We start from the raw sequence: 54,824 nt of genomic DNA, 5'->3' as shown, positions 1-54,824 counted from the left end.
GAGCCATCGTTCGTCAGGGTGCCGTTGATCTGCGTGCTGAGCAAACCGTAGCCACCCTGGCCGCCGCCGCCCGCTCCGCCGTTGCCGAAAGAAGGGCTGCCATCGCCGCCGTTACCGCCATTTCCGCCGACGAATGCCCCTCCCGAAATGGTCTGGGTGTTGGCGCTCGTCACTCCACCGTGAGCACCGCCGCCGCCGCCGCCGGCGCCCGCGTAGCCGGAGGAATCGGTTCCTCGCAGGCCTGCGGCGCCTGGCGTAGCACCGCCGGCACCGCCTGCGCTCCCTGCAGTCTGCGCACCACTAAATACATCTGCGCCCTGTCCGCCAGCGCCGCCGTCACCACCGGTGACCCCGGCAGCGCCGCCGCCGCCGCCGCCGCCTTCGGTGCTGCCTGCGGGCCCGACTTCGGTGCCGTCGCCACCATCCTCACCATTGGGGCCGGCTCCGCCCTCGCCCCCGTTCTGGATTCCGTCTACCGAACCCCGGCGGGATTGCCCGCCATCGCCGCCGCTGCCGAAATCCTGCGCGAACGCGGGCGCACAGATCGTCAGCGCCAGCGCCGATGCCCCGCCGATCAGCGCGGCCCGGCGCAGCGCGCGGGCCTTGCGATCTGCGGAAATGCCGTTGCCACCGCTGTGCGCGACCGTGAGACCCATCGAAAATTCCCCTGTAATTCAGCGATTTGCGCGGCATAGACTCGCGGAGAATCATCGCATGCGCAGGTATTTTTGCCTGCGCGGTCAAGCAGTTGGGTAGGAAACGAACAAGCGCGGAAATTCAAATAGGACATATTCGAATAGCAAATACTAACGGCCGTTTACGCTTAATCTCCTTGAAATGCGGGAAAATCGAACGCATGACCCGGCGCAAACAAGGGACGGTTATATTTCAAAGGTGAATAATGGAGGAGACTGCGCAGGACCAACGCCATCGGGAGAGCCGCGATCTGCGCAAGCTCGATCTGAACCTCCTGATCATCTTCGAAACGGTCTATCAAACCGGCAGCGTCAGCCAGGCGGCGAGGGTGCTGGGGATGAGCCAGCCGACCGTCAGCAACGCATTGTCGCGTTTGCGAGCGCATTTTTCCGACCAGCTATTCGTCCGCGTGGATCGCGGCATGAAGCCCACCCCGAAGGCGATGAGCCTGCTGCCGCCGGTGACGGATGCACTGGGCGCGCTTCGCCGTGGGCTTGCATACGACAGCGACTTCGACGTCGCCACGGCCAACAGGCAATTCCGGCTGCTGCTCCACGATTTCAGCGTTCCGTCGGTTCTGCCGCCGCTGGTAAGGGCTCTCGATGAAGCGCATTCGGCCTGCTCGATCGAGGTCGTCACGCCGAACTGGGGACGCCCTCATGAGGCGCTGACAAATGGCGATGCGGACGTCATCATCGACAACTCCCTCCACGAGCAGACCGGCGTTACGCTGGAGCCCTTGGCGGATGCGGAGGCGGTCTGCGTCGTGCGCGAAGGCCATCCGCGGATAGGCCACGAATTGTCGCTCGAGCAATTTGCGGCCAACGGCCATGCCGCCCTGCAAAAGCAAATGCGGCTGCATCTCCCCACCGCAAGGCAAGTGCGCGCTGCGTCAATCGACCGGCGGATGGTCGTTACCCTGCCCAATGCAGCCAGCCTGGCGGTTACCGTTGCGACCACCGACCTGATTGCGGTTGTGCCGCGTCGCTACGCCGAACTCGTCGCGCCGATCCACCGGTTGAGGATCCTGCCCGTGCCGTTCGAATATCCCAAGTCGAAGATATTCCTCGGCTGGGCAACGGAGAAGGCGGATGATGCCGGCCTGCGCTGGCTGCTCAACCAGATCCGCTCGACCTTTTCGAATTGAGCCAGCCGTTTACCACGCCAACCTCAAAGTCAGGTGCCGCGCGTACCGCGTTCCTTGGGCATGCACGACACCTTCGCGTCGACCAATCGGCCATTTTCAGACCTCCCGTCGTCAATTTCGCCCGCCGCACGATGGCCGCACTTTCGGCCAGGAGCGTCGTTCGGGCAGCCGGAGGCGTCCAGCTTGGGCAGCGCGGCGATCGCGCGCCCGATCCGCCCGTCGGCTCTCCTCGCCCCTGGGGCAGCGTCGAATCCATCTTGTGCACCGCACATTGGCGGATGGTAAGAAAAACGCGAGCACGTCGGAATCACATAATATTGCGGCTGGCCACAAAGTCATGTCCAAGAATTCGGCTGCCGGGCAGCTGGCGGAGAGATCGGTACGAAGTTCGAACTCTCCGGCAGGAGCGCGACTGCGCGACCGGCTGTCAGGCCGCCCCATCGGAGGCATGAGCGAAGCGAATTGCCGCGAGATCAAAAGAATGGCGGAGCGGGAGGGATTCGAACCCTCGATACGGGGTTACCGTATACACACTTTCCAGGCGTGCGCCTTCGACCACTCGGCCACCGCTCCGCATCGCCCGTTCGGGAAGGGAGGGCACCTAGCTTCGTTCCCGGCGCTTCGCAAGGCACGGATGCTCCGCTAGGCATCTGGCATGAGAGAATTCGGCACCCCGATCACGCTCGACGAAATGGAAACTCTCGGCCTCAAGGCGATCTCCGCCCTTCCGGATGCCTTCCGCGAGCAGCTGGGCGATGTCGTTTTCGCGGTGGAGGACTTTGCCGATGCGGAGACTTTGCGCGACCTCGGCATCGAAGACCCATTCGAACTGAGCGGCGTCTACGAAGGGCACGCGCTGATAGAGCGCAGCATCGAGATGTCGGGTACCCTCCCCACCCGCATCCGTCTGTTCCGCCGCCCGATCATCGACGAATGGGCAGAGCGTGGGGACGAGACGCTCGAGCATCTGGTGCGGCATGTCGTGATCCACGAGATCGGCCACCATTTCGGCCTCTCGGACGAGGATATGCACGCGCTGGAGGACCTGGCGGACCTCGAGGATTGAGAATCCACTCGTGCCGAGCGTGCAGGGTTTGAGATAGCGCGATTTGGTGGCAGACCCTCATCCATGAAAAATGCCATCACGCTCCTCGCCGCCCTCGCCCTTGGCACCGCAGCTTTCGCGCAGGAGGCGGAGACCCCGCCGCCGCCCAGCCCCAAGGAGGTGCTCGACGCGGCACCTGCCGATGCGTGGCAGGTGATTGCGCCCGACGACCTGCTGGTGTTCCAGCTCGCCCCCACGGCCGTGGGCAGCGAGCGGCGGATCGTGGTCCAGCTGATGGACGCGCCGTGGAGCCAGAAGTGGGTCCGCAACATGCGCAAGCTGGCGCAAGGCGGTTGGTGGGATACCAATTCCTCGGTCTATCGCATCGCGCCCGGCTTCGTCGCGCAATGGGGCGACCCAAACGAAGATCGCGCTCCGATGGAGGGGCTGGAGGAAGTCGGCCGCGCCGATCTCATCCACCCACTGTCAGAGCCGGTCTCGCTGGCGAATCCGTGCGAAGACCGCGTGTTCGATAATGCGTTCTGCGATGCCTACGCACCGGTCGCCATGTTCAAGGGCGGCTGGCCGGTCGCGACCGACGGGACGGCGGACTGGCCGCTGCACTGCCCCGGCATGGTCGGGGTGGCGCGCGACGTCGATCCGGCGACCGGGCGCGGCGACACGCTCTACACGATCATCGGCCACGCGCCGCGACGGCTCGATCGCAACCTCGCGGTGGTCGGCCGGGTGGTCGAGGGGCTGGACCTGTTGCGCACCCAGCCTCCGGGCGCGGGCGAAGTGGGCTTCTATGCCGAGGGGCAGGATCCGCTTAAGATCGAGTGGGCACGGGTGGCGAGCGATCTCGAGCTCGGTGCGCGCCCGCATTACAAGTATCTGAAGACCGAGAGCGACACCTTCGCACAGTGGCAGAGCGCGCTGATCCAGCCCAACCCGTTCTACAGCGAGCCGCCCACCGACTACGATATCTGTGCGCTGACCTACCCGGTGCGCGAGGTCGCGGGCGAATGATGCTGCGTCAAGGGGCGCTCGCTCTCGCCGCGCTGGCGCTGACCGCACCGGGGATGGCGCAGGACGCTGTGCGGTCGCCGGACCAGATCGTGGCCGCCGCGCCTGCGCGCGACTGGGTGACGATTGCGCCGCAAGACCTGCTGGTGATGACGCTCGCCCCCGATGCGGAGGGCAATCCGCGCAAGGTGGTGATCCAGCTGATCGGCGCGCCTTTCAGCCAGGGCTGGGTCGACAATATCCGCACGCTCGCCCGCGACCATTACTGGGACGGGATGGCGATCCTGCGGGTGCAGGACAATTATGTGGCCCAGTGGGGCCAGCCAGACCCGGGCATGGGGATCGCGGAAAAGCCCGTGCCCGAGGGGCTGAAGCGGATGAGCGACGCGGATTATACTGCAGGGTCGCCCAACTGGCTGACCTCGTCGACCTTGCGGGCGACCAAGGAACCGCAGGTCATAGGCGATTGGCCCGCTCCGATGTTGACCGATCCCTATGGTGACTACGCCACCTTCCGCGAGGGGTGGCCGATTGCCGGTATCCAGCAGATGCATATTGCGCGGCAATGGCCCGTCCATTGCTACGGCATGGTTGGCGTGGGGCGCGGGAATCCGCCCGACACGGGCGATGGGTCGCAGCTCTACGCCGTGATCGGCCATGCGCCGCGCCATCTCGACCGCAATCTCGCAGTCGTGGGCCGCGTTGTCGAGGGGATCGAGCACCTCTCTAGCCTACCGCGCGGCAAGGGGCCTGCGAGCTACTATGCGGACCCGGCCAAGCGCGTGCCGATCCTCTCGGTCCGCATTGCCGCCGACCTGCCCGAGAGCGAGCGCCCGCATCTCCAATATCTCTCCACCGAGAGCGAGAGCTTCGCACGTTACGCGGACGCGCGCGCCAACCGCCGCGATCCGTTCTTCGTGGCGTCGGCAGGTGGCGCAGATATCTGCAACATCCCTGTCCCGATCCGCGCGGTCGCTGCCGAGTGAGCGCCTTCGCGCTGCGCACTGCCACCGCTGCCGATGCGGAGGCGATTGCGGCGCTTCATGCGGCCAATTGGCGCAGCGCCTACGCAGGCATCCTCGACCCCGCTTACCTCGCCGGGCCGGTGATCGAAGACCGTCGCGCGGTGTGGCAAGAGCGGCTCGCCTGCCCTGCCCCCGACATGGAAGTCGTCATAGCGGAAAACGACCAAGGCATCGTCGGCTTCGCCAGCCTGTTCCATGAGCGGGAACCAGCTTGGGGCGGGTTCGTCGACAATCTCCACACCGCCGCAGCGGTGCGCGGTCAGGGTGCGGGCAAGGCCTTGCTGGTCGAGGCTGCGCGCCGCACCGCCGCGCATGATCCCGAAAAGGGTCTCTACCTGTGGGTGTTCGAGCGGAACGAGAGCGCCGTCGGCTTCTACCTTGCGCAGGGCGCGACCATTGCCGAGCGGCTCACATCCGACTGGGACAAGGCACCCGACGAAATCCGTTTCCGCATGCACTGGCCCAGTGCCGAAGACCTCGCGCGCCGCTAGGCCTTCTGCATGAACTCCAGCCGGTTGCCGAAAGGATCGTCCGCGAAGAACCGCTGGTAACCTTCCACCGGTTTGTCGGCGCGGCATTCCACATCCGCTGCTTCCAGTCGCGCTCGCAATTCCTCTAGATCGCCTACAAGAAACGCCGGATGCGCCTTTGTCGCAGGGCGGAAATCGGGATCGACGCCGATATGCAGCGACACCGCCCCCGCCTCGAACCAGCAACCCTCCGGCGAAAGCGTGTCCGGTTTGGGCACTTCGCGCATGCCGATCAGGTCGACGAAAAAGGCGCGCATCCGGTCCTCGCCACCGCGCGGGATTGCCAGTTGCACGTGATCATAGGCGAGCAGCCCGGTCATACCCTTTCCGCCTGCGCGACCGCGTCGCTCGCTCGCAGCGCGCTCAGAATGCGGGTGAGGTGGGCAAGGTCCTGCACCTCGATATCGATCTCGTAGGTCGCGAAGGGGTCTTCGATCCGCACCTTGTCGAGGCTGCGCACGTCGGCATTGTTGCGCGCGACGATATTGGCCATCTCGGCGATCGTGCCGCGCCGGTCGTACAGCGTTACCAGCAGCCGCCCCGTCGCCATGCCCGAACGGCTGCCCCAATCGAGATCGAGCCAGTCGTTATCGATCCCGTTGGCAAGGCTGAGGCACTGGATATTGTGCACCTCCACGCTTTCGCCCTTGCGCCTGAGACCCACGATCCGATCGCCCGGCACGGGGTGGCAGCATTCGGCAAGCGTGTAGGCGTTGCCCGACTTGAGCCCCTTGATCGAGATCGCCTGCTTGCGGTGCCGCGTCCAGTCGGGATCTTCCTCGAAATCGGCGGTGCTGCCGGGGACCAGCGCTTCCATCACCTCGTGATCGGAAATCTCCGCCGCGCCGATCGCGTACATCAGGTCTTCCTCATCCTCCATCCCGAGCCGCTTGAGCGCTTCGCGCAGCGCCTTCTTGCCCACCTTGGCCGGGGTGCGGGCGGCGATCTGGTCGTAGAGTTTGGAGCCGAGTTCGGCGATGTCTTCGCGTTCCTTGTTGCGCACCGCGCGGCGGATCGCGGCGCGCGCCTTGCCCGTCACCACGAAGGCCAGCCACGAAAGCTGCGGCTCCGCCTCGCTGCCCTTGATGATCTCGACCACGTCGCCGTTCGACAGCGGCGTGCGCAGCGGCATGTGGCGTCCGTTGATCTTCGCACCGACGGTCGCCGCGCCCAGATCGGTGTGCACGGCGAAGGCGAAATCGACCGGTGTCGCGCCCTTGGGAAGCTGGAACAGTGCGCCCTTGGGGGAGAAGGCGAAAATCCGGTCCTGGTAGATCGCCAGCCGCGTGTGTTCGAGCAGTTCGTCGGGATCGTGGCTGGCATCGACGATTTCAATCAGGTCGCGCAGCCAGCCGACCTGGCCGTCGGGCCGGTCGTGCTGCTTGTAGGCCCAGTGCGCGGCGAGGCCGAATTCGTTGGTCCGATGCATTTCCCGGGTTCGTATCTGCACCTCCACCCGCATCGAATTTTCGTAGATCAGCGAGGTGTGCAGGCTGCGATAGCCGTTGCTTTTCGGGGTGGAGATGTAATCCTTGAACTTGCCGGGAATGAACTGCCACACCGTGTGCAGCACCCCCATCGCGCGGTAGCAGTCCTCGACGCTTTCGGTGATCACGCGAAAGGCGAAGATGTCGGTCACCTGATCGAACGGCAGGTGCCTCTCGGCCATCTTCTTCCAGATCGAATAGGGATGCTTTTCGCGCCCCGACACCTCGACGCTCAGCCCCGCTTCGGCCAGCGCCTGTTTGATCGCGAGCGCGATCGCGTCGACCTGCCCGCTGTCCTGGCTGCGAATTTCCGCCAGCCTGCCAGTGATCGTGGCGAAGGCTTCGGGCTCCAGCTGCTCGAACGCGAGCGCCTGCATCTCGCGCATGTATTCGTACATGCCCACCCGCTCTGCCAGCGGGGCGTAGATATCCATGGTCTCGCGCGCGATCCGGCGGCGCTTCTCTTCCTTGCTGATGAAGTGGAGCGTGCGCATGTTGTGCAGCCGGTCGCCCAGCTTGACCAGCAGCACGCGGATATCCTCGCTCATCGCGAGCAGGAACTTGCGCAGGTTCTCCGCCGCGCGCTCGTTCTCGGGCAGCTGCTCGATCTTGGAAAGCTTGGTGACGCCATCGACCAGCCGCGCGATCTCGGGCCCGAAATTGGCCTCGATATCCTCGATCGTGGCGAGCGTATCCTCGACCGTGTCGTGCAGCAGTGCGGTGGCGATTGTCTGCTGGTCCAGCCGCAGATCGGTCATCAGCCCGGCAACCTCGACAGGGTGGCTGAAATAGGGGTCCCCGCTCGCGCGCTTCTGCGTCCCGTGCTTCTGCACGGTATAGACATAGGCGTGATTGAGCATCGCCTCGTCGGCGTCCGGATCGTAGGCTTTGACCCGCTCAACCAGTTCGTATTGCCGCAACATGGCTCAGATGTGCGGTCGCGGGCTGCCTATTGCAACGCAAAAAGGACGATCAGCCCTCGTCCTTTGCCATCAGCCGATCCACACCCGCCCGGGTAACGGCATGATAGCTATCGCGCGTCTTCGCGTAGATGCGTTTTGCAATCGGCTTACCCCAGTCGCCCTGGTCCATCAGCACCGCGAACAGCGGACGGACGAACTTGGCGCGGCCGATTTCGGACAGGAACGTTTCCGCCTGCGGCACCGCCGGATCGTAGCGGTTGGCAAGGGCCAGCTCGAGCCACAGGAACAGGACTTCGTTATTGCCCGTGTCCGCCAGCCCCAGCGCATCGTTGAGCGCGGCGAGCTGGGCGGCAGTGCGCTGCTTGGGAATATTGTCGAGGAAACGCATCTGTTCGGCGGCGCTCCAGTCATTCCAGCCGGTCGGGATCGTGCCGCTACCGGCATAGGCGGCAACCGCCGCGTCGACCGTGGCAAAGGCCTGCGGATCGGGCTTGGCGACATTGCTCGGCAGGCCCGGCTCGAAAATCCACTCATGCAACATGAGCTGCTTGGCCTCTTCGGGCGAACGCACAAGGTTGGTGCGCAAATCGTCGTAGATCAGCTGGCTGGTCGCGGGCTGGAACGCGTGGTTGTCGAACCACTGGCGCAGCCACGCGTCGAACCGCTCGCGCCCCACAGCGCGTTCGAGCGTGCGCATGAAGAAGTGACCTTTGTCGTACGCAATCGCGCTGCCGATCAACTCGCCATCGCCATCATTGTGGAGCGCGGTGCCCGGCGCATCTGCGCCCACTTCGTTCAACGTTTCGATGATATTGGCGTAGGCGAGCGCGGCCTCCTGTTCGGCGCGCTTCTTGCCGTAAACCTTTTCGACGATGCGGTTTTCGAAATAGGAGGTCACGCCTTCGTTCAGCCAGCCGTCGCCCCACACCGCGTTGGTCACGAGGTTGCCCGACCAGCTATGCGCCAGTTCGTGCGCGACCAGCCCATTGTTCGACCGGTCGCCCGCGATAAAGGTGGGCGTTAGGAAGGTCATTACCGGGTTTTCCATGCCCCCGTAGGGGAACGATGGCGGCAGCACGATCATGTCGTAGCGGCCCCAGCGATAATCGCCGTAAAGCTCCTCTGCCGCTTCCACGAGCTGTTCGGTATCGGCGACTTCGTTATACGCCCGGTCGAGGGTTGAAGGCTCCGCCCAGACGCCGGTGCGCGGTCCGGTAGCGCGGAAATCGATGTCACCTGCCGCGAGTGCGATCAGGTAGGGCGGCACCGGCTTGTCCATCACGAAGCGGAACGCACGGCGGCCATTGCCGAGATCTTCAGGCTCGCCCTGACGCACGCCGCTCATGACTACGTCGAGCGGCTTGGGTGCGGTGATCCGCGCTTCCCATGTCTGGCGGATGCCCGGGCTGTCCTGCGTGGGTATCCACGTGCGGTTGAGGATCGCCTGCCCCTGGCTGAAGAGATAGGGGTACTTGCCCCCGGCGGTCTGCTCGGGCGTGAGCCATTGCAGTGCCTCGGCATCGGCAGGCGCATCATATGCGATCACGATTTTCTTCGCCCCGTCGAGCATGATCGTCAGCGGTGCGCCCTTGCCGCCCTCGTTCGCCATCGTGCCCATCGTGTATTTCAGAGCACGGCCCTGCCCGTCGGTGATCGAGCGGATCATCAGCCCGTTGCTGTCGAGCACGATCTTTTCCGCATCCGGCTTCGCCAGCACGTCCAGCGTGGCGGTGCCGCCGACCCGTTGCGAGTCGAAATCCAGATCGAGGTCGAGCGCGACATGCGTGACCCGCGCGACCTGCGGCTGCGCGTAGGTCTGGTCGTCGACCGCTTCGGGCGTCGTCAGGATCGGGGAGACCATCGCCGTATCGGTCGGCATCGCATCCCCTTCGGCATCCATCGTGGTACAGGCGGAAGCCAACACGGCTATGGCTGCGAGGGTGGCGGCACGATACATCTCGGTCTCCGGAATCTGGTTTGGTCTGTTCAACGCGGCGCGGCAAGAAGCGTGCCCGTGCCTTTCGGACACCAGCCGATGCGCGTCAACCGCGTGGCCAGCTCGCGCGCAATCCGCCGCGCATGCCGAGGACTGGAATATCGCCTCGCCTTATGTCATGGGAACGTTCACATAAGAGGAGAGGAAATCGATGATCCGCACCGCACTGGCCGTCTCGGCCCTCACCACCTGCATGATCGCCATGCCCGCCGCCGCGCATGAACCCAGTGAACGCACCTTGCTGTGGGCCGACGAGTTCAACGAGACGGAACTGGATCGCGACAACTGGAACGTGATCGGCACCGATTTCTGGGTCAACAACGAACAGCAGGCCTATGTCGACGCGCCCGAGGTGTTGTCGATCGTCGACGACGTGGAAGGGGCCGATGGCGGCGTACTGATGCTGCGCCCGGTCTACTCCCCCGGAGTCGATCCGAAGCCCGAGCGCGAGGCAGACTTCCTCTCCGGACGGGTCGAAAGCCAGGGCAAGTTCGACTTTACGCACGGCCGCGCCGAAGCGCGCATCAAGATGCCCGATGCCGAAGGCGTATGGCCCGCCTGGTGGCTGCTCGGCAACGACCGTTGGCCCGACACGGGCGAGATCGACATCATGGAATATGTCGGTGAGAAGGACTGGATCGGCGTCGCGCTGCACGGCCCGGGCTATTCGGGCGAGACGCCGCTCGTGAACAAGTACTTCTTTGCCGATGGCGAAGACGTGACCGACTGGCACGTCTACGCGGTCGAGTGGAAGAAGGACGAACTGCTGTTCCAGGTCGATGGCCGCACCGTCTACCGTGTTACCCGCCCGATGGTGGAGCACTACGGCGAATGGTCCTACGATAACCCGAAATACCTGATCCTGAACTTCGCACTCGGCGGGGCCTACCCGTTCAAGACCAACGGGATCGAGGAACCCTATAACGGCTTGCCCCAAGCGACCGTCGACAAGATCAAGGCCGGCGATGTGGCGATGCTGGTCGACTGGGTCAGGGTCTACGCGCCGGAGGATTGATCAGGCGGCAAGTGCCTGAGCGTCGGCCTCATCGACCAGCCTGAGCATCGCCGTCAACGCTTCGCGCACGTTGAGGGTGGAAAGAAGGCGAATTTCGGAGAGTGAGCCCGCGCGGCCTTCCAGGCCTTCGTCCGCGTCGATTACGCACGCCATGTGCCAGTGGGGAAACAGCCGGGCAGGCACCGTCTGGTAGTCGATCAGCTTCATCTCGCGATGGCGGAAATCGTTGCAGATCCGCTCGAACGTCTCCTCCAGCGGGTGCATTTCGCCTTCGAGCACCTGAATGAAATGTCCGTCGATGTAGGCCAGCGAGCCGGTGATGCCGCACTCGGCATTCCGGCGCGCGCTGGCTTCGGCGATCCGGCGCGCGATAGTCGGTCCCCGCACCACATCATCATCGGTAATGCGGCTGGTGTAGAACAGGCGCTGCAATGTCATGTTCGCAATCCTTCAGGCTGCAAATCGGCCGGACGAACCGGACGCAAACAATTTCGCGGCCGATTTGGCGTCGATGGGCTTGTTGAACAGGAAGCCCTGCATATGGCCGCAGCCTTGCTCCGCGACGAAGGAATATTGATCGTCCGTCTCGATCCCTTCCGCGGTCACTTGCATGTTAAGGCTGGCACCCAGCTGCGCGATAGCTCGCACGATCGACGCACTGCCCGCATCGGTCGGCAACTTGTTCACGAAGCTGCCATCGATCTTGATCCGGTCGATCGGGAAGCGGTGAAGATAGCTGAGCGAAGAGTAGCCGGTCCCGAAATCGTCGAGCGAGATCTTCACACCAAGCGCCCGGACCTCCTCAAGTGAACGCAGCGCCAGCTCGTCGTCCGCGACCAGGGCGGTTTCGGTAATCTCGATCTCCAGTCGGTGCGGTGCGAGTCCGGTACGGTGCAGGACTTGCGCAATGTCTGTCGCCAGACGGCCGCCCATCATCTGCACGGGCGACACGTTGACAGCCACCATCAGGTGATCGGGCCAGGAAGCGGCCTCGTGACACGCCCTGTCGAGCACCATGCCCCCGATGGTGTTCACCAGGCCCAATTCTTCTGCGATCGGGATGAAGACCGCTGGTGAAACCATCCCGCGTTCCGCGCTTCTCCACCGCACCAGTGCTTCTGCGCCGATGAATTCGCGGCTTTGCGTATCGAGAACGGGCTGGAAGAAGACTTCGAATTCCTCGCGAATGCACGCCCTGCGCAGGTCCGCTTCCAGCCGCCTGCGCTCGAGCAGCTTTTGGGTGAGCGACGGATCGAAGAAACTGTGCCTGCCCCGCCCTTCCTCCTTCGCGTGGTAGAGAGCGACATCGACCTGCTGGATCAGTGCGTCCGCGTCGACTGCCCCGTCCGATGTCAGGGTAATGCCTACGCTCGCGCCGATTTCTGCTGACTGCCCGCCGATAACGAAGGGTCGGGACAGAACTTCCACGATCCGTTCCGCCAGATGGCCGACAACGATCGGATCGCTCGCCCCATCGGCCAAGACCGCGAACTCGTCGCCACCGATCCGCGCGACCATATCATGTTCGCGCACGGCCTTTCTCAAACGAGACGCAACCGCCTTGAGCACGCGGTCGCCGTAAGGATGGCCAAGCGTGTCGTTGACCGGCTTGAAGCGATCGAGATCAATCATGATGAGGGCGAAGGGCGGACCGCCCTTGGACAGTCGGTGGGATTTCCGGCGGAGCTCGCTGTTGAACGAATGCCGGTTGTGCAGCCCGGTCAGCGTATCGTGCATCGCGATGTGGTGCAGCCGGTCCTGCGCATCGGTGCGCGTGCGCATTTCGACCAGATAGGTCGACAGACCTGTCCCCACGATCAGGAGCGCCGCCATCGCGATCGCCGAGGCCATGGCCACGAACACTTCGCTCTGGGGCCCGCTGCCGAACCCTGCGATGGGCGCGACGGTGAAGGCCGCCATGCCCACGAAATGCAACATCACGATGGCCAGCACCAGAAACGCCGTCGGCAGCCAGGGGTGGCGATCGCCATCGTGCGCGCGCAACCGGTCTATGGCGACCGCACCGAACACAACCGCGCATGCAAGCGAGGCCGCGACGTAACCGGGAAGCCATGTGACGATCCCGTCCGCCCGATATGCGAACATCCCTACGTAGTGCATTGCCGAGATTGCGAGGCCGATCGTGCCGCCACCGCAAAGAGCCGCGAGCCAGCGATTTCTCAGGCTCGACAGCATCAACCCGGTGCCCACCCCGGCGATTGCGATCACGGCAGAAACGATTGTCAGCGTCGCGTCGAAGGTGACGCGCACGCCCGGCTGGTAGCCGAGCATGGCGATGAAGTGCGTCGCCCAGATGGAAGCGCCAGCGCAGACCGAGGCGAGAAAGCACCAGTGGAAGCGCGAGCCGCCGCGTGCGTTGATCGTACGGAGAAACAGCTGAACGGAGACGAACGAACCGATGATGCACAGGATAGCGGCGAGTGCGACAAGCGCCAGGTTATGTTCGCCAAAGAGGCAGGTCAGAACACGCATCGAGAAATGCCTTGGGTAACCAGCCGAAGGCGGAACTGCGCGACGACATGCAACCGCGTAGGTGGAGGAAGGTTAATTTTGCGTATTTTGCGTAAATTCGAGGGCGCGAGATCTACCGCCCGTCAGGCCCATTCGGCCTGCGGGGGCAGGCTCATCAGGATCGCGTCGACATTGCCGCCGGTCTTCAGGCCGAACAGCGTGCCCCGATCGTAGACGAGATTGAACTCGGCATAGCGTCCGCGCCATTCGAGCTGGGTGCGCTTGTCTTCCTGCGTGAAGTCGCTTTCCATCCGGCGGCGGACGAGCATCGGGAAGATTTCGAGGAAGGTGCGCCCGACGTCCTGAGTGAAAGCGAGGTTGCGCTGGAACGCCGCCTCGTCCGCGCATTCGAGATGGTCATAGAAAATGCCGCCTACGCCGCGATGTACGCCCCGATGGGGGATGTAGAAATACTCGTCCGCCCATTTGGAAAAGCGTTCGTAATAGGTCGGGTTGTGCTTGGCGCAGGCGGCGCGGAAGGCCGCGTGGAATTCGCTCGTATCCTCTTCGTACGGGATCGGCGGATTGAGGTCCGCCCCGCCGCCGAACCACGCCTTGCCCGTCACAAGGAAGCGCGTGTTCATATGCACCGCTGGCACCTGCGGATTGGCCATGTGCGCGACCAGGCTGATGCCTGTGGCCGAAAAGCTCGGGTCATCCTGCGCGCCGTTGATCGTCTTGGCGAACTCGGGCGCGAAGGTGCCGTGCACGGTGGAGACGTTGACGCCGACCTTTTCGAAGACCTTGCCCTTCATCAGGCCCTGCACCCCGCCGCCGGGATTGTCGTTGCCCTCTTCCTCGCGGTCCCACGCGGTGTAGGCAAAGCTCGCGTCCGATCCTGCCTCACGCTCGATCGCCTCGAACTCGGCGCAGATCTGGTCGCGCAAGCTTTCGAACCAACTGCGTGCCTGCTGTGTTTCGTCTGACCAGTCCAAAACCGTTCACCCTGAGCCTGTCGAAGGGCCGTCCTTCTTCTCAATCCCCTCGCTAGAAGAAAAAGCGGTCCTTCGACAAGCTCAGGACGAGCGGAAGCTTGCATAGTGTCAGGCGCCTTGGCATCAGACCTCTATGGTTCCCGTTTCGTTCGGCACTACTCAATTGCTCCTGCGCAGCGATCGTGCGGTCTATTGGCCGCGCGAGCGCACGCTGTTCGTCGCCGACCTCCACCTCGAAAAGGCGAGCTTTTTTGCCAGCCACGGCCAGCCGCTGCCGCCGTATGACAGCCGCGCCACGCTGGAGGCGGTGACTCAGGCGGTGAGAGAAACGGGCGCGGAGCGGGTTGTGACGCTGGGCGACAATTTCCACGATGCCGAAGGTGCCTCGCGACTGGAAGAGACCGCCTGCGAAATGCTGCGCGCGCTCACCCGCACAGTCGACTGGGTGTGGATCACGGGCAACCACGATGGCCCGTCCGACGCCGACGAAGCGGCGAATCGCTGCGGCGGAACGCTGCACGCCGAGTTGGAGATCGGCGGGATCGTCTGCCGCCACGAGGCTCTTCCCGGCGAATCCCGGCCAGAACTTTCCGGCCATTGGCACCCCAAGCTGGACGTAACGGTCAGGGGTCGCCGCGTCCGTCGCCCGTGCGCCGTCATGGCGCAAAGCGATGCGGGCCCGCGGATGGTGCTGCCCGCCTTCGGCACGCTGACCGGCGGAATGGACGCGGGCGACCCGGCGATCCGCCGTGCGCTAGGCCCCGCCGAATCGGTCGAGGCGCTGTGCGCGGTGCGCGACAAACTGGTCCGCATTCCGCTTTGGCGAAGCGAAAGATGCGCTGCCTGAAGCCACACCCGAGCGGCAAATCGCGCGACGACCTGCGACAGCCCCTTTCGCATTGCGGCAAAAAGCCCTAAATACGGCGCTCGTATATCAACGCCACAGGAGAGCATCCCATAGCACGCCCCCCCCGTCGTTCCCTCCAGCCGCCTACCAAGAGCGGCCCGCGCTACGACAATTTTATTCAGTCCCCCAAGGTCCGCGTTATCGACGAGACCGGGGAGAACATTGGTGTCCTCAACACGGGCGATGCGATTGAACGCGCTGCGGAAGTCGGCCTGAATCTGGTCGAAGTCTCGCCCAACGCCGATCCGCCCGTCTGCAAGTTCCTCGATGTCGGCAAGCACCGCTACGAGGCGCAGAAGAAGGCGAACCTCGCGCGCAAGACGCAGAAGACGCAGGACATCAAGGAAGTCAAAATGCGTCCGAACATCGACACGCACGATTACGACGTGAAGATGCGCAACGTGAACAAGTTCATCGAAAACGGCGACAAGGTGAAGATCACGCTGCGCTTCCGCGGGCGTGAAATGGCGCACCAGCAGATCGGCATGGACCTGCTCAACCGCGTTCGCGACGATGTGGAAGAGATCGCCAAGGTAGAAGCCTTCCCGCGCCTCGAAGGCCGCCAGATGCTGATGGTGCTTGCACCCAGATAATCGAGGCCCCGCCAGGCGCAGTTTGCCTGGCGACCTTGCGGAACCAACCACCGTGGCGAGCGATTGATCGGCATGATCACTCGCCGCCACATCGCCGCCCTGCTCCTCCCGCTTTCCGCCGTTTCGCTCACCGCGTGCGATGCTGCCCGAGCGCCTGCGCCCGAGCCTTCCACGGGCGAGAGCGACGCCGTCTCGACCGAAGCGCCCGCGCCCGATGCTACCCCGACCGGTACGGATAGCGAAACGGGCGGGGCCGCTGTCGACCAGGGATCGAACCCCGATGTCTCGCCCACTCCACCGCCGGGCTACACCGACGGTTCGGGCGTCAACGAAGGCTATCCCGATCTCACGCCCCCCAAGCTCACCGCTGAGGCTGAGCGCGGCGAAGAAGGCGCGCGCAATGTCCTGCTGTATTTTAGCCGTGCGCTCGAGCTCAAGGAATTCAACCAGGCCTATGCTCTGATGCGGGAACAGGCGCGTCAGAAGACCAGCGCAGCGCAGCTCACCAAGCGGTTTGCGGATTTCGGCAAGATCACAGTCTCGGTGCCGAAAGGCACGATGGAAGGCGCGGCAGGCACGAGCTACTACACCGCCCCCGCCACCATCACCGGCTCGAATGGCCAGAAACTAACCGGCGATATCGTGCTCAACCGGGTCAACGATGTGCCCGGCGCTACGCCCGAGCAACTGCGCTGGCGCGTCTACGCGTTCGACATGTCCGCGAATTGACCCGCCGCCCTACTCGATCTCGAAATCGAGCAGGGTGAACCGGGCGGGCCCAGTCGCATAAACGCCGTGACCCCGGCCGCTGGCCGACCCGAATACGAAGCCGACGGTGTTTGCCTGCGCCAGTGCACGATCGAAATCCTTGAGCAGCGTATTGCGCGATCCGCCGGCCATCGCGATCCATGCTTCGTCGAGCGCGATCGAGATCGTATGCGTTCCCGCGGACAACGGGACGACTTTTTCGGTAGGCGAATACCAGCGGTGATGCGGCGTTCGCATCGTCCAGCGATCCCCTGCCCGCTGGAAATAGAGCGACAGGGTGGCCGTCTCATCCGGATGCTCTTCGGGCACGAACCGCGTGCCGGGCGCCGTATCGATCCGGTACCGCAGGGTAATCCGCGACGCATTGGCGAGCGACCGCGTCGGCGTAGTCACGTAATGCACATGCCCGTCTCGTGCGGTGGGGTACGGAAAATCGAAGGTCGATCCCGCGGGCGATGGCCGCATCGCCGCAGGCATGCGGAACGAATAGTTCTCCCCGCGGATAACCGGGCCGATGGACCATGCCGACCGTTCGTTCTGTGCGGCCACGGTTGAAGCCACACCAACAGCCAGCGCGGTCGATAGAATTGCGCCCATCGCCCATCGGGCACTGGTCGCGCGGGAGCGGGTGTATCGATCTGCATTCATCCCCGCACCATGCCAGCGCGGCGCTTGATCGCCTCTGAACACTCTGTTGCGCTCGGATCGATCACCGCCCCCTTGCCCGCTCCATCCGATTGCCTATCACGGGCGTCGGAGGGGACTATGACGAGATCGATCGGCTTCGCGCTGGGCGTGGTGGCATTGCTCGCCGCAATTTGCGGGCCGCTGCCCGAAGGTCTGTCGCGCGAAGGGTTCATCGTTGCGGGGCTGGTCGTCCTGATGGCCGCGTGGTGGATCACCGAGGCGCTTCCCCTCACCGCAACGGCGCTGGTGCCGTTCCTGGTCCTGCCGTTTGCGGGGGTCATGGACGCGAAGGAAACCGCAAGCGCGTATTATTCGCCGATCTTGTTCCTGATCCTTGGCGGTGCGTTCATTGCGCTGGCGATCGAACGGGTTGGCCTGCATCGTCGTCTCAGCCTTGGCATCTTGCGCCTCGCCGGAACCCATGCAGGCCCGGGCCGGCTGCTCCTCGCCTTCATGGCCAGCGCGGCGATCCTCTCGATGATGATCTCCAACACCTCGACTGCGCTCATCATGATGCCGGTCGCGCTGGCGGTGCTGGCGGCAGGAGACGTGGCAGGCACCGACGCGCCATCGACCGATGGTCTGTCGGGCGCGCTGCCGATGGGAATCGCCTTTGCCTGCAGCATCGGCGGGCTGGGCACGCTGGTCGGCTCGCCCACCAATGCCATTGCGGTTGGCCTGCTCGACCAGACGATCGGGATGAAGATCACCTTTGCCCAGTGGACGTTGTACGGCCTGCCCGTCGTTATTTTCGCCATTCCGCTGGCAGCGTGGATCATCGCGCGGGTCCAACGCGTCGGTGCGCACAGCTTCGATCCCGCTGCCGCGCGCGCCGCAATCCCGGTGGAGCGTGATTGGAGCGCTCCGGAAAAGCGCCTTGTCCCCGTGGTTGCCATCACCTTCCTGCTATGGATGGGTCAGCCGTTGCTTGAACCGGTCTTGCCAGAAGGTTCGCTCACCGACGGGACGATCGCCATCGGTGCAAGTCTCGTGCTGTTCCTGCTGCCCGACGGCACCGGACGCGCGCTGCTCAACTGGGAAGAGGCGAACCGCGCACCCTGGGGCGTCATCATGATGTTCGGCGGCGGGCTCGCGCTGGCGGCGGGAATGACCGCGAGCGGGCTGGCGCAATGGCTCGGCGATGCGCTGTTGCCGCTGTCGGCCGTGCCGCTGCTGCTGGTGGCGCTGTGCGTGGTAGCGATGGTGGTGCTGATCACCGAGTTTGCGAGTAATGTCGCCACCGCGTCTGCCATCGTGCCGGTGGTGGCAAGCCTGATCCTTGCTCTCGGGGTGCAGCCCGAACTGCTCGCTATCCCGGTGGCGTTTGCGGCGAGCTGGGGCTTCATGCTGCCCGCGGGCACCGGGCCGAATGCGATCGCCTGGTCGACCGGCCGCATCCGCATCGGACGGATGGTCACCGCCGGGCTGATGCTCGATCTTGCAGGGATCGGGCTCATCGTCGCCATCGTCTGGGCGATAGCGCCCTTCGCCTGAGAGGGGGAGTTGATCGCGCAAACTCCCGGCGGTAATGCCGCGTTCGACAACCGGCAGCCGGTGGAGATGCGTTCCTGCGGAGGTTAGGAACGGGCCGCCTCCGGCACTGCCTCGAAACCGAGCCCCCGCCTTCCTGGGGGCGCATTTGAGGAAGCCGTTCGCATGACCGACGCCGTCGACGCAGTCGAAACACCCACCCCCCGCCGCAAGCCCAAGCCCGAAGTCACGAAGATCGACGGGCGCAAGATGAAGCCGTCCACCCTGATGATGGGCCACGGCTACGACCCGGCGCTGTCCGAAGGGTCATTGAAGGCCCCGATCTTCCTGACCAGCACCTTCGCCTTCGAAAGCGCGGCGGCGGGCAAGCGCCACTTCGAAGGGATTACCGGCCTGCGCGAAGGCGGCGCGGAAGGCCTCGTCTATTCGCGCTTCAACGGGCCGAACCAGGAAATCCTGGAAGATCGTCTCGCCATCTGGGACGGTGCAGAAGATTCGCTGTGCTTCTCCAGCGGGATGACCGCGATCTGCGTGATGATGATGGCCTATTGCAGCGCGGGCGACGTGATCGTGCACTCGGGCCCGCTCTATGCCGCGTCCGAAGGCTTCGTTGCCAAGATCCTCGCCAAGTTCGGCGTGAAGTATGTCGACTTCCCCGCCGGTGCGACGCGCGAGCAGTTCGACGATGTGCTCGCCAAGGCGAAGGACATGGCGAGCGAGAACGGCGGCAAGGTCGCGATGATCTACCTCGAAAGCCCCGGCAACCCGACCAATGCGCTGGTCGATATCGAGATGGTCCGCGATGCACGCGACGCGGCGCTTCCCGCCGATTGCCCGATCGCGATCGACAACACGTTTCTCGGGCCCCTGTGGCAGCGCCCGCTGGAACATGGCGCGGATATCGTGTGCTATTCGCTGACCAAGTATGTCGGCGGCCACTCGGACCTCGTGGCGGGCAGCATTGCGGGCGACAAGAAGTGGATGAACCCCGTCCGCATGATCCGCAACACGATGGGGGGCATCGCCGATCCGAATACGGCGTGGATGCTGCTGCGCAGCCTCGAAACGGTCGAACTGCGGATGCAGCGTGCGGGCGAGAATGCGGAGAAGGTCTGCGCCTTCCTGAAGCAGCACCCCAAGGTCGACGGGCTCGGCTACCTCGGCATGATCGAGGATGATCGCCAGCAGGACATCTACGACCGCCACTGCCTTGGCGCAGGTTCCACCTTCTCGCTGTTCCTCAAGGGCGGCGAAGAGGAGTGCTTCCGCTTCCTCGACGCGCTCAAGGTCGCCAAGCTTGCAGTGAGCCTTGGCGGCACCGAGACGCTTGCCAGCCACCCCGCCAGCATGACGCACCTTTCGGTCGCGCATGGTCGCCGTCAGGAGCTGGGCATCACCGACAGCCTGGTGCGGATCAGCATCGGGATCGAAGACCCCGACGATCTGATCGCCGACTTCGATCAGGCGCTCGACGCGGTCTGACCGCTTATCCAGCGGAAAAATGCGTATGGGCGGAGGCTTCGTGCCCCCGCCCATTTTCGTATCAGCGGCCGAAGCGCGCGGTCAGTTCGACACCGAACAGGCGGGGCTCTGCAGGGATGAAGGTCGGCACGGTGAAGGCGCCGCCGGTATTGCCCGCATCGAGCAGGTAATCTTCGTCGAACGCGTTGCGGATGAAGCCCGCCAGTTCGAAGCGATCATCCGCGAAGGACACGCCCGCACGCGCATTGACCAGCGTCACCGGCCCCTGCGAGATCGCCGGATCGTTGGGCACTTCGAAGAAGATGCGGCTGCGGTAGGTCACGCTGGGCGTCGCGAAGAAGCGCACGCCGTCCGCAATCGGGTAGTCGATCGTGAAGCCGCCCGCCGCCTGCCATTCGGGCTGCAGACGGAAGCGCGCACCCGAATAGGCGGGCGAGAAGGCGTTATCCTTGTCGATGCCGCCGCTGATGTAACCCACATTGCCGAACAGGCTCAGCCAGTCGGACGCCTGCACCGCAAGCTCTGCCTCGACGCCGAGGTTCGACGCCGTGCCCGCACTCTCGGTCACAAAAGATCCGGTCGGGTTACCATTGCTGTCCAGCTCGGCCACCGACACCTGGAAGTTGTCGTAGACCTGGTAATAGACGCCGAGCGACCCGGAGACCGGACCCGAGCTGAGCTTGAGCCCACCCTCATAGTTCCACACGGTTTCGGCGGGGATGATCTGCGCGCCGCTCGCACCGACCTGCACCACCGGCGAACGGCGACCTTTCGAGACCGTGGCGAAGACGTTCACGTCCGGGGTGAGGCGATAGAGGATGTTGAAGCGCGGCAGAGCGGCGGCGAAGCTGTCTTCCGATTCGATCGTCTGCCCACCGGTATCGACCTGGCCGGGGATCAGCGGCGCGCCGCTCAGCACCGAATTGGGGACGGTCGCGGTGAAACCCGACTTGCGCTCTTCGATCAGCACGCGTGCCCCGGCAGTGACCTCAAGGCTCTGCGTCGGGATGAAGGTCGCGTCGGCGAACAGCGAATAGCTGGTGTTGCGGCCCTGGTTCTCGAACACCGAGCTGTACGGGATTTGGGTCGCCAGACCCGAGGTGAGAAGCTCGGTCACGCCCGCTGCGGGCACGGTACCGTCGGGCGCAACGCAGGGGACACCGGGGATCAGCGGCGCGCCGAACAGCGTGGTCAGGCACTGAAGGAAGGTGCCTTCCTCGGTCGAGAAGGGCACGTTCTGGCGTCCCTTTTCGGTGAAGACATTCCAGCCGAACGATGCACGCCAGCTGGAATCGACATAGCTGAAGCGGCCTTCGTGGCTGAACTGGTGGCCGGTGGCGATCTCGGCGAATTCGAGGAAGGGCGCTGCCGATCCGTCGGCATCGAACACTTCGGCGCTGTCGAATTCGCGGTAGCCGTTGACTGTGGTGAAGGTGAGCGAATCGCTCAGCTCGATCGCGGCGGTCAGGTTGACGTCGTAGACTTCGCGATTGAGGCCGAGCTGGTCGTCGCCCAGCGCCGCCGCCGAATAGGGCGATCCGCCAAGGTTGGCATCCTCGAAGGCATTGGCCGCGCCGCCCGGCGCGCCGGCGAAGGCGGGGAAGGTGCCAGAGATGAAGGGCGTGCCGCCGTTGCGCTGCTGGTCGTAGGTGCCGACGAGGTCGACTGTCACAAACGGGCTGGGCGTGAAGCGCAGCGATCCGCGTACGCCGAGCTGGTCCTTGGCGTAGAGCTCCTTGTCCTGACTGGTGGCGAGATTTTCGACATAGCCATCACGCGTGCGCCATTCGAAGGCGACACGGCCCGCGAGCACGTCCGAACCGGCATTGACGAAGCCCGACAGCAGCGTGGCGTCGTAATTGCCATAGCCGCCGGTCAGCGCGCCCGAGAAGCTGGGCTTGGGCTTGGCGGAAACAAGGCTGATCGCGCCGACGGCAGAGGCCGTGCCGAACAGGGTCGCCTGCGGGCCCTTGATGACTTCCACGCGGTCCAGATCGTAGATCGCCTGGTAGGAACCGCGCGAGCGCGAGATGTCGACGTCGTTGTAATAGAGCGTGACGCGCGGGCCCTGCTGGGCGGAGCCGCTGTCCGAGGTGATGCCGCGGATCACGATGCCGGGGTTGTTGGCGCTCTGTTCCTGAATGTTGAGGCCGGGAACGTAGTTCGACAGCTCGTCCAGATCGGTGACGCCCAAATCCTCGATCCGTTCGCCCGAAAGCGCCGAGATGGTGATCGGCACATCCTTGGCGCGCTGTTCGATCTTCTGCGCGGTGACGACGATTTCATTGCCGCTGCTCGCCTCGATCGAGTCTTGGTCCGCAGGCTCGGCGGCGGCTTGGGCGAAGGCTGTGGCGGGCACGATGGCCGCTGTTCCCAGCAAGGCAAATCGGAAGGCGGAGAAAGACGAAGAAAAGCGCATGGCGAACCCCTTGATGCTGCAAGTGCGAAAAGGGGCGTTAGGGGGTGTCGGTGACCGAACGGCGACGGGAATGTTACAATGCTGTGACTATGCCGTTTTCTTCGCTAGCCCATCCATTCGCGCCGCGCTTCGGCGGCCTTGAGCACCTCGTAGGCTAGCTGCAGCTTCTGGAATTCGGCGGCGGCATCCTTGTCGCCCGGTTTCACATCCGGGTGCACGGTCTTGGCCTTTTCACGCCACGCGCGCTTGATCGCTGCGAAGTCGGCATCGGCTTCCAGCTCGAGCACGTCGAGCGCGCGCATCTCGTCCGCCGAGCGCGAGCCATCGCCCGATCCCGTCCAGCTGTAGTGCGACGCTTCGGCGTAACCAGCATTGTCGCGCTTCTCGGTCCGCGCGCGCTCGGCCGCCTCAGCCTTTTCGAGCCCTTCGAAATAGTCCCACTTGGAATTATATTCGGCGGCGTGCTTCTGGCAGAAATACCAGCGGTCCGGATTGTTGGGAGATTTGGGCGCGGGGCAATTGCCCGGCTCTTCACACCCGTGGCGATCGCACACGCGAATGGTCGCCGCCTCGCGCGAGGCTTCATAGCCCCGCCAGCGGGGAAAGCCCCAATCGTTCGATCTGCGTGGTTTCGCCATTGATCCAATCTAGAGCACCGCGCGCCAATGTGAACCCGTGCGGCAACCGATTGCGCCCTCGCCACCCCGATTAGCGAACCGTCCGGCGGCGATGCGCGAACGAAAAGGGCGGGCGACCCTGCAGGATCGCCCGCCCCATGTCTCGCGGCGAACCGCTTAGTAGTTGATGACGACCGTTACCGCGCGGCGGTTCTTGGCCCATGCTTCGGGCGTCGATGCGGTCGCGACCGGGCGTTCCTCGCCATAGCTTACCGTGCGGATACGGTTGGCGGCGATGCCCAGGCTGACGAGGTAGTTCTTCGCCGAATTGGCGCGACGCTCACCCAGCGCAAGGTTGTATTCGCGCGTCCCGCGTTCGTCGGCATGGCCTTCGATCGTGACGCTGATGTTGGGGTACTGCGCGAGGTACTGCGCCTGCATCTGCAGCGCCGCGGCATCGGCGGTGTCGATGTTGTAGCGATCGGTATCGAAGTAGATCACGTTCTGACCATTGACCGCGTTGACGAAGTGTTCCTGCGAGCCGACGCCATAGCCGGGGCCGCTGTTGTCGCCCGGGTTGGTCGGCTGGCTCACGCCCGGTTCGGGCGGCAGTTCTTCGGGGGCATTGGACTTGCAGGCCGCGAGCGAGGCGGTGGCGGCAAGGATAATCGCAATCTTGATACGCGAGTTCATAGGTCTCTCCTCACAATATGCCTTGGTAGTCGTCGGTGCGACCCCACGAAAATCAAGCGTTAGTTACGCAACGTCTCACGGCAGGATCGGTCCCCATGCCGGGTCTGAGGCATCGACCGGGGTCGGCAGGCGGCGCAGATTGTCGCCGGTCAGATCGACCTGATAGATCGCGGTGCGGCCCGTGTTGCGCTCGGTCCGGAAGAACTGCAGCACGCGGCCATTGGGGGCCCAGGTCGGTGCCTCGTCCTGCCAGCCATTGGTCAGCTTGCGGAAGCCGCCGCCATTCGCGCTCATCACCGCGATGTTGAAGTCGCCGGGGATGTAGGTGAACGCGATCTGGTCGCCGCGCGGGCTCCATTCGGGCGTCGCCGCACGGCCGCCGAAGAAGCTGATCCGCCGTTGGTTCGATCCGTCGGCGTTCATCATGTAGATCTGCTGTTCGCCCGAGCGGTCGCTTTCGAACACGATCTTGCTGCCATCGGGCGAGTACGACCCGCCGATATCGATCCCCGGAGCATCGGTCAGGCGGGTGCTCTCGCCGCCTTGCGCGGAGACGCGGTAGATATCGGTATTGCCGTTGACCGCCATCGAATAGAGCACCCAGCGCCCGTCGGGGCTCCAGCGCGGCGCGAAGGTCGGGTTGCTGCTCTGGGTGACCAGCGTCTGCTGCCCCGTGCCGATGTCGTAGACGTAGATGCGGGGATTGCCGTCGACATAGCTCAGGTACATCAGCTTGCGGTAATCGGGCGAATAGCGCGGGGTCAGCGCGGTTGCGCGGCCCGTAGTGATGAAGCGGTGGTTCGCCCCGTCGCTGTCCATGATCGCGAGCCGCTTGGTCCGGTTATCCTTCGGGCCGGTCTCCGCAATATAGGCGATCCGGCTGTCGAAGAACGGGCTCTCGCCGGTCAGGCGCGAATAGACGAGGTCGGCACATTTGTGTGCCGCACGCCGCCAGTCGGACGGCGGGACCACCCAGCCCGAGCGGGCAAGTTCATCGTTAAGTGCGACGTCGTAAAGGTAACAGCCGACCACCAGCTTGCCGTCGGGACGCGGGCGGACATAGCCCTGCACGAGCATTTCCGCGCCACGCATCGACCACATGTTCCACACCGGATCGGTGATCTGCGGGTAGCTGGGCTTGGGCAGTGCGTCGGGGCCGGTCGGGTCGAACAGGCCGTTGTTCTGAAGGTCCGCGGTAACCACTCGCGCCAGCTCCGCCCCCAGCGCAGCCGTGCCGCGTGCGTTCGCAGCGGTCGCAACGTCGCGCTCCGCCGCGAAGGCGGGGATAGCAAGCTGGAGATCGTCGAGGCTGCCTTCGAACGAGACGTTGACCGAAAGGCCCCCGTCTTCGTCTCCGTCACCCTGCGTCGGCACGGTCTCAACCTCTCCGCCCACGGGAGGAGCAGTTCCCAGGTCCTCGTTCTGGGCGAGCACCGGGGACGCGAGCAGCAGAGCCACGGCGGCCATCAAGAATCTCATTGAGCGAGTCTCCAATCGAGGTTGGCAGTCACAGACTTCCAAGCATTATAATATTCGGGCGGCAAATCGAAGGGCGCCGCCAGCTGCACAGCGCGGATCGCCTGTTCCGCATGGCGTTCGGCCTGCGCACGGTTGGTCGCGTTCACCCCCGTCTGTCTTACCAGACGCGGACGACCGGCAAGCGATCCGTCCTCCTTGAGCTGGAACGAGACGTAGCTGACGATATCCTCCACCTCGGGGCCGCTGGGCGGCTGCCAGTGCGGCTTGATCTGGCGCGATATCGCGGCGGCAATGCTCGCCTTGGCACTGTTACCGATCTGCGAAGCGGGGATACGGGTGTCATTCGAGCTGGTCGAATTGCCCTGCGAGGGCAGGAAGTCGTCGCCGATGCGAGACCCCCCGGAACGGGTCGGCTGAGCGCTCGGCTGGGGCTTCGGACGCGGCGAAGAGGTTGCGCGACTGGTCGGGCGCGGCTTTGGCTCGGGACGCGGTTGCGAGGTGGCGCGCGGCGATGGCCTGGGTTGCGGGCGGCTGGTCGCACGCGGCGAAGGGCGTGGCTCGGGCGCCGGGGCGCTGGTCGGCTGGGGGAGCGGCGGCGGCGGGACGTATTCGATCGGCGGCGGCGCGGCATCGCCCAGCTCGGGCGCCACCGACGCCTGCGATTCCTGCACGGGATCGGGCGCGGTCGAGGTCAGGCCGACATCTTCGGCGAAGTTGACCGTGATCCGCTTCGGCTCGGGCATCGGCTGACGCGTCGTCCCTTGCAGCAGCAGCGCCGCGATCAACGCAGCGTGCAACGCGATCGCGACGATCAGCGCAAGGGCATCGAGGCCGTTATGCGGTTTCGCGTCCATCGAGCGGGTGGGCTAGAGCGATTCGCTTGAACTGTTGGTGACCAGCGAGATCGAGTTGCAGCCCATCCGGTTGAGCTCGCCCATGACGCCCATCACGCGCCCGTAATCGAGCGTCTTGTCCGCGCGCAGCACGACTTCGCGCTCCGAACAGGCTGAGCCCGCGCTGGCGGTGGCAAGCGCCGCGCCGAGCTGGCCCTGGGGGACGGCGTCCTCACCCAGATAGATCGTACCGTCGCCCGCGATCGACACGTTGAGCGGTTCGTCGTCCTGCGGCAGCGCGTTGGCGCGGCTGTCGGGCAGGTCGACGGGCACGCCCGCGGTCAGCAGCGGTGCGGTGACCATGAAAATGATCAGCAGCACCAGCATCACGTCGACCAGCGGGGTAACGTTGATCTCCGCCATCGGCGCGCGCCTGGAATTGCGCCCGCGCTTCGACTTGAGCACGCCCATCGCCATCAGGATTCTCCCTCGCGGGCCGGTGCCGAATGCAACATCACACCCGCTCCAGCTCGCGGCCGAGATTGGCGTTGAACCGGTCGGCGAAGCGCTGGAGGATCGCTTCGTAGCTGTTCACGCTGGCGGACAGGCGGTTGTAGGCGATGACTGCGGGAATGGCGGCGAACAGCCCGATCGCGGTCGCGAACAGTGCCTCGGAAATGCCGGGCGCGACCACCGCGAGCGAGGAATTGTTCTGCGCACCGATCTGGAAAAAGCTGTTCATGATGCCCCAAACGGTACCGAACAGCCCGACAAAGGGGGCAACCGACCCGAGAGTGGCAAGGAAGGTCAGCCGGCCCGCCAGCCGGTCGGCCTCTTCCGCGACATGGCTGTCCATCACCGCCGCAATGCGGCCCTGCGCGCCGCGCACATCCTTCACGCCGCCCTTGGTCGACTTCTTCCATTCGGTGATCGCGCCCCACGCGATCCGCGCGGGGGCGACGTCCTGGTTGCGATAGGCATCGAGCGTCTGCTCGTAATTGTCGGAGGCCCAGAAATCCTTCTCGAACTTGCGGGCGCGCTTCTTCGCGCCGCCGATCTTGAGTGCGAAGGAAATGATGATCATCCAGCTCCAGATCGACGCGATCAGCAGGCCGGTCATCACCGCCTGCACGACGATATCGGCGTCGAGGAACAGCTTGACCGGTTCGAGCCGGGTGGGCGCAGCGGCGACCTCTGGTCCGGCGGCCGCAAGCAGGTCGAGAAAGATCATTCAGGCATGCTCCCCAAGAGAACGGGTATCGAGAATTCGGGTGAAGGCTTCGCGCCATGCCTCTGGCTGGCGGCGCGGGCGGCCATTGGGGGCGACGAAGCCGACGCGCAGGTGCGCGGTGCAGATCGTTTCCCCATCGCGCTTCGCCTCCTGCTCCATCCGGACGCTCGCTGCCCTGAGTTCGCTGCACCGCGTATGAATGACGACGTCGTCATCGAGCAGCGCGGGCCGGATGTACCGCAATTGCACATCGGCGACCGCATAGGCGCCCTCCCCCGCTTCGATCGCGGCGCGCTGGTCGATGCCGAGCATCCGCAAGACGTCGGACCGGGCCCGTTCGAACCAGCGCAGGTAATTGGCGTGATAGACGATGCCAGAGAGGTCCGTGTCCTCGTAATAGGCGCGCACCGCGTAGAGGTGCGTCGTGCCGTCGAACACGCCGCCGGGCGGGTTGGGTATGGGATGATCGTTGGTATCGGTCATGCGGCTCGCGCCTTTACCGGAAAGCGACTCGGCGCGGCAATCGGAATTGCGCGGCCTGTCGCGCTGCGGGATCGGTTTGCCCCGGCGGTGGCCCGCCGGGCGCGGCAATCATGCGATCATCCGGCCGAGCTTCTGCCCGCCGAAAAGATGCACGTGCAGGTGCGGCACTTCCTGCCCGCCATCCGCGCCGACATTGGCGAGCAGGCGATAGCCGGGCTCGACCAGCCCCTTCTCGCGGGCGACCTTGCCCACCGCGCGCACGAAACCGGCGATTTCCTCGTCCGGAGCCTTTGCGGAGAAATCGTCCCAGCTCACATACTTGCCCTTGGGCACCACCAGCGTGTGGATCTCGGCCTGCGGATTGATGTCCTCGAACGCGATCGCCCACTCGTCTTCGTAGACCCTGGTCGAGGGGATCTCGCCGCGCAGGATCTTGGCGAAGATATTGTCGTCGTCGTAGGGTGCGGTGGCGTCAATCGGCATGGCTTTCCTCCCTGCTGGCCTTTTCCTCGATCCCCGAAACGCCCTCACGCCGGTCGAGTTCGGCGAGCACATCGGCCAGCGCGATATCGCGGTCGGCGAGCAGCACCATCAGGTGAAACAGCACATCGGCAGCCTCGCCGACCAGTTCCTCGTCACTGCCCGAAAGCGCCGCGACCACCGCTTCGACCGCTTCCTCGCCCAGCTTGCGCGCCATGCACGGACGCCCCTCGCGCTTGAGGAGCGCGACATAGCTGGTTTCCGGGTCGCACTTGCGACGTTGGAGGATAACCTGTTCGAGGCGGGCGAGAGTTTCCATACGTTGCGGTCTCTTTCTGATTATGCGTTGCGGCTCAAGCGCGCATGCCCGCGTAGGGTTCCGGATGGCGTGCAGGCAGGCCCACCGCGCGCAAGGCATCCTGCGCCTCGGCGACGGTGTGCTGCCCGAAATGGAAGATGCTCGCGGCGAGCACCGCGCTGGCATGACCCTGCGTCACGCCAGCCACCATATGGTCGAGCGTGCCCACCCCGCCGCTGGCGATCACCGGCACATCGACTGCGTCGGCGATCATCCGGGTCAGTTCGAGATCGTAGCCGTCCTTGGTCCCGTCGCGATCCATCGAGGTGACGAGAAGTTCGCCTGCACCCAGCTGCGCCAGTTTCGTGGCGTGTTCCAGCGCGTCGATCCCGGTCGCGCGGCGGCCGCCATGGGTATATATCTCCCACTTACCCAATCCCGCCCGTGCTGAGCTTGTCGAAGCACCGCCCTTTTCTTCGGAAGGAAAAGGCGACCCTTCGACAGGCTCAGGGTGGGCGGGTCGGGAGGGGGATACCACCCTTCTGGCATCCACGCTCGCGACAACGCACTGGCTGCCCATGCGCTGCGCGATTTCGTCGACCAGTTCGGGCCGCGCCACGGCTGCGGAGTTGATCGCGACCTTGTCTGCCCCGGCGAGCAACAGCGTGCGCGCATCCTCCACGCTGCGCACCCCGCCGCCCACGGTCAGCGGCATGAAGCAGACTTCGGCCGTCCGCCGCACGATATCGGCCAGCGTCGCGCGCCCTTCATGGCTGGCGGAAATGTCGAGAAAACACAGCTCGTCCGCGCCCGCGAGATCATAGGCATGCGCCTGCTCGACCGGATCGCCCGCATCGCGCAGGTCGACGAAGTTGACGCCTTTGACCACGCGGCCCTCGGCCACGTCGAGACAGGGGATGACGCGAATACGGACAGTCATGCTGGGGGTATCGTGATGGTCATGGTGGGTTGATCGTCTTTCGGCTCGGATGCCGTTTCAGGCGCAGTCTGAGGCACCTGCCCCGCCAACCAGAACATCCCGAACGCCATGTTGATGTAGAGCACGATCGCGAACCAGAAGCGGGTCGGGTCTTCGTCCTTCTTGCTCAGCCGGAATTTGCCCAGCGCCGTCTTGCCACGCACCGCATCGATCGCGGCGACGGCGAGCATCACGACCGTGGCGATCAGAGCGATATCGGCGATGGTCACAGCGCCCTGCCCCCTCTCCAACTTCGGCTAGGACCTTGCAGGTCCAAGCCTGCGTATCCTCTCCCGCAAGGGGAGAGGATGGCTGCTACCCCATTGCCTCTCCCCTTGTGGGAGAGGATAGCGGAGCTTGCCGGTGAACCGGCTAGCGCAGCTTGGTGAGGGGGCTGGATCACTCGCGCGCCTCGCGCAGTGCCTCTGCCATATCTAGGCGCCCGTCATACAGCGCGCGGCCGGTAATCACGCCTTCGATCCCGTCCTGCGCATGCGGAGCGAGCGCGCGGATATCCTCGATCCCGGCAACCCCGCCGCTGGCGATGACGGGAAGCGATTGCGCCTTGGCCAGAACAAGCGTCGCCTCGACATTGCAGCCCTTGAGCAACCCGTCGCGGCCGATATCGGTGAACAGCAGCGCGGCGACGCCTGCATCCTCGAACCGGCGCGCGAGATCCTCGACCGGCAGGTCGGAAACGCTCGCCCAGCCCTCGGTCGCGACCATGCCGTCGCGCGCGTCGACCGCGACCACGACCCTGCCCGGGTGATCCTTCGCCAGCGCCTTGACCAGTTCGGGGTCCTTGAGCGCCGCCGTGCCAATCACCACGCGCGCCACGCCCAGTTCCAGCCACCGCTCCGCGCCCTCGCGCGTGCGGATGCCGCCGCCCAGCTGTACCTTGCCGGGGAAGCGCCGCAGGATGGCTTCGACCGCATGCGCATTGACCGGCGCGCCCGCAAAGGCTCCGTCGAGATCGACCACATGCAGCCAGTTCGCGCCTGCTTCGGCAAAGCGCGCGGCCTGTTCGCCCGGATCGTCGCCGTAGATCGTCGCGCGGTCCATATCGCCTTCGGCGAGGCGGACGACGTTGCCGGCTTTCAGGTCGATGGCGGGGAAGATGATCATGCGGTTAGAAACCCCTCTCCAATTGCGGCCAGGCTCCTGCGTCGCCAAGCCTCCATATCCTCTCCCGCAAGGGGAGAGGAGCCTGGCGCATTCGTCCTCTCCCCTTGCGGGAGAGGATAGCGCAGCTCGCCGCGACTGCGGCTAGCGAAGCTTGGTGAGGGGGAAATCACGGCTTCCACTTCAAAAACCTCTCCAGCAGCGCGAGGCCGTAGGCCTGGCTTTTCTCCGGGTGGAACTGCACGCCCAGGATATTGTCGCGCGCCACCGCCGCCGTCACCGACCCGCCGTGATCGGTGCGTGCGGCGATGTGGCTCTCGTCCGCGACATCGAACGCGTAGGAATGGAGGAAGTACGCCTCCCCCGGATAGATAAGGCCAGACGCATCGTCGGCCAACACCACATCGTTCCAGCCCATATGCGGTACCTTGACGCGGCTTGATGGCTCCAGCGCACGAACATCGCCGCCGATCCAGCCGAGGCCAGGGGTTTCGCCATGCTCAAGGCCCCGGTCGGCCAGCAGCTGCATCCCGACGCAGATGCCGAGGAAGGGCACGCCGTCTTTCAGCACGCGGCCTTCCAGCGCCTCGATCATGCCAGGAAGGCTAGCGAGCCCCTGGTAGCACGCGCCGAATGCGCCCACGCCGGGGAGGACGATCCGGCTCGCCTGCGCCAAAGCGTCTGCGTCCGAAACCAGCGCAACATCCGCACCGACACGCCGAAGCGCGTTCTCGACCGAGTGCAGGTTGCCTGCGCCGTAATCGATCAGGGCAACAGTGCCGCCACTCATGATCCTCCCCGCTTTTGCGTCAGCACAAGGGGGGAGGTGGCGCTCGCTACGGGCGAGCGACGGAGGGGCGATGCACGAAGGCCCCTCCACCCCGACGCCTGCGGCGTCGCGGTCCCCCTCCCCGTTTGGCCTGCGGCAAATCGGGGAGGATCGCGCAACAGCGTGCTAACCACCCAAAATCCCCTTGGTACTGGGCACTGCCCCGCCCTTGCGCGGGTCGATCTCGACCGCAGCGCGCATGGCGCGGGCGAAGCCCTTGTAGATCGCTTCGCAAATATGGTGGTTGTTGGTGCCGTAGAGCAGCTCGATATGCAGCGTCAGCCCTGCGGTCTGGGAGACAGACTGGAACCAGTGCTCGATCAGCTCGGTATCCCACTCGCCCAGCTTTTCCTGCGTGAAACCGGCCTTCCACACGCAATAAGGGCGCCCGGAAATGTCCAGCGCCACGCGCGCGAGGGTCTCGTCCATCGGCGAGAATGCTTCGCCGAAACGCATGATCCCGCCCTTGTCGCCCAGCGCATCCGAGATCGCCTGACCCAGCGCGATCGCGCTGTCTTCGGTCGTATGATGCTGGTCGACATGCAGGTCCCCATCGACCTTCATCTGCACGTCGATCAGCGAGTGCCGGGAAAACTGTTCGACCATATGGTCGAGAAAGCCGATCCCCGTCGAAACGTCATACTCGCCCGTGCCGTCGAGATCGACCGCCACGCGAATGCGCGTTTCCTTGGTATCGCGTTCTATCAAACCTTTCCGCATGGCGAGCGCGCTATCGCCCGCCGGGCGTGCGCGCAAGCATTCTGCGCTTGACCGCACGCGCGCTCCCCTTCACCTAACGCCTCGTGATGAGTGACGACGCGCCCGACAGCCTTATTCCCTATGACCAGATCGTGCAGGAGGCCCTGCGCGCCGTGGTCGGCAGCGTTCTCGGCGAGATCGAGGCGGGCGGCGGTACGCTGCCGGGCAACCACCATTTCTACATCACCTTCAAGACGGGCGTGCCCGGGGTCGATATTCCCGACCATCTGCGCGAGCGATTCCCCGACGAGATGACGATCGTGCTCCAGAACAAGTTCTGGGATCTGAATGTGACCGACGTGGGCTTTTCGGTCGGCCTCAGCTTCAACCAGCGGTCTTCGCACCTGGTCGTGCCGTTCTCCGCGATCACCGCTTTCGTCGATCCCGCGGTCGATTTCGGCCTGCAATTCCAGGCGACCGAGATCGAGGATTCGCATGGCCCGGCCGACGCCGCCGAAAACGACGGTAGCGAGGATGCGGAACAGGGCGGCGGTGCAGCCGTTGCCAAGAACGAGGACGGATCGAACGTCGTCACGGTCGATTTCGGTCGCAAGAAGTAAGGCCCCGCGATTTTCGGGGCGAGCAAGAGGGCCATCCCCGTATGAGCAAGCGCCGCGATGAACTGCGCAAGAAGGTCGAACGCGGCCAGGCGCGCGCACGCGGCGAGAGTGTGCCCGGCCTCTCCCCCAATCCAGCCAGCAACCTGATCATGGCCAACGCCATCGTGCGCACGGGTTCCATCCTGTTCCGCAGGGCGGTCGAAAAGCGGATGCTCAAGGGCCGCTACGGCAAGGACACGGCCCAGTCGATCGTCGAAAACCAGGGCATGGGCACCACGCTTGCCGGAATGGCGCTGTCGCGGATCGCCGCGCGTTCCTCCACCGGTGCGGTCGTGGTTGGCACCGGGATGCTCGCGAAGACGCTTTACGACCGCCGACAGTCGAAAAAGGCGCAGGCCAAAGGCGACGCCGAGTTGCTCGAAAAGGCCGCCAAGGACTGAGCCTTTGGTGGATCGGGGCAAGCCAAGGCTTGATCTGACCCCGCGCCCGGCCCCAAAGGCGCATATGCCCCACAATTCCTCTCCCGAGTCCGATACCCTGCACCGGCGGGGCCTCATGTTCATCCTCTCCTCGCCCTCTGGCGCGGGCAAGACCACTCTGTCGCGGATGCTGCTGGCGTCGGACGAGGAAATCTCGCTGTCGGTATCGGCGACGACACGCCCCCCGCGCGAGGGTGAGATCGACGGCAAGGACTACCATTTCGTCAGCGACGAAGAGTTCGACCGGCTGGTGGAAGAAGACGGGTTCTACGAATGGGCGCATGTCTTCGGACGTCGCTACGGCACGCCCAAGGGCCATATCCGCGAAGGGCTGAAGCGCGGGCAGGATTACCTGTTCGACATCGATTGGCAGGGTACGCAGCAGCTGTACCAGAAGGACCAGCAGGACACGGTGAGCGTGTTCATCCTGCCGCCGAGCCTCGACGAACTGCACCGCCGCCTGACCGCCCGCGCGCTCGACAGCGAAGAGGTGGTCAACAGCCGCATGGAGCGCGCGCGCGCGGAAATCAGCCACTGGGCCGAGTACGACTATGTCGTCATCAACGACGATGTCGACGAATGCTTCACCAAGGTGCGCGAAATCCTGCACGCCGAACGGATGAAGCGCACGCGCCAGACGGGGCTCATCCCCTTCGTGCGCGAGCTGATGGGCTAAACGGCGTCGTACCGGCGCCGGATCAAAACCAGGCGCGCACTCCAAACAGCACTTTCAGCGATGGCATGGTACGACCGTGTTATTCAACCGTCGCAACACTCATTATATACCCCCTGGGGGTATTTCAACTGGACCTTGGGACATGGCCGACAAGACCAACGCAACGATCAACCGACTGAACCGGATTTCCGGACAGGTGCGGGGAGTCGCGCAGATGGTGGAGGATGATCGCTATTGCATAGACATCCTGCACCAGTTGCAGGCGGTGAAGTCCGCCCTCGCCAAGGTGGAAACGCAAATTTTGAAGGATCATGCCGCGTGCTGTGTCGCCGAAGCGATCGCCAGCGGCGACGAGGCCGATCAACGCGAGAAATTCGAAGAGCTGATCGACCTGTTCGCCAAGCGGCGCTGACGCCGCGGGCCTATTCGCCCGACGGATCGACGAAATTGCCCGCGCCGATATTCGCATTGACCACGCCGCCGTCGATCGGGATCGTCGTGCCGACCACGTAGTCGCCCGCACGGCTGAGCAGATAGATCGCGCCCGCCGCCATATCCTCGGTCACGCCGACGCGCCTGCTCGGAATGCCGCGTTCGACCATGTCCTGGTTGTCGCGCGCGGCGCGGTTCATGTCGGACGGGAAGGCACCCGGCCCGATCCCGTTGACCACGATGTTATGCCCGATCAGCTCGGCCGCCATCCGCCGGGTCAGGTGGATCAGCCCGGCCTTGCTCGCCTGGTAGGGATAGGTCGGCCACGGGTTGCACTTCATCCCGTCGATGCTGGCGATCATCAGGACCTTGGCCGGACGCTCCGCCGTGGCCGCCTTCTTGAGCAGCGGCAGCAGTTTCTGGGTGAGGAAGAACGGCGTCTTGAGGTTGAGGTCCATCGTGCGATGCCAGCCAGCCTCGCTGAAATCCTCGAACGGCTCGCCCCAGGCCGCGCCTGCGTTGTTGACCAGCAGATCGAGCTTGTCTTCGCAGGCAGCGAGTTCGTCGGCCAGCGCCTTGATGCCGTCCATCTGCGACAGGTCGCCGGTGAGGCCGATAACCTTGTCGCCCAGCTCGGCAGCGGTCTCGTCGACCTGCTCCTTCTTGCGCGCTACGATATAGACCTTGGCACAGCCCGCTTCGAGCAGGCCTTCGACGATCATGCGGCCGATCCCGCGGCTGCCGCCGGTGACCAGCGCGATCTTACCTTCGAGACCGAATAGGTCGATGAGTTTCATCATAATACTTCTCCTCCCCTCCCGTTCACGGGAGGGGCAGCGAGACTTGGGCTTGCCCCGCAAGTCCTAGTCGCAGCGGGGTGGGCTCTTGCGAGCCCATGCCCACCCCCGCCCCCTCCCGCGAGCGGGAGGGGAGACCAATTCAATACCCGCTCAGCTCGGCAACGCGGCCCGCGTGGTAGTACGCATCGCCGAGGAACTCCTGCAGCGCGCGGTCGCGCTTCATGTAGAGGCCGACGTCGTATTCGTCGGTCATCCCGATGCCCCCGTGCATCTGCACGCCTTCGCGCACCGCGAGGCCCGCCGCCTTGGCGACCTTGGACTTGGCGACCGAGATCATCAGTTCGGCCTGCTCGCTGCCCGCATCCAGGAGCTGGGCGGCCTTCATCACCACCGCACGTGCGATCTCGACTTCGGAATAGAGATGCGCGGCGCGGTGCTGCAATGCCTGGAAGCTGCCGATCAATTCGCCGAACTGCTTGCGCTGCCTCAGGTAATCGACCGTCATGTCCATCGCGCCGCGTGCCACGCCGACGCCTTCGGCAGCTGCACCCACGCGCCCTGCGCGCAGCATGGCGTTGAGGATCTCGCGTCCGCCATCGACGTCGCCGATCACGGCATCGCCATCCAGCTCGACCCCGTCGAAAGTGATGTGGCTCGCCATCGAGCTGTCGACCAGCCGCACGCTGTCGTGGCTCATGCCACTCGCATCCTGCGGCACCGCGAACAGCGTGATCCCATCGGCATCGCTGTCGCTGCCCGAGGTGCGCGCGGCGACCACGATCATCTCGGCGCTGGCGCCGTAGACCACGAAGTCCTTCTTGCCGCTCAGCTTGAAGCCGTTGCCCGACTTCTCGGCCTTGCAGGCGATCGTTTCAGGCCGGTGCTTGGGGCCTTCGTCGATCGCGACCGCGTAGACGTTCTTGCCCGCAACCAGATCGGGCAGCCAGCGGCCGCGCGTGTCGTTGCTGCCGTGCTTGAGCGCCGTCGCGGCAAGCACCGAGCTGCTGAGGAAGGGCGACGGGGTGAGGTTCGCGCCGATTTCCTCGAGCACGATGTTCGCCTCGACCTGGCCCATGCCAAGCCCGCCGTCCTCTTCGGGAAGCAGGATGCCGGTGAAGCCCATTTCGCCGAACTGCTCCCACAGCCCGTGGCCGAAACCGTCCTTGCAGTCACGGTCGCGCCAGTGGCGCAGCTGCTTCGCAATGCCGCCTTCCTCGCGCATGAATTCGCTCGCGCTGTCGGCCAGCATCGCCTGATCGTCGTCGTAGTAAAGTGCCATTTCTTCTCTCTCCAGATCCCCTCGCGCTTGCGGGAGGGGCAGTGAGACTTGGTCGCGCCAGCGGCCTAGTCGCAACGGGGTGGGCCGGACCGTTGCACGTGCACTCGCCCACCCCCGGCCCCTCCCGCAAGCGGGAGGGGAGGATGGATTACGCCCCCGGCAGTTCGAGGATGCGCTTGGCGATCACGTTGAGCATCACCTCCGACGTGCCGCCTTCGATCGAGTTGCCCTTGGTCCGCAGCCAGCCACGTGCGGGCTTGCCGCCTTCGGTCTCTTCGCTCTCCCATTCGAGAGCGCGCGATCCGCCCGCTGCCATAAGCAGCTCGTTGCGGCGCTTGTTCAGCTCGGTCCCGGCGTATTTCATCATGTTCGGCTGTGCGGGGTGCGCCTTGCCGACCTTGATCTCGTCGAGGAACTTCTCGCTCATGGCGGTGAAGGCGAGCGCGTCGACATCGAACTGCGCAATCTCGGCGCGCAGCACGGGGTCGAGCTCGCCCTGCCTGCTGGTCACCGCGCCGAGCGAGGTCGGCCTGTCGACGCCGCCGGTGGCGGAAATCATCTCGCGCTCGTGGCCAAGCAGGTACTTGGCAACGTCCCAGCCGCGATTCACCTGCCCGACATAGGCCGGAATGTCTTCGCCGTAGGATTTGGGCACGCTCACCGAATCGAAGAAGGTTTCGCAGAAGGGCGAGCTGCCGCTGATCAGCTTGATCGGCTTGGTGCTGACACCCTGGCTGGCCATGTCGAACAGCATGAAGGTGATGCCCTGGTACTTGTTCGTCTTGTCCGTGCGGACGAGGCAGAAGATCCAGTCGGCTTCGTCTGCATAGGAGGTCCAGATCTTCTGGCCGTCGACCACCCAGTGATCGCCCTTGTCGTCGCCATAGGTCTGCAAGCTGACGAGGTCGGAACCGCTGCCCGGCTCCGAATAGCCCTGACACCAGCGGATTTCGCCGCGCGCGATTTCGTTGAGGAAGCGCTGCTTCTGCCCTTCGGTGCCGAAGTGGAGCAGCGCCGGGCCGAGCATCCAGATGCCGAACGAGCTGAGCGGCGCACGCGCACCGATCCGGGCCATTTCTTCGCGCAGCACCTTGGCTTCGGCGGGTTCGAGCCCCGCGCCGCCGTACTCCTTGGGCCATGCGGGCACGGTGTAGCCCTTGGCGACGCACGCTTCGAACCAGGCCTTCTGCGTCTCGTTCTTGAAGGTCGCGTTGCGTCCGCCCCAGTACACGTCGCCCTCGTCCTCGACGGGCTGGCGCATCTCGGGCGGGCAGTTGGCTTCGAGCCAGCTGCGAGTCTCTTCGCGGAATTGGTCAAGATCGGCCATTATCGCTCTCCTTGGCTTGGCGTGGGGCGTTCGAACGCCCCCATCGTCGCGCTTTCGCCCTCTTGGTAGGAGCAAGACTCACCTTTACGCAAGCGGAAGGTTGGCAGGCACGCATGCCGTAGCGGCAGGCCGATTGCGCTTGCACACGACCGCACAACCCGTACTGTTACGTCAACGTAAGGAGCGGACTCGCGAAGCCGCCGGGAGAGAATTTCACACCATGGCTTTCACTCAGGGCCCGTTGCCGACCCGTTTGCGACTGACCCAGGGTCTCGGCGCGATGGCCTTCGGTGTGAAGGACAACGGGTTCTCGTTCTTCCTGCTGATTTTCTACAACCAGGTGCTGGGGATGGACGCCGGGCTGGTCGGCCTCGCGCTGATGCTGGCGCTGGTGGTGGACGCGGTGTTCGATCCGCTGATCGGCTATTTCTCAGACCGGACCTACACCAAATGGGGCCGCCGCCTGCCGTGGCTGTACGTCGCACCGTGGCCGCTGGCGATCATGTGGGTCATCCTGTGGTCGCCGCCCACGGGCGAGGCGCCGAGCTTCCTCGGCCTGCTCGGCATAGCGGTGGGCGTGCGCGTCCTGCTGTCGGCGTGCGAAGTGCCGCAGGTCAGCCTGCTGCCCGAGATCACCGCCGACTACGACGAGCGGACCACGCTGTTCCGCTATCGCTACCTGATGGGCTGGGGTGGCGGCATCCTGATGATGGTGCTGGCCTATACCGTGTTCCTGAGCGGGCCCGACGGCATTCTGGAGCCCGACGGATACGTCGCCTTCGGCATCGCCGGCGCGGCGATCATGGCCTTCTCCGTCGTCGGATCGGCGCTCGGGCTGCACAAGCTGGTCGCGCATCCGCCTGCCAAGCGCCCGCCGCCGTTCCACTGGCGCGACGCTTTTGCCGAGATCAAGGATGCCTTCAGCGAAAAGGCGTTCCTGATCTTCGCCGCCGGAGCGATGGCGGCCTATATCAGCCAGGGGACGACATTCTCGATCTCCAACTACCTCAACGTGTTCGTGTGGCAGCTAGACCAGGTGACCATTCCCGGCGCGCCGTCCGCACTGACCGGGCTGACCGTCTATCCGGTGATACTGTTCCTCAGCGCGCTGTTGATGTTCGTCGTGGTGAGCCCGCTGCACCGCAGATACGGGAAGGCGTACACCGCCGCAGGGGGCGCGCTAGCGGCTTTCGTGATCGGCTTTACGCCGTATTCTCTGTTCCTGCTCGGCGCGTGGCCGCAGGTCGGCACGCTGGCATCGACGGGCCTGTTCTACCTGTTCCTGGTCTTCGCCAACGCATCGGGCATCGTCTCGATGATCTCGGCATCCTCGATGGTGGCCGAGATTATCGAGCTGTACGAGGAACGCACCGGCGAACGCGCCGAAGGCAAGTTCTACGCGGGCAACTGGCTGGTCCAGAAATGTGCGACCGGTGCGGGGATCTTCATCTCGGGCCAGATCATCGCGCTCGCCCAGATGCCCGCCAATGCGAAGCCGGGCGAGGTCGGGCTCGACGTGCTGAGCCCGTTGATCCTGCTCTATGCCGGCGTGTCGCTGATCCTCGCGCTGACCGCCGCCTACTGGCTCGCCCGGTTCCCGATCACCCGCGAAAGCCACGAGGCGCGTCTGGCGCTGCTCGACGATGCTGCACGGGCCGACGCGGAAGGCGAGGTGCTGCCACCATAATCCTGCGAACAGGCTTGGCGCAGCCGCGCCGCTCTGCCACGACGCATTTCAAATTCAGACCGACCGAAAGACCTAGAAGAGAGGCCCCCAAAGATGGATTTCCAACCGACCGAACGGCAATCGCACTGGCGCGACCGCGTGCGCGACTTCATCGAAAAGGAAGTGCGCCCCGCCGTCCCCACCTACAAGGCGCAGGACGCCGAGGGCGACCGCTGGAAGGTGATCCCCGTGGTCGAGGAGCTGAAGGAAAAGGCCAAGGCCAAGGGCCTGTGGAACATGTTCATGCCCCCGCGCAACGACAGCCACCATCACGTTGACGAGAGCTTCGAGTTCGAAGGCCCCGGCCTCACCAACCTCGAATACGCGATGGTCGCCGAGGAACTGGGCCGCATCGGCTTCGCCAGCGAAACGATGAACTGTTCCGCACCCGATACCGGCAACATGGAAGTGCTCCACCGGTATGGCACGCGCGAGCAGAAGGAGCAGTGGCTTGCCCCGCTGATGGCCGGCGAGATCCGCAGCGCCTTCCTGATGACCGAACCGCAGGTTGCCAGCTCGGACGCGACCAATATCGAAACCTCGATCATCCGCGAAGGCGATGAATACGTCATCAACGGGCGCAAGTGGTGGAGCTCGGGTGCGGGCGATCCGCGCTGCAAGGTCGCGATCGTGATGGGCAAGAGCGACACTTCGGCCCAGCGCCACCAGCAGCAGTCGATGATCCTGATGCCGCTCGACGCGGAAGGCGTGACGATCGAGCGTCACCTGCCCGTGTTCGGCTATGACGATGCGCCGCACGGCCACATGGAAATCAGCCTCAAGAACGTGCGCGTGCCCGCCTCGGCCATGCTGCTGGGCGAAGGCCGCGGGTTCGAGATCGCGCAAGGCCGCCTCGGCCCGGGCCGCATCCACCACTGCATGCGCACGATCGGCGTGGCCGAGGAAGCGCTGGAAAAGATGTGCAAGCGCCTGCAGGCGCGCGAAGCCTTCGGCAAGCCGATCTACAAGCATTCGATCTGGGAACAGCGCGTTGCGCAGGCCCGTATCGATATCGAGATGACTCGCCTCCTGTGCCTCAAGGCCGCCGACATGATGGACAAGGTCGGCAACAAGGCCGCCAAGCAGGAAATCGCGATGATCAAGGTCGCCGCGCCCAACATGGCTCTGAAAATCATCGACGATGCGATCCAGGCGCATGGCGGTGCGGGCGTGTCCGAAGACTTCGGCCTCGCCCAAGCATACGCCCACCAGCGCACGCTGCGGCTGGCAGACGGCCCGGACGAGGTCCACGCACGCTCGATCGCGCGCATGGAATTCGCCCGCCACGCACCGAGCGCGGCCGAGATGGAAACCTACAGCTCGGGCGACATGGGCGCGACGCGCTGAAAAACCTCTCCCCCTCCTCGTCAGAGGAGGGGGTCGGGGGGTGGTGCCTCCAAGACAACGCCGTTCGTGCTGAGCCTGTCGAAGCACTGCTCTCTTTTTGAGCGCGGCACCGGAAATGAAGTGCAGCCCTTCGACAAGCTCAGGGCGAACGGAGAAGACTGATGGCAAAGGCCGCAATCCTCGAAAAACCGGGCGAACCGATGGTGATCGGCGAGATCGAAATCGCCGAGCCCGCCCCGCACGAGGTTCTTATCGACACCAAGGCGTGCGGCCTGTGCCATTCGGACCTGCACTTCATCGACGGTGCCTATCCGCACGCCCTGCCGCTGGTGCCGGGGCACGAAGCAGCGGGCATTGTCCGCGCGGTCGGCAGCGAAGTGACGATGGTCAAGCCGGGCGACCACGTGGTCTCGTGCCTCAGCGCGTTCTGCGGCCAGTGCGAGTTCTGCGTCACCGGGCGCATGGCGCTGTGCCTTGGTCAGGGCACGCGGCGCGGCAAGGATGCGGCCCCGCGCCTTTCGCGAGGCGGAGAGCCGGTCAACCAGCTGCTCAACCTGTCGGCCTTTGCCGAGCAGATGCTGATCCATGAGCACGCCTGCGTCGCGATCGACAAAGATATGCCGTTCGACCGGGCCGCCGTGCTCGGCTGCGCGGTGACCACCGGCGCGGGCACAATCTTCAACGCGATTAAGCTGACGCCGGGTGAGACCGTCGCGGTGATCGGCTGCGGCGGCGTCGGCCTCGCGGCGATCAACGCGGCGAAGATCGCGGGCGCGGGCATGATTATCGCCGCCGACCCGCTCCCCGAAAAGCGCGCGCTCGCCGAAACGCTCGGCGCGACGCACACCGTCGACGCGCTGGCGGAGGATGCGGCGAAGCAGATCATCAAGCTGAGCGGCGGCGGCGTGCATTACGGCATCGAAGCGGTCGGGCGTCAGGCGAGCGCCGACCTCGCGGTCGCGTCGCTGCGGCGCGGCGGCACCGCCGTCGTGCTCGGTATGATGCCCTTGGACTGCAAGGTGGGCCTTGGCGCGATGGACCTGCTCGGCGGCAAGAAGCTGATGGGCGCGATCATGGGGATGAACCACTTCCCGGTCGACCTGCCCCGGCTGGTCGATTTCTACCTGCGCGGGCTGCTCGACCTCGACACGATCATCGCCGAACGGATCGGGCTGGAGGATATCAACACCGGGTTCGACAAGCTTCGCGAAGGCCACAGCGCCCGCAGCATCGTGGTGTTCGACTGATCGAAACGGGCTCGCGCCTGTCCTACATCGGGTGCAGGCGTTAATACCTGCCCGGCAAGAAATTTGGCGCCGGGCGATGATTGTTGAAAGGTGACACTTGCCGCTCTCACTCGCGGTCCTGTTTGGCGGAGTAGTGCGGCTTTACGCCATCGCCGATATTTTGCGAACGTGGGTGGTCTGTGTGCCAGCAGCGAAATTTGCCGTCGCCCTGAACTCGTTTCAGGGTCCAGCGGCGATCTGGGGCCGATCGGCAAAAAGGTTCGATCCGCCGGAAATTCTGGATGCTGAACCGGGTTCAGCATGACGCATGGGTTTAGGAGAGGAAGTTCGTGGCAGGCATCGACTACGAGAAGGAAATGGTCGGCACGGTCGACGTGCCCGAGGCGGACAAGCTCGATGAGCCAGCGCTGACCGCGTGGTTCGAGGAGAATGTCGATGATTTCGCAGGGCCGCTGAGCCTCTCGAAATTCAAGGGCGGCCAGTCCAACCCAACCTACAAGGTCCAGACCGCGAACCGCAATTACGTGCTGCGCCGCCAGCCCTTCGGCAAGCTGCTGCCATCGGCCCACGCGGTCGACCGCGAATATACCGTGATGAGCGCGCTTGGGCCCACGGGCTTTCCCGTACCGCGCACCTTCGGCCTGTGCGAAGACGCGGACGTCATCGGCTCCAAGTTCTTCGTCATGGAGCTGATCCAGGGACGCAACCTGTGGAACGGGGCGCTGCCCGATTACGCACCCGACCAGCGGCGCGAGATCTACCACGCGATGGTCGACACGCTGGCCGACCTGCACACCACCGACCCCATGAAGATCGGCCTTGGCGACTACGGCAAGCCACAGGATTACTGCGCACGCCAGATCGCCCGCTGGACCAAGCAGTACAAGCTTTCCGAAACCGAAGAGATTCCGGAGATGGAGGCGCTGATCGCGTGGCTGCCCGAGACGGTGCCCGATCAGCACGCCAGCGGCATCGTCCACGGCGACTACCGGCTCGACAACATGATCTTCCATGCCGATGAGAACCGCGTTGCCGCCGTGCTCGACTGGGAGCTATCGACGCTGGGCGATCCGATCGCGGACTTCAGCTACTTCGTGCTCAACTGGCACAATCCGGCCGATGGCCGCGCCGGTCTCGGCGGGCTCGATCTGGTCGAGCTGGGGATCCCCAGTGCAGAGGATGTGACGCAGCGCTATGTCGAGCGGACTGGCTACCCGGTGCCCGACATGGACTGGTACTTCGCGTTCAACCTGTTCAAGTTTGCCGGCATCATCCAGGGCATCAAGAAACGAGTGATCGACGGCACCGCATCCTCCGCCCACGCCAAGCAGATGAGCGAGCGGGTACGCCCGCTGGTGCAGGCGGCCTACGGGTTCGCGAAGCGCGCAGGGATGGACTGACCGTCTAGAATCCCCGGCTCCAGCGGACCAGCAGCCCGCCATCATCGGGGGCGTTGCGAATGTGGTCGGGCTCGCTGCGGTAGAACAGGCTCGCGGCGAGCATCCCATCGAACGCCTGCCCGAACCACGAAAGCTCGCCCATCAGCTCGCGCCCATCGGGGGCCAGCGACACGCGCCGCAGTTCGTAGACCGCGCTTTCGGTCGCATAGTCGTAGCTCACCGGCAGATCGAAATTGAGCCCGCCCGAGATGACGCGAAGAGGAGAGGAAATCCGCAGGCCGAGACGGTCCGTATCCTGCCAGACCCCGCGTTTACTCAGATCGACCGAGTAGGCGACGCTGGCAAAGCGCGATCCGCCCGCGATCCTGTCACCGGTCACCGCCCGGGTAGAGCCGAAGCGCCCTTCCCCACCGGCGCGCCAGCCATCGCCCAGATCGAGGGAGGCCGAACCGTCGACGAACACACTGTCCGCACCGCGCGTCGCCAGGCTCTTATGGAGATAGGCGCCCAGCATCGTGCGCTCCTCGCGCAGCCATTCGGTCCCCAGTGTCAGGCCCAGCGGCCCGAACTGCCGATCTCCGGCGATGCCGAAGCGGGTGAAGCCATAACCCTCGCGCTGATTGCCGACGATGCCCTGCGCCTGGCGCACCGCCCAGGTCAGCGCCTCGCCCCGGCTGGCGGTCAGGGTGATGCCGAGGTCGCCGGTCTGCTGGCGCAGTGCGACGCTCTGCCCGTCGCGGTGCGCGAAGCCGAGCTTCCCGGCGGCCCCGCTCGACAGCAGGAAGGCTGGCCGATCCTGACCCTGCAGCTGAACGGCGATGCCGTCGGGCCCTTCGGCAAAGGCGAAGCCCAGCTGGGTCTTGGGCGATATGCGCAACGCCACCCGCGCTGCGAGCACCCGTGCCGCGTCGCTCTCGGCGCGCGACAGGCGCAGCGGCGTGAGCGGTGTCTCTCCCTCCAGCTGTCCGCGCTGATCGAGCGAGAAGGCGATGCCGATACCCGGCCCACCGACCGTGACGTTGCGCAGCCCGGCGCGCGTGGCGTTCGCCATCAGCGTTTCGGGGCTGGCACGGCGGGTCTGCGCGCCCAGATCGTAGGTGTAGGCGCGGTCGTACTTGTCGAGCACGATGCTCTGCAGCGATGCGCCCCGCATCGCGTCGCCCATCGGCGCGGACGCGATCGCGATGTCATCGGTCAACGCCAGCGCGCTCGGGCTGTCCGCCGAACCGCCGGGCAACCGGGTGGTGCCTTGCGGCGAGAACGCGCCCGCCAGATCAAGGATGCCGCGACCGTAGACTGCATCGGTCCCCGTCGCACCGGCATCGCGCGCAGTGTCGAGCAGGATTTCGACGATCTCCTGCCCGGTCAGGTTGGGAAAGGCCTGCGCCAGCAGCGCCACCGCGCCCGCAACCTGCGGGGTGGCAAAGCTCGTTCCCGAAAAAAGGGTCACGAAGCTCTGGCCGCCCTCTTGGGTAACCTGGATCTCGCCATTCTCGTAAGCGCAGCAGATCCGTTCGCCGCGTGCGGAGAGAAACCCGGTGGCGTAGCTGCCCGCGCGGTTGCTGAAGTCGGAGAACTCCCCCTTGTCGTCTACCGAGCCGACAATGATCACCGCCCCGTTGCCCCTCTGCAAGGCGGCGATCGCAAAGGGATCGGGATTGTCCGGATCGAGCGCAGGGTCGCTGGTGTCGCCGTCGTTCCCCGCAGCGACCACCACGACGATCCCGGCCTGTGTCGCGCGAGCGATCGCGTTGGACAGCTGGGCAGTGGGCGTGCCGCCGCCAAGACTCAGATTGATGACCCGCGCGTTGGCGGCGATGGCGACATCGATCCCACGCGCAATGTCGGAATCGAGGAACTGGCACCCGTCGAGATCGGCATCGTTCGCGCCTCCTCCGGTGCAGCTGCCCGGTTCGTCCGCCCGCAATACGAGCAGGCGGGCATCGTAGGCCATGCCGACGACCCCTTCGTTATTCAGGGCGGCTGCCGCCACCAGAGCGACGTTGGTGCCGTGATCGTCGATCCCGTTGATCGTGCGCGAGCCGGCCACATCTGCCGATTCAGGGAGAATGCGTTCGGCGAATTCCGGGCTGTCGATGTCGATCCCGCTGTCGATGATCGCAATGGTCGCCCCCTGGCCGGAGACGCCCTGCTGCCAGGCGATTGTCGCGTTATGGAAGGCAGGCCCGTCCGATCGCCGCACCTCGGCCGAGTTGACGTTCGGAGCGGGGGTTGGAGACGGAGTGGGAGTAGGAGTAGGCGCGGGCGCAGGAGACGGCGAAGGTGCAGGCGCCGGGGTGGGAGCTGGCGGCGAAACGGGCACACCCAGGCTAGGTCCGCCTCCACCGCCGGAACAGGCACTCAGCAGCGCCGCGACGACGAAAGCAGTCCCGATCTTCAACTCGCCCCGACCGGTTCGCTTCATCACGCTAAGCCCCTGTGTTCATTGCCTTCATTGCCGCGATACCGTCGGCCCCGTAAACGACTGGTGAACCGGCTCGCCCCTTCCCCTGCGCATCGGGTATGCAGCGCCGAATGCGCTTGTCGGGATGGTGGTAACCCAAGGCCCTACTGCGGTCCATCGCATACGCCGTGGGATAGCCGGGAGTCCCGGCTGGCAGTCAGGCGCGGCGCGAGCTACGGCGCAGGGAAAGGCCATACAGGAGCGGTGAGAATGAGCGACGAGCAGCGACAGGTGATCGAGCAGGCGTGGGAGGATCGCGACCATCTCGATACGAAGGATGCCGCGTTGCGCCAGGCGGTCGAGAACGCGGTCCTGAGCCTCGACGATGGGAGCGCGCGGGTTGCCGAACCCGATGGCGATGGCGGCTGGCGCGTCAACCAGTGGCTCAAGAAGGCGGTGCTCCTGTCGTTCCGGCTGAGCGACAACGCGCTGATGGATGGTGCAGCCGGAGCGCCCGCCTTCGACAAGGTGCCGAGCAAGTTCGCCGGGTGGGACGAGGCCCGCTTTCGCGAGGCCGGCTTCCGCGTCGTGCCTGGCGCTATCGCGCGGCGCGGCAGCTTCATCGGCAAGAAATGCGTGCTGATGCCCAGCTTCACCAATATCGGCGCCTATGTCGGCGAAAACACCATGCTCGACACCTGGGCCAGCGTGGGCAGTTGCGCGCAGGTCGGCGCAAACTGCCATATCTCGGCGGGCACCGGGATCGGCGGCGTGCTCGAACCGCTGCAGGCCAACCCGACGATCATCGGCGATAACTGCTTCATCGGCGCGCGTTCCGAAATCGTCGAGGGCGTGATCGTGGGCGAAGGCTGCGTGGTCGCGATGGGCGTGTTCATCACCCAGTCGACCAAGATCGTGGTGCGTGAGACCGGTGAGGTCCTCCGCGGGCACATACCGCCTTATTCGGTAGTTGTGCCGGGCAGCCTGCCGGGCAAGGATGGGGGACCGTCGCTCGCCTGTGCGGTGATCGTGAAGACCGTCGACGCGCAGACACGCGCAAAGACCGGTATCAACGAGTTGCTGCGCGATTGATGGTGTGCCGGGCGGAACCGTGGCAGAGACGAGCCGTTTAGCAGGCTCGATGGACGGGAAAGGACAATAATATGGTCGACCAGAACAATACTGAAATTCGAACCGATGAAGAGCGTGTCAGCGGCGGCAGCAAGGAAGGCGTCGTTCGCTGGGTACTGGGCATCGGGCTGCTGCTGGCCATCGTCGCCCTGTCGATCATCTGGATCGTCCCCGCACTGACCAATACGGGCGAGGAAGACGTCTCCAGCCGTGTGGTTTCGCCGCAGGAAGCGGTGCAGGCTGAGGGTGACGAGGCCGACGTGCTGGTGGCGCCGGAAGAACTCGGCAACGAAAATGCGGCTCCCGAAGCTTCGGAACCGGACACTGCTGCACCGGTTAATCAGGCACAGAACTGATCTGCAAGGGCCCCATTTTCCATGAGCAATACCAACAGCTTCCAAAGCGATCAGTATGTTCAGTGGGATTGGGGCAACGGCACTGCCAAGGGTCAGATCAAGGAACGCTTCGAACGCGAGGTGACGCGCACGCTCCAGGGCAGCGAGATCACCAGGAACGGGACCGAGGATGATCCTGCCTACCTGATCCGGCAGGAAGACGGCGATGAAGTGCTCAAGCTCGGCTCGGAGATCAAGGCGCAAGACACCTGAGGAGAGCTATCATGCCCAAGGCGAAATCCAAGAAACAGCAACAGGCGGCGGGAGCGGCGCTCTCTGCCAAGCGCGGCGAGACCGAAAAGTCCGACCTGCAAGGGGCCTCGATCGGCATGTACGAAAGCATGACCGAGGACGAGCTGGAGGAAATGGCCTCGACTGATCGCGACGACCTGCCTGAAGAGGTTGACGGCGACTAGGCTCTGCCCCCGCCCTAAACCTCGTTATCGGACGGGTTTTCGTACGGCGGCACATCTGCCATCGCCGCGCTTGTGGCCTCGACCGCCCGCATGACGCGCATCATGTTGCGCGAGCTGATTTTTTCCAGATCCTCCTGCGAGTATCCGCGCCGCGCCAGCTCGGTGAACAGCGCCGGGTAGGTGGAAACGTCCTCCAGACCCACCGGCCCGGCCGGAATACCGTCGTAATCGCCCCCGATACCGATTGCGTCGATACCCGCAATCTGGCGCACGTGGTCGATGTGGTCGGCCATGTCCGAGATATTCGCAGGCGGGTAGGGATTGGCTTCGTCCCATGCCTTCATTCCGGCTTCGACCGCGTCAGGCTGCCCCTGCCATAGCGCTTTCAGCCGCGCCTCTTCCGCATCGCGCTGCGCATTCCAGACGCGCGCGTCTTCGCTCAGGAAGCCGGGCACCGCGGTGACCATGATGATCCCGCCGTTCTCCGGCAGCCGGCGCAACACCGCATCCGGTACGTTGCGTGCGTGCCCATTGATCGCACGCGCAGAGGAATGGCTGAAGATCACCGGCGCCCGCGACACGTCGAGCGCGTCCATCATCGTCTTCTCGGACACGTGGCTGAGATCGACGACCATGCCGATCCGGTTCATCTCGCGCACCAGGTCCTTGCCGAAATCGGTCAGGCCGTCATGCTCGGGATCGTCGGTCGCGCTATCCGCCCAGGGCGTATTCTTGCTGTGGGTCAGCGTCATGTATCGCGCGCCCAGATCGTACATCTGCCGCAGCACGGCGAGGCTCGACCCGATCGAGTGGCCACCCTCCATGCCGAGCATTCCGGCGATCCTGCCTTGCGCGCGCGCGGCCTCGACCTCGTCGGCAGTCAACGCCAGCGTCATGTCCTCCGGGTAGCGCGCAATGAGCCGCTTCATGACGTCGATCTGCTCCATCGTCATCTGGACCGCTCTCGGCTCGTCAACTGCTGCCGGCACGTAAACCGACCACCATTGAACGCCGACACGACCTGCGCGCAGCCGCGCGAGGTCGGTCTGCATTGCGTCACCCTCTTCGGTTTTGACCTGATCAGTATGCTCGAAATCGAAATCGCCGATCTGGTTGGCGAAGCGCGCGCGCAGCTGGATCGGCACGTCATTGTGCCCATCCCACACAGGGGCGGCTTCAAGCGCGGCCAGCGCCGTTTCCTCTGCAGTCTGCGCGGCCAGCGGGCTGCAGATCAGCCCAGCGACGGCGCAAGCGGTGGCGAAACGGCGTAACATGTGTTGGCTCCCCATCCTTTTCGCGCCTAGGCATACCTCCGCAGAAGCAAAATGGAAGGCAAGCGTCCCGTGAGCAACGCCGAGCAGTTGATCGAGGCCCATGGCTTGCAACCGCATCCCGAGGGCGGCTGGTATCGTGAGACCTTTCGCGCGTGCGAAAAGGATGGCCGCGCCAGTTCGACGATGATCCATTTTCTGCTCGAAGCGGACCAGCACTCGCACTGGCACCGGGTCGATGCCGACGAGCTGTGGCTATGGCACGCAGGCGATCCGCTCGCGCTGCGGATTGCGGAGAGCGAGGACGCGCAAGTGGAAACGATCGTGCTCGGCGATCAGACCGAGCCGCTGTGGCAAGGAGTGGTGCCGCAAGGGCAATGGCAGGCGGCGATGCCCCTGCCCGGCGCGCATGGCTATGCGTTCGTGTCCTGCGTCGTCGCGCCCGGCTTCGAATTCGAGGGGTTCGAGCTGGCGCCTGCAGGCTGGGCGCCGCGCCTGGCATGACGCTCGCCCGCAACCTCACCCGCTGGTTCCTGGTGCTCGCCTTTTTCGCGGCGGGCGTGCTCCACATCGCGGTGCCCGGGCCGTTCCTGGGGATCATGCCGCCCGCCGTCCCCTTCCCCGAAGCCGTCATCTTCTGGACGGGCGTGGCGGAATTGCTCGGGGCGATCGGGCTGGCGCAGGGCATCTCCCCCGCGATCCGGCGCGCCGCAGGGATCGGGCTGGCGCTCTATGCGCTGTGCGTGTGGCCCGCGAATATCCAGCACATGATCAACGATCTGAGCGGCGATGGCGGGCTTGGGCTCGGCTATCACATCCCGCGCATGATCGCGCAGCCGGTGATCGTCTGGGCAGCGCTATGGGCCAGTCGGGTGATCGACTGGCCGTTCGCCCGCCGGGGATAGCCTTGCCCTCCTAGGCTTCCGGCTCGTCTTCGGGGTCGAGAAAGTCGTCATCGTCTTCCCCGCTGTAGGTCGCTGCGAGCACGCTCGCCGCGATCACGTGTCCTTCCATCGCGGCGAACAGCTCGGCCTTGCCTGCCCCCGGCATCAGCGCGATCGGCAGGTCGAGCGCGAACAGCTGGAATACGAAGCAATGCGGTTTGCCCTCCGGATCGACGCGCGGCAGCAGCCATTCGGAATTGCCCTGGTCGTTCTTGCCGGTGCGCGGCGGCACCTCGCCTTCGAGCAATTTGCCGTGCTGCGCCGGAAGCCCCCAGACGAGCCAGTGGCAGGTCGCATCGGGCACGCTGGCGTCCTGCACGACCAGCACGAGTTCCTCGGCCATTTTGGGCGGAGCGGTCCATTCCATCGGCGGAGCCACCGCATCTTCCTCGTCCGCGGTGAAGCACGGATCGAGTTCCCCACCCTGCGGGAATGCGGGGCTGGATAAGGAAAAGCCATTGCGGCCAATCGCTTCGCGCGTAGCGAAGCGGGCGATGGCGAGTTCCGCATTGGCGGGGCAGGTATCGGGAAGCAGTGTGGACAGCCATTCGGTCATGTGAAGCGAATCTCCTTGGAGTTGCTACATCTGCTAGGCGTTCGCACGCCGCGATGTAAGGGTGCGCTGCGCTGAGCTGAGGTCGAGAGGCAACACTCACGAAATTTCAAACTATTAGCGATAGACAAACGCCCTCCGACCTGAATAGATCGTCCCTTCATATTTCAAGGGGGAATACCAATGTCGGTCGGCCGTATCGCACTCAGCCTGGTAATTGCAGGCGCACTCGCAGCATGTGGAAGCGATGGCGGCGGCGCGCCGACATCGGGCACGCCGACCCCCACTCCGGGCCCGACCCCGTCACCGACCGCCTGCTCGGTCGCCGACCGCCAGGCCTGGGTGCTGCAGCAGCTGCAAACCTACTACCTGTTCCCCGACCTGCTCGACACGACGGTCAATGCCGCCAATTACAGCGACGTTCAGAGCTATATCGACGCGCTCGTCGCGCCTGCGCGCGCGCTTGGTCGGGACCGTGGCTTCACCTATATCACGTCGATCCAGGAAGAGACCGATCTGATCAATTCGGGTTCCTCGGCAGGTTTCGGCGTCCGCCTTGGTTACGACACGGTCAATAGCCGCGTATTCGTCCTCGAAGCGTTCGAAGGCGCACCCGCCTATCCGCAGGGAATCGATCGCGGGACGGAAATCCTCTCGGTCAACGGAACGTCTACCACTGATCTCTTCGCTCAGGGCGGTGCCGCCGCATTCAGCAATGCTCTGGGCCCGAGCGATCCGGGCGTCACCCGTACGCTCTCCATCCGTCAGCCCGGCGGGGCGACCTCCACCGTCAGCGTAACCAAGCAGGAATATGCGCTCGATCCGATTTCGGACCGGTATGGCGCTATCACCATCCCCAATGTTGACGGTCGCCTTGTCGGCTACCTCAACCTTCGTACCTTCATCGTTGCCGATGCCGGGCCGCAGCTTCGCACTGCAATCGATGGCTTCCGCCAGCAGGGTGTGGAGCAGGTCATCCTCGATTTCCGCTACAATGGCGGCGGGCTTGTCGATGTTGCCGAACTGCTTGGCGACCTGCTGGGGGCAGACAAGGTCGGTGATGTGTTCAGCCGCACGGTTTTCCGCGATTCGCTATCCAATAACAACTCGACCGAGCCCTTCGAAGCACAGCCCGAAGCGATCGCCGCGACCAAGATCGCGCTGATCGGAACCAGCTCAACGGCATCGGCCAGCGAATTGACCGGCAATGCCTTCATTCCCTACCTCGGCAACAATCTCGCGCTGGTGGGTAGCAACACCTACGGCAAGCCGGTGGGGCAGATTGCGCGTGACCGCACGGCCTGCGACGACCGGCTGCGCGTCATGGCGTTCCGGACCGTCAATGCCGACGGTGGCGGCGACTACTATACCGGCCTCGCCAGCGTTTTCCCGAACACATGCGCGGCGGATGACGATTTCCTCCACCAGTTCGGTTCGACGGACGAGGATTCGACTGCGACGGCCCTCAGCTTCCTGAGCGGCGGGACCTGCACCCCCATCGCTGCCAGCGGCGCAAAGCGTGCAGCGTCGCGCCAGCGTATCGAGGCTCTGAACCCGGTCAAGCCGACTGCGGCCCAGTACCAGATCCCGGGCCTCTACTAGGCTTTCGGCTAGCCGACCGACAAAGGAAGGGGCCGCCGGGCGAATGCTCGGCGGCCCCTTCTTTCTATAGCGCAATCAGTGCGACTTGGCAGCGTCGAGCGGAGCGGTGGCGAGCGACAGCGCCGTCTCGACGACGCGACGTGAACAGGCCGGCTTGGGGATCAGTCTTGCGTTGAGCGCGGCCAGCGTCCCTTCCTGCCGGTTTAGATCGCCCGAATGGAGCAGGTATGGGATCGATCGCCGTTCCAGCTCACGAGCAACGGGCACGCATGTCTCCCCGTCGCGCAAGGTTACGTCGAGCACCGCGCAGGATACTCCGCCCTGTGCCTCGATATGCTCCATCGCCTCGCGCACATTGGTGGCGGTCAGCGGTTGGCACTCCTGGTCTTCGGCAGCGAATTCCAGATCCATCAGGATCAGCGGTTCGTCGTCCAGCAGAAGAATGCGGCAATTAGCGCTCACTATCGATCCCCCTCGATCGGCACGGTAAGGACTGCGTGCAGTCCCTCCGGCTTCCAGTCTCTTTCGATCGACCCGCGTGCAGCGGCGACCATCCTGTCCATGATCTTCGCCCCCGTGCCCGTATCGGCCGGCACGCCATCGATGGTGGGGCCGCCGGTCTCGATCCATGTCAGGACGACATCTCCACCGCTGCGCTGCCAATCGAGTTGCACCCGACCTCCACCCTCACCGGCCCACGCGCCGTAGCGTGTTGCATTGGCTGCCAGCTCGTGCAGCACAAGGCCGATGAGCGACATGGCCGAAAACGGCACTTGTGCGCCGTTGCCGAGAAATTCGAGGCGATCGTCGAAATCGTAGGGTTCGAGAATGGCCTTCACCGCCGGGCCGAGGTCGATCAGGCCAACCGACGCTTCGTCGAGCGTGGTTTCGTAGGCACGTCCGAGCGCCTGGATGCGGCTGTTGATCTCCGCAGCTTCGCTTTCCACACCGCGGACCCGGCCCATCACGTTGACGATGCCCGATATCACCGCAAACATGTTCTTCATGCGGTGCGACAATTCGCGGGCCATCTCGCGCGCGTGCCGTTCTTCCGCGCGCGCCGCGCGGACATCGGAAACGTCCCACTGGCTACCGAAGAAGTAGATCAGATTGCCTTGGGAATCGTAGATCGGCCCGAGGTGGAGCGCGTTCCAGAAAGGCGTGCCATCCTTGCGATAATTGAGCAGCTCGACAACGACCACGTCTTCATTCTCAATCGCCTCGCGCACCTTGGCGACCGCGTGCTTGTTGGTCTTGGGTCCCTGCAGAAAGCGGCAATTGCGGCCGAGAATCTCAGCCTCGTCATAGCCCGTCAGGCGACGAAAGGCGCGGTTCGCGAACACGATCGGCTGGTCGGGCTGATTGGGGTCGCTCAGGCAAACGGCCATCCGCGTCTGCGCCATCGCCTGTTCGAACAAGACGCCCGAGCTATCGGAAAACCGATCCTCGTCGCCCACATCGCGCATGTCGCTTCGCGGGCGGGCCTGCGGATCATTCATCGACGCCTGACTCGTCGAAGCCTGGTCTTGTCTTTCAGGATGGTCGGCCATCGAAACCCGGAAAAGTGAGCGCTACCCGCAATGCGGAGTGAACATTGAAAAGGTGAACGATCATATCCCCGGCCGGTTCCAGCAATCTGACATGCGGATTCCCGTTTTGGTGCAAGGCACTTGCCCCTGATATCCCGGAGGGGCAAGAATGGTCGCCAATGACCGAGCGAACCTACACAAGCTTCAGGGAATTCTGGCCTTTCTATCTGCGCGAGCATAGCCGGCCCGCGACTCGGCGACTGCATTACGTCGGCACCGCGATCGTCATCGCGCTGGCTGTCGCAACGGTCGCGACGCAGCACTGGTGGCTGCTGCTCGCGCTGCCGCTGGCGGGATATTTCTTCGCGTGGGTCGCCCATTTCCGCGTCGAACGAAACCGCCCCGCCACCTTCACCTACCCGCTGTGGAGCCTGCTAGCCGATTTCAGGATGTTCTTCCTGTGGCTTACCGGGCGCCTCGGCGGCGAACTCGAACGCGCAGGCGTACAGGACCGGCGCAGCTAGACCTTCGAAAGCTCAGGGCTGCTGCGGCCCTTCGAACGGCTGAGCGTCCGTCCATGCGCAGCCAAGCCGGGTTTCCGACCCGATCTTGAGCGTGACGGTGTAGGGGTAGCTGCGGTCGCTCATCCCGTCGGAGCACGCGCCCGGCGTCACCGTCATATCGAACGGCGCGCCGCCGAGTTCGCCCGACAGGCCCAGCCCGCCCTGCCCGTGGAACCGCTTGACCGTGATGGTCGAGCCCTCCTGATTCTCGGGCGTGGAATACGTCAGGTTGCTGC

Annotated in this window: 60 protein-coding genes and 1 tRNA gene (2 of these 61 cut by a window edge); 28 read left to right on the top strand and 33 right to left on the bottom strand. The window is 64.7% G+C overall.

The genetic code is table 11. From position 1 onward, the window contains the following. Positions 1-656, bottom strand: the beginning of a protein-coding gene (locus AAG591_RS09210; protein ID WP_342530894.1) for an autotransporter-associated beta strand repeat-containing protein. 14,947 nt of this gene lie to the left of the window's left edge; the window shows 656 of its 15,603 coding nt (coding positions 1-656); the start codon lies at positions 654-656; its stop codon lies beyond the left edge, outside the window. Between the two features lie 245 nt (positions 657-901). Here AAG591_RS09210 and AAG591_RS09205 point away from each other — a divergent pair, with 245 nt between their 5' ends. Then, positions 902-1,843, top strand: coding sequence for a LysR family transcriptional regulator (locus tag AAG591_RS09205; RefSeq protein WP_342530893.1), 942 nt, complete (start codon positions 902-904; stop codon positions 1,841-1,843). 482 nt (positions 1,844-2,325) lie between these two features. Here AAG591_RS09205 and AAG591_RS09200 read toward each other — a convergent pair. Then, a tRNA-Ser gene (locus AAG591_RS09200) sits at positions 2,326-2,416 on the bottom strand. Between the two features lie 82 nt (positions 2,417-2,498). Between AAG591_RS09200 and AAG591_RS09195 the strand changes: the two genes are divergently transcribed. The 4 genes from AAG591_RS09195 to AAG591_RS09180 all read left to right on the top strand — a co-directional run bounded on the left by AAG591_RS09195 (position 2,499) and on the right by AAG591_RS09180 (position 5,430). Beyond that, positions 2,499-2,909: a metallopeptidase family protein gene (locus AAG591_RS09195; protein WP_342530892.1), complete on the top strand. Its 411-nt coding sequence runs from the start codon at positions 2,499-2,501 to the stop codon at positions 2,907-2,909. A 63-nt stretch (positions 2,910-2,972) separates the two neighbouring features. Further along, the gene (locus AAG591_RS09190) at positions 2,973-3,917 is read left to right on the top strand and encodes a peptidylprolyl isomerase (protein ID WP_342530891.1); all 945 of its coding nucleotides are present in this window, start codon (positions 2,973-2,975) and stop codon (positions 3,915-3,917) included. Further along, complete coding sequence (locus AAG591_RS09185) at positions 3,917-4,900, top strand: peptidylprolyl isomerase (protein WP_425341656.1); 984 nt, start codon at positions 3,917-3,919, stop codon at positions 4,898-4,900. Before AAG591_RS09190 ends, AAG591_RS09185 begins: the two co-directional genes overlap by 1 nt. Next, positions 4,897-5,430, top strand: a complete 534-nt coding sequence (locus tag AAG591_RS09180) for a GNAT family N-acetyltransferase (protein ID WP_342530888.1) — start codon at positions 4,897-4,899, stop codon at positions 5,428-5,430. Before AAG591_RS09185 ends, AAG591_RS09180 begins: the two co-directional genes overlap by 4 nt. Here AAG591_RS09180 and AAG591_RS09175 read toward each other — a convergent pair. The 3 genes from AAG591_RS09175 to AAG591_RS09165 are packed head-to-tail and all read right to left on the bottom strand — an operon-like array spanning position 5,427 to position 9,836. Next, positions 5,427-5,789, bottom strand: a complete 363-nt coding sequence (locus tag AAG591_RS09175; protein ID WP_342530887.1) for a VOC family protein — start codon at positions 5,787-5,789, stop codon at positions 5,427-5,429. The genes AAG591_RS09180 and AAG591_RS09175 overlap by 4 nt on opposite strands. Beyond that, positions 5,786-7,879: a RelA/SpoT family protein gene (locus tag AAG591_RS09170; RefSeq protein ID WP_342530885.1), complete on the bottom strand. Its 2,094-nt coding sequence runs from the start codon at positions 7,877-7,879 to the stop codon at positions 5,786-5,788. The genes AAG591_RS09175 and AAG591_RS09170 overlap by 4 nt, the downstream gene beginning before the upstream one ends. A gap of 49 nt (positions 7,880-7,928) precedes the next feature. Then, positions 7,929-9,836: a M1 family metallopeptidase gene (locus tag AAG591_RS09165; RefSeq protein ID WP_342531250.1), complete on the bottom strand. Its 1,908-nt coding sequence runs from the start codon at positions 9,834-9,836 to the stop codon at positions 7,929-7,931. 190 nt (positions 9,837-10,026) lie between these two features. Here AAG591_RS09165 and AAG591_RS09160 point away from each other — a divergent pair, with 190 nt between their 5' ends. Next, complete coding sequence (locus AAG591_RS09160; RefSeq protein WP_342530884.1) at positions 10,027-10,890, top strand: glycoside hydrolase family 16 protein; 864 nt, start codon at positions 10,027-10,029, stop codon at positions 10,888-10,890. On the opposite strand, the gene AAG591_RS09155 is transcribed toward AAG591_RS09160, so the two are convergent. The 3 genes from AAG591_RS09155 to hemF form a co-directional block, all read right to left on the bottom strand. After that, a complete protein-coding gene (locus AAG591_RS09155; protein ID WP_342530883.1) occupies positions 10,891-11,328 on the bottom strand; it encodes a BLUF domain-containing protein in 438 nt (145 codons plus the stop codon). A 12-nt stretch (positions 11,329-11,340) separates the two neighbouring features. After that, positions 11,341-13,383: a putative bifunctional diguanylate cyclase/phosphodiesterase gene (locus AAG591_RS09150; RefSeq protein ID WP_342530882.1), complete on the bottom strand. Its 2,043-nt coding sequence runs from the start codon at positions 13,381-13,383 to the stop codon at positions 11,341-11,343. A 122-nt stretch (positions 13,384-13,505) separates the two neighbouring features. Beyond that, positions 13,506-14,357 carry an oxygen-dependent coproporphyrinogen oxidase gene (hemF, locus tag AAG591_RS09145; RefSeq protein WP_342530881.1) on the bottom strand — a complete coding sequence of 284 codons (852 nt, stop codon included), beginning with the start codon at positions 14,355-14,357 and terminating at the stop codon, positions 13,506-13,508. A 133-nt stretch (positions 14,358-14,490) separates the two neighbouring features. On the opposite strand from hemF, the gene pdeM reads away from it, so the two are divergent. The 3 genes from pdeM (at position 14,491) to AAG591_RS09130 (ending at position 16,586) form a co-directional block, all read left to right on the top strand. Further along, positions 14,491-15,204 carry a ligase-associated DNA damage response endonuclease PdeM gene (gene pdeM, locus AAG591_RS09140; protein ID WP_342530880.1) on the top strand — a complete coding sequence of 238 codons (714 nt, stop codon included), beginning with the start codon at positions 14,491-14,493 and terminating at the stop codon, positions 15,202-15,204. A 110-nt stretch (positions 15,205-15,314) separates the two neighbouring features. After that, the gene (gene infC, locus AAG591_RS09135) at positions 15,315-15,857 is read left to right on the top strand and encodes a translation initiation factor IF-3 (RefSeq protein WP_342531249.1); all 543 of its coding nucleotides are present in this window, start codon (positions 15,315-15,317) and stop codon (positions 15,855-15,857) included. 72 nt (positions 15,858-15,929) lie between these two features. Continuing rightward, positions 15,930-16,586, top strand: a complete 657-nt coding sequence (locus AAG591_RS09130) for a hypothetical protein (protein WP_342530879.1) — start codon at positions 15,930-15,932, stop codon at positions 16,584-16,586. A gap of 9 nt (positions 16,587-16,595) precedes the next feature. Here the strand turns inward: AAG591_RS09130 and AAG591_RS09125 are convergent, their stop codons facing one another. After that, positions 16,596-17,222 (bottom strand): hypothetical protein, encoded by a 627-nt coding sequence (locus AAG591_RS09125; RefSeq protein WP_342530878.1) that lies wholly within the window; start codon positions 17,220-17,222, stop codon positions 16,596-16,598. 168 nt (positions 17,223-17,390) lie between these two features. On the opposite strand from AAG591_RS09125, the gene AAG591_RS09120 reads away from it, so the two are divergent. Continuing rightward, positions 17,391-18,806 carry an SLC13 family permease gene (locus tag AAG591_RS09120; RefSeq protein WP_342530877.1) on the top strand — a complete coding sequence of 472 codons (1,416 nt, stop codon included), beginning with the start codon at positions 17,391-17,393 and terminating at the stop codon, positions 18,804-18,806. 162 nt (positions 18,807-18,968) lie between these two features. After that, entirely contained in the window at positions 18,969-20,285 is a 1,317-nt protein-coding gene (locus AAG591_RS09115; RefSeq protein WP_342530876.1) for a cystathionine gamma-synthase family protein, read from the top strand. A 61-nt stretch (positions 20,286-20,346) separates the two neighbouring features. Here AAG591_RS09115 and AAG591_RS09110 read toward each other — a convergent pair whose 3' ends face one another. The 15 genes from AAG591_RS09110 to hisB form a co-directional block, all read right to left on the bottom strand. After that, entirely contained in the window at positions 20,347-22,704 is a 2,358-nt protein-coding gene (locus tag AAG591_RS09110) for a TonB-dependent receptor (RefSeq protein WP_342530875.1), read from the bottom strand. Between the two features lie 104 nt (positions 22,705-22,808). Next, a complete protein-coding gene (locus AAG591_RS09105) occupies positions 22,809-23,342 on the bottom strand; it encodes a J domain-containing protein (RefSeq protein WP_342530874.1) in 534 nt (177 codons plus the stop codon). Positions 23,343-23,498: 156 nt separating this feature from the next. Next, a complete protein-coding gene (pal, locus tag AAG591_RS09100; protein WP_342530873.1) occupies positions 23,499-24,014 on the bottom strand; it encodes a peptidoglycan-associated lipoprotein Pal in 516 nt (171 codons plus the stop codon). A 75-nt stretch (positions 24,015-24,089) separates the two neighbouring features. Further along, the gene (gene tolB / locus AAG591_RS09095; RefSeq protein WP_342530872.1) at positions 24,090-25,493 is read right to left on the bottom strand and encodes a Tol-Pal system beta propeller repeat protein TolB; all 1,404 of its coding nucleotides are present in this window, start codon (positions 25,491-25,493) and stop codon (positions 24,090-24,092) included. After that, positions 25,490-26,347, bottom strand: a complete 858-nt coding sequence (locus AAG591_RS09090) for an energy transducer TonB (protein ID WP_342530870.1) — start codon at positions 26,345-26,347, stop codon at positions 25,490-25,492. Before AAG591_RS09090 ends, tolB begins: the two co-directional genes overlap by 4 nt. Positions 26,348-26,359: 12 nt before the next feature. Next, entirely contained in the window at positions 26,360-26,803 is a 444-nt protein-coding gene (gene tolR / locus AAG591_RS09085; RefSeq protein ID WP_342530869.1) for a protein TolR, read from the bottom strand. Between the two features lie 37 nt (positions 26,804-26,840). After that, positions 26,841-27,557, bottom strand: a complete 717-nt coding sequence (tolQ, locus tag AAG591_RS09080; protein WP_342530868.1) for a protein TolQ — start codon at positions 27,555-27,557, stop codon at positions 26,841-26,843. Further along, a complete protein-coding gene (locus tag AAG591_RS09075) occupies positions 27,558-28,040 on the bottom strand; it encodes a YbgC/FadM family acyl-CoA thioesterase (protein WP_342530867.1) in 483 nt (160 codons plus the stop codon). It lies immediately after the preceding gene. Positions 28,041-28,148: 108 nt separating this feature from the next. Continuing rightward, a complete protein-coding gene (locus tag AAG591_RS09070) occupies positions 28,149-28,523 on the bottom strand; it encodes a histidine triad nucleotide-binding protein (RefSeq protein WP_342530865.1) in 375 nt (124 codons plus the stop codon). After that, positions 28,513-28,839, bottom strand: a complete 327-nt coding sequence (locus tag AAG591_RS09065; RefSeq protein WP_342530864.1) for a phosphoribosyl-ATP diphosphatase — start codon at positions 28,837-28,839, stop codon at positions 28,513-28,515. The genes AAG591_RS09070 and AAG591_RS09065 overlap by 11 nt, the downstream gene beginning before the upstream one ends. Positions 28,840-28,873: 34 nt before the next feature. Further along, entirely contained in the window at positions 28,874-29,758 is an 885-nt protein-coding gene (gene hisF, locus AAG591_RS09060; RefSeq protein WP_342530863.1) for an imidazole glycerol phosphate synthase subunit HisF, read from the bottom strand. Then, a complete protein-coding gene (locus AAG591_RS09055; protein WP_342530862.1) occupies positions 29,755-30,027 on the bottom strand; it encodes a hypothetical protein in 273 nt (90 codons plus the stop codon). The genes hisF and AAG591_RS09055 overlap by 4 nt, the downstream gene beginning before the upstream one ends. Before the next feature lie 169 nt (positions 30,028-30,196). Then, positions 30,197-30,922: a 1-(5-phosphoribosyl)-5-[(5-phosphoribosylamino)methylideneamino]imidazole-4-carboxamide isomerase gene (gene hisA, locus AAG591_RS09050; RefSeq protein WP_342530860.1), complete on the bottom strand. Its 726-nt coding sequence runs from the start codon at positions 30,920-30,922 to the stop codon at positions 30,197-30,199. Between the two features lie 166 nt (positions 30,923-31,088). Further along, positions 31,089-31,709: an imidazole glycerol phosphate synthase subunit HisH gene (hisH, locus tag AAG591_RS09045; RefSeq protein ID WP_342530859.1), complete on the bottom strand. Its 621-nt coding sequence runs from the start codon at positions 31,707-31,709 to the stop codon at positions 31,089-31,091. Between the two features lie 165 nt (positions 31,710-31,874). Further along, positions 31,875-32,468, bottom strand: a complete 594-nt coding sequence (gene hisB / locus AAG591_RS09040) for an imidazoleglycerol-phosphate dehydratase HisB (protein WP_342530858.1) — start codon at positions 32,466-32,468, stop codon at positions 31,875-31,877. 86 nt (positions 32,469-32,554) lie between these two features. Between hisB and AAG591_RS09035 the strand changes: the two genes are divergently transcribed. From AAG591_RS09035 to AAG591_RS09020, 4 genes are all read left to right on the top strand, one after another. Next, on the top strand, positions 32,555-33,067 hold the full coding sequence (locus AAG591_RS09035; RefSeq protein WP_342531248.1) for an SspB family protein: 513 nt from the start codon (positions 32,555-32,557) through the stop codon (positions 33,065-33,067). A gap of 41 nt (positions 33,068-33,108) precedes the next feature. Next, positions 33,109-33,507, top strand: a complete 399-nt coding sequence (locus AAG591_RS09030; protein WP_342530857.1) for a hypothetical protein — start codon at positions 33,109-33,111, stop codon at positions 33,505-33,507. Between the two features lie 64 nt (positions 33,508-33,571). After that, the gene (gene gmk / locus AAG591_RS09025; RefSeq protein ID WP_342530856.1) at positions 33,572-34,222 is read left to right on the top strand and encodes a guanylate kinase; all 651 of its coding nucleotides are present in this window, start codon (positions 33,572-33,574) and stop codon (positions 34,220-34,222) included. 142 nt (positions 34,223-34,364) lie between these two features. Beyond that, complete coding sequence (locus AAG591_RS09020) at positions 34,365-34,634, top strand: metal-sensitive transcriptional regulator (RefSeq protein WP_342530855.1); 270 nt, start codon at positions 34,365-34,367, stop codon at positions 34,632-34,634. Positions 34,635-34,644: 10 nt separating this feature from the next. On the opposite strand, the gene AAG591_RS09015 is transcribed toward AAG591_RS09020, so the two are convergent. The 3 genes from AAG591_RS09015 to AAG591_RS09005 form a co-directional block, all read right to left on the bottom strand. Further along, positions 34,645-35,451 (bottom strand): SDR family NAD(P)-dependent oxidoreductase, encoded by an 807-nt coding sequence (locus tag AAG591_RS09015; protein ID WP_425341655.1) that lies wholly within the window; start codon positions 35,449-35,451, stop codon positions 34,645-34,647. Between the two features lie 142 nt (positions 35,452-35,593). After that, the gene (locus AAG591_RS09010) at positions 35,594-36,733 is read right to left on the bottom strand and encodes an acyl-CoA dehydrogenase family protein (protein WP_342530853.1); all 1,140 of its coding nucleotides are present in this window, start codon (positions 36,731-36,733) and stop codon (positions 35,594-35,596) included. A 148-nt stretch (positions 36,734-36,881) separates the two neighbouring features. Then, positions 36,882-38,060, bottom strand: coding sequence for an acyl-CoA dehydrogenase family protein (locus tag AAG591_RS09005; protein ID WP_342530851.1), 1,179 nt, complete (start codon positions 38,058-38,060; stop codon positions 36,882-36,884). Positions 38,061-38,280: 220 nt separating this feature from the next. Between AAG591_RS09005 and AAG591_RS09000 the strand changes: the two genes are divergently transcribed. The 5 genes from AAG591_RS09000 to AAG591_RS08980 all read left to right on the top strand — a co-directional run bounded on the left by AAG591_RS09000 (position 38,281) and on the right by AAG591_RS08980 (position 43,780). Further along, positions 38,281-39,747, top strand: a complete 1,467-nt coding sequence (locus AAG591_RS09000) for an MFS transporter (RefSeq protein ID WP_342530850.1) — start codon at positions 38,281-38,283, stop codon at positions 39,745-39,747. 93 nt (positions 39,748-39,840) lie between these two features. Continuing rightward, positions 39,841-41,133: an acyl-CoA dehydrogenase family protein gene (locus tag AAG591_RS08995; protein WP_342530849.1), complete on the top strand. Its 1,293-nt coding sequence runs from the start codon at positions 39,841-39,843 to the stop codon at positions 41,131-41,133. A gap of 161 nt (positions 41,134-41,294) precedes the next feature. Then, positions 41,295-42,380, top strand: coding sequence for a Zn-dependent alcohol dehydrogenase (locus AAG591_RS08990; protein ID WP_342530848.1), 1,086 nt, complete (start codon positions 41,295-41,297; stop codon positions 42,378-42,380). Positions 42,381-42,513: 133 nt separating this feature from the next. Next, positions 42,514-42,684 (top strand): hypothetical protein, encoded by a 171-nt coding sequence (locus AAG591_RS08985; RefSeq protein WP_342530847.1) that lies wholly within the window; start codon positions 42,514-42,516, stop codon positions 42,682-42,684. A 52-nt stretch (positions 42,685-42,736) separates the two neighbouring features. Continuing rightward, complete coding sequence (locus tag AAG591_RS08980) at positions 42,737-43,780, top strand: phosphotransferase family protein (protein ID WP_425341654.1); 1,044 nt, start codon at positions 42,737-42,739, stop codon at positions 43,778-43,780. 4 nt (positions 43,781-43,784) lie between these two features. On the opposite strand, the gene AAG591_RS08975 is transcribed toward AAG591_RS08980, so the two are convergent. After that, on the bottom strand, positions 43,785-45,983 hold the full coding sequence (locus tag AAG591_RS08975) for a S8 family peptidase (RefSeq protein WP_342530843.1): 2,199 nt from the start codon (positions 45,981-45,983) through the stop codon (positions 43,785-43,787). A gap of 471 nt (positions 45,984-46,454) precedes the next feature. On the opposite strand from AAG591_RS08975, the gene dapD reads away from it, so the two are divergent. The 4 genes from dapD (at position 46,455) to AAG591_RS08955 (ending at position 48,126) form a co-directional block, all read left to right on the top strand. Continuing rightward, complete coding sequence (dapD, locus tag AAG591_RS08970) at positions 46,455-47,276, top strand: 2,3,4,5-tetrahydropyridine-2,6-dicarboxylate N-succinyltransferase (RefSeq protein ID WP_342530842.1); 822 nt, start codon at positions 46,455-46,457, stop codon at positions 47,274-47,276. A 71-nt stretch (positions 47,277-47,347) separates the two neighbouring features. Then, a complete protein-coding gene (locus AAG591_RS08965; protein WP_342530841.1) occupies positions 47,348-47,671 on the top strand; it encodes a hypothetical protein in 324 nt (107 codons plus the stop codon). Positions 47,672-47,692: 21 nt separating this feature from the next. Beyond that, complete coding sequence (locus AAG591_RS08960) at positions 47,693-47,923, top strand: hypervirulence associated TUDOR domain-containing protein (RefSeq protein ID WP_342530840.1); 231 nt, start codon at positions 47,693-47,695, stop codon at positions 47,921-47,923. Positions 47,924-47,934: 11 nt separating this feature from the next. Then, a complete protein-coding gene (locus AAG591_RS08955; RefSeq protein ID WP_342530839.1) occupies positions 47,935-48,126 on the top strand; it encodes a DUF3008 family protein in 192 nt (63 codons plus the stop codon). Positions 48,127-48,140: 14 nt separating this feature from the next. Here the strand turns inward: AAG591_RS08955 and AAG591_RS08950 are convergent, their stop codons facing one another. After that, a complete protein-coding gene (locus AAG591_RS08950; protein WP_342530838.1) occupies positions 48,141-49,400 on the bottom strand; it encodes a dipeptidase in 1,260 nt (419 codons plus the stop codon). A 51-nt stretch (positions 49,401-49,451) separates the two neighbouring features. On the opposite strand from AAG591_RS08950, the gene AAG591_RS08945 reads away from it, so the two are divergent. Then, the gene (locus AAG591_RS08945; protein ID WP_425341644.1) at positions 49,452-49,901 is read left to right on the top strand and encodes a cupin domain-containing protein; all 450 of its coding nucleotides are present in this window, start codon (positions 49,452-49,454) and stop codon (positions 49,899-49,901) included. Further along, the gene (locus AAG591_RS08940; RefSeq protein WP_342530836.1) at positions 49,898-50,302 is read left to right on the top strand and encodes a DoxX family protein; all 405 of its coding nucleotides are present in this window, start codon (positions 49,898-49,900) and stop codon (positions 50,300-50,302) included. Before AAG591_RS08945 ends, AAG591_RS08940 begins: the two co-directional genes overlap by 4 nt. A gap of 10 nt (positions 50,303-50,312) precedes the next feature. Here the strand turns inward: AAG591_RS08940 and AAG591_RS08935 are convergent, their stop codons facing one another. After that, positions 50,313-50,897 (bottom strand): YbhB/YbcL family Raf kinase inhibitor-like protein, encoded by a 585-nt coding sequence (locus AAG591_RS08935; protein ID WP_342530835.1) that lies wholly within the window; start codon positions 50,895-50,897, stop codon positions 50,313-50,315. A 180-nt stretch (positions 50,898-51,077) separates the two neighbouring features. Here AAG591_RS08935 and AAG591_RS08930 point away from each other — a divergent pair, with 180 nt between their 5' ends. Continuing rightward, on the top strand, positions 51,078-52,496 hold the full coding sequence (locus AAG591_RS08930) for a S41 family peptidase (RefSeq protein WP_342530834.1): 1,419 nt from the start codon (positions 51,078-51,080) through the stop codon (positions 52,494-52,496). Positions 52,497-52,571: 75 nt separating this feature from the next. Here the strand turns inward: AAG591_RS08930 and AAG591_RS08925 are convergent, their stop codons facing one another. After that, positions 52,572-52,958: a response regulator gene (locus AAG591_RS08925; RefSeq protein WP_342530833.1), complete on the bottom strand. Its 387-nt coding sequence runs from the start codon at positions 52,956-52,958 to the stop codon at positions 52,572-52,574. Beyond that, positions 52,958-54,046, bottom strand: coding sequence for a PAS domain-containing protein (locus tag AAG591_RS08920; protein ID WP_342530832.1), 1,089 nt, complete (start codon positions 54,044-54,046; stop codon positions 52,958-52,960). The genes AAG591_RS08925 and AAG591_RS08920 overlap by 1 nt, the downstream gene beginning before the upstream one ends. Before the next feature lie 158 nt (positions 54,047-54,204). Here AAG591_RS08920 and AAG591_RS08915 point away from each other — a divergent pair, with 158 nt between their 5' ends. Further along, on the top strand, positions 54,205-54,549 hold the full coding sequence (locus AAG591_RS08915) for an Mpo1-like protein (RefSeq protein ID WP_342530830.1): 345 nt from the start codon (positions 54,205-54,207) through the stop codon (positions 54,547-54,549). 12 nt (positions 54,550-54,561) lie between these two features. Here AAG591_RS08915 and AAG591_RS08910 read toward each other — a convergent pair whose 3' ends face one another. Continuing rightward, positions 54,562-54,824, bottom strand: partial view of a COG3650 family protein gene (locus tag AAG591_RS08910; RefSeq protein WP_342530829.1) — the 3' portion only. 178 nt of this gene lie beyond the right edge of the window; only the last 263 of its 441 coding nucleotides appear in the window; the start codon falls outside the window, past its right edge — the gene reads right to left on this strand; it ends in the stop codon at positions 54,562-54,564.

It is taken from the genome of Citromicrobium bathyomarinum (assembly GCF_038594485.1).
Classification (GTDB): domain Bacteria; phylum Pseudomonadota; class Alphaproteobacteria; order Sphingomonadales; family Sphingomonadaceae; genus Alteriqipengyuania; species Alteriqipengyuania bathyomarina_A.
Note: the sequence above shows the minus strand (reverse complement) of the source record. Positions and strands in the feature narration are given on the sequence as shown.

Coding starts and splice junctions, on each gene's coding strand:
- AAG591_RS09205 (WP_342530893.1), top strand. CDS start 902: ATGGAGGAGACTGCGCAGGACCAACGCCATCGGGAGAGCCGCGATCTG.
- AAG591_RS09195 (WP_342530892.1), top strand. CDS start 2,499: ATGAGAGAATTCGGCACCCCGATCACGCTCGACGAAATGGAAACTCTC.
- AAG591_RS09190 (WP_342530891.1), top strand. CDS start 2,973: ATGAAAAATGCCATCACGCTCCTCGCCGCCCTCGCCCTTGGCACCGCA.
- AAG591_RS09185 (WP_425341656.1), top strand. CDS start 3,917: ATGCTGCGTCAAGGGGCGCTCGCTCTCGCCGCGCTGGCGCTGACCGCA.
- AAG591_RS09175 (WP_342530887.1), bottom strand. CDS start 5,789: ATGACCGGGCTGCTCGCCTATGATCACGTGCAACTGGCAATCCCGCGC.
- AAG591_RS09170 (WP_342530885.1), bottom strand. CDS start 7,879: ATGTTGCGGCAATACGAACTGGTTGAGCGGGTCAAAGCCTACGATCCG.
- AAG591_RS09165 (WP_342531250.1), bottom strand. CDS start 9,836: ATGTATCGTGCCGCCACCCTCGCAGCCATAGCCGTGTTGGCTTCCGCC.
- AAG591_RS09160 (WP_342530884.1), top strand. CDS start 10,027: ATGATCCGCACCGCACTGGCCGTCTCGGCCCTCACCACCTGCATGATC.
- AAG591_RS09155 (WP_342530883.1), bottom strand. CDS start 11,328: ATGACATTGCAGCGCCTGTTCTACACCAGCCGCATTACCGATGATGAT.
- AAG591_RS09150 (WP_342530882.1), bottom strand. CDS start 13,383: ATGCGTGTTCTGACCTGCCTCTTTGGCGAACATAACCTGGCGCTTGTC.
- pdeM (WP_342530880.1), top strand. CDS start 14,491: ATGGTTCCCGTTTCGTTCGGCACTACTCAATTGCTCCTGCGCAGCGAT.
- AAG591_RS09130 (WP_342530879.1), top strand. CDS start 15,930: ATGATCACTCGCCGCCACATCGCCGCCCTGCTCCTCCCGCTTTCCGCC.
- AAG591_RS09125 (WP_342530878.1), bottom strand. CDS start 17,222: ATGGGCGCAATTCTATCGACCGCGCTGGCTGTTGGTGTGGCTTCAACC.
- AAG591_RS09120 (WP_342530877.1), top strand. CDS start 17,391: ATGACGAGATCGATCGGCTTCGCGCTGGGCGTGGTGGCATTGCTCGCC.
- AAG591_RS09115 (WP_342530876.1), top strand. CDS start 18,969: ATGACCGACGCCGTCGACGCAGTCGAAACACCCACCCCCCGCCGCAAG.
- AAG591_RS09110 (WP_342530875.1), bottom strand. CDS start 22,704: ATGCGCTTTTCTTCGTCTTTCTCCGCCTTCCGATTTGCCTTGCTGGGA.
- AAG591_RS09105 (WP_342530874.1), bottom strand. CDS start 23,342: ATGGCGAAACCACGCAGATCGAACGATTGGGGCTTTCCCCGCTGGCGG.
- pal (WP_342530873.1), bottom strand. CDS start 24,014: ATGAACTCGCGTATCAAGATTGCGATTATCCTTGCCGCCACCGCCTCG.
- tolB (WP_342530872.1), bottom strand. CDS start 25,493: ATGAGATTCTTGATGGCCGCCGTGGCTCTGCTGCTCGCGTCCCCGGTG.
- AAG591_RS09090 (WP_342530870.1), bottom strand. CDS start 26,347: ATGGACGCGAAACCGCATAACGGCCTCGATGCCCTTGCGCTGATCGTC.
- tolR (WP_342530869.1), bottom strand. CDS start 26,803: ATGGCGATGGGCGTGCTCAAGTCGAAGCGCGGGCGCAATTCCAGGCGC.
- tolQ (WP_342530868.1), bottom strand. CDS start 27,557: ATGATCTTTCTCGACCTGCTTGCGGCCGCCGGACCAGAGGTCGCCGCT.
- AAG591_RS09075 (WP_342530867.1), bottom strand. CDS start 28,040: ATGACCGATACCAACGATCATCCCATACCCAACCCGCCCGGCGGCGTG.
- AAG591_RS09070 (WP_342530865.1), bottom strand. CDS start 28,523: ATGCCGATTGACGCCACCGCACCCTACGACGACGACAATATCTTCGCC.
- AAG591_RS09065 (WP_342530864.1), bottom strand. CDS start 28,839: ATGGAAACTCTCGCCCGCCTCGAACAGGTTATCCTCCAACGTCGCAAG.
- hisF (WP_342530863.1), bottom strand. CDS start 29,758: ATGACTGTCCGTATTCGCGTCATCCCCTGTCTCGACGTGGCCGAGGGC.
- hisA (WP_342530860.1), bottom strand. CDS start 30,922: ATGATCATCTTCCCCGCCATCGACCTGAAAGCCGGCAACGTCGTCCGC.
- hisH (WP_342530859.1), bottom strand. CDS start 31,709: ATGAGTGGCGGCACTGTTGCCCTGATCGATTACGGCGCAGGCAACCTG.
- hisB (WP_342530858.1), bottom strand. CDS start 32,468: ATGCGGAAAGGTTTGATAGAACGCGATACCAAGGAAACGCGCATTCGC.
- AAG591_RS09035 (WP_342531248.1), top strand. CDS start 32,555: ATGAGTGACGACGCGCCCGACAGCCTTATTCCCTATGACCAGATCGTG.
- AAG591_RS09030 (WP_342530857.1), top strand. CDS start 33,109: ATGAGCAAGCGCCGCGATGAACTGCGCAAGAAGGTCGAACGCGGCCAG.
- gmk (WP_342530856.1), top strand. CDS start 33,572: ATGCCCCACAATTCCTCTCCCGAGTCCGATACCCTGCACCGGCGGGGC.
- AAG591_RS09020 (WP_342530855.1), top strand. CDS start 34,365: ATGGCCGACAAGACCAACGCAACGATCAACCGACTGAACCGGATTTCC.
- AAG591_RS09015 (WP_425341655.1), bottom strand. CDS start 35,451: ATGAAACTCATCGACCTATTCGGTCTCGAAGGTAAGATCGCGCTGGTC.
- AAG591_RS09010 (WP_342530853.1), bottom strand. CDS start 36,733: ATGGCACTTTACTACGACGACGATCAGGCGATGCTGGCCGACAGCGCG.
- AAG591_RS09005 (WP_342530851.1), bottom strand. CDS start 38,060: ATGGCCGATCTTGACCAATTCCGCGAAGAGACTCGCAGCTGGCTCGAA.
- AAG591_RS09000 (WP_342530850.1), top strand. CDS start 38,281: ATGGCTTTCACTCAGGGCCCGTTGCCGACCCGTTTGCGACTGACCCAG.
- AAG591_RS08995 (WP_342530849.1), top strand. CDS start 39,841: ATGGATTTCCAACCGACCGAACGGCAATCGCACTGGCGCGACCGCGTG.
- AAG591_RS08990 (WP_342530848.1), top strand. CDS start 41,295: ATGGCAAAGGCCGCAATCCTCGAAAAACCGGGCGAACCGATGGTGATC.
- AAG591_RS08980 (WP_425341654.1), top strand. CDS start 42,737: ATGGTCGGCACGGTCGACGTGCCCGAGGCGGACAAGCTCGATGAGCCA.
- dapD (WP_342530842.1), top strand. CDS start 46,455: ATGAGCGACGAGCAGCGACAGGTGATCGAGCAGGCGTGGGAGGATCGC.
- AAG591_RS08965 (WP_342530841.1), top strand. CDS start 47,348: ATGGTCGACCAGAACAATACTGAAATTCGAACCGATGAAGAGCGTGTC.
- AAG591_RS08960 (WP_342530840.1), top strand. CDS start 47,693: ATGAGCAATACCAACAGCTTCCAAAGCGATCAGTATGTTCAGTGGGAT.
- AAG591_RS08955 (WP_342530839.1), top strand. CDS start 47,935: ATGCCCAAGGCGAAATCCAAGAAACAGCAACAGGCGGCGGGAGCGGCG.
- AAG591_RS08950 (WP_342530838.1), bottom strand. CDS start 49,400: ATGTTACGCCGTTTCGCCACCGCTTGCGCCGTCGCTGGGCTGATCTGC.
- AAG591_RS08945 (WP_425341644.1), top strand. CDS start 49,452: ATGGAAGGCAAGCGTCCCGTGAGCAACGCCGAGCAGTTGATCGAGGCC.
- AAG591_RS08940 (WP_342530836.1), top strand. CDS start 49,898: ATGACGCTCGCCCGCAACCTCACCCGCTGGTTCCTGGTGCTCGCCTTT.
- AAG591_RS08935 (WP_342530835.1), bottom strand. CDS start 50,897: ATGACCGAATGGCTGTCCACACTGCTTCCCGATACCTGCCCCGCCAAT.
- AAG591_RS08930 (WP_342530834.1), top strand. CDS start 51,078: ATGTCGGTCGGCCGTATCGCACTCAGCCTGGTAATTGCAGGCGCACTC.
- AAG591_RS08920 (WP_342530832.1), bottom strand. CDS start 54,046: ATGGCCGACCATCCTGAAAGACAAGACCAGGCTTCGACGAGTCAGGCG.
- AAG591_RS08915 (WP_342530830.1), top strand. CDS start 54,205: ATGACCGAGCGAACCTACACAAGCTTCAGGGAATTCTGGCCTTTCTAT.